This window comes from Sphingomonas sp. Leaf62 (assembly GCF_001421915.1).
Taxonomy (GTDB): Bacteria; Pseudomonadota; Alphaproteobacteria; order Sphingomonadales; family Sphingomonadaceae; genus Sphingomonas.
Map to the genome: position 1 here is coordinate 203,071 of NZ_LMLN01000002.1, position 57,671 is coordinate 260,741.

The following is a 57,671-nucleotide window of genomic DNA, read 5'->3' on the forward strand; positions in this document are numbered from 1 at the left end:
CGAACGCGTCGAAGCCCTGTGCCTTGCCCCCGCGCCAGCCACGCGGGGCACGCTCGCCCGCGAACACGATGCCCAGCGTCATCCGCTCGGCATCGGCCAGATAGCGGCGGCCGATCTCGAACAGCCGCACGCTCGACTGCCCGCGCTTCAGGTTGCGCGCCGCCGCGCTCAGCAATCCGGGCAACAGCGACGGCCGCATGATCCGCATATCGTTGGCGATCGGGTTCACGACCTCCCACGCACCGCCGCCGAACGGCGCGGCTTCGTCCTCGGCGATGAAGCTCCACGTAATCGCCTCGGCCAGCCCGCGCGCCGCCGCCGCGCGCCGGATGCGGCGCTCCAGCTTCTGCTCCGGGGTCGCGGTCGGCGCCGCCACGCCCGCCGGCCGGTCGAGCGGGGTCGAGGGGACCTTGTCGAGCCCCTCGATACGAATGACTTCCTCGACCAGATCGGCGGTCCCGTCGATATCGCGCCGCCACGACGGCACCATGACCTGCCAGCCATCGCCGACGATGAAGCCCAGCCGTTCGAGGATCTCGCGCTGGCGATCCTCGGCCACGTCCAGCCCGCCCAGCGTCGCGACGCGGCCGGGCTGATGGATGATCGTGCGCAGGTCGTTCGGCGGGGTGCCGGCCTTCGTCACGCCGCTGGCGGTCCCGCCGCACAATTGCAGCACATAATCGGTCGCGATGGCCAGCCCGTCGTCGAGGAACGCCGGGTCGACCCCGCGTTCGAAGCGGGTGCGCGCATCGCTGGTCAGCGCCAGTTTCTGCCCCGTCCGCGCGATCGCCTCGGGGCTGAAATATGCGCATTCGATCAGCACGTCGGTGGTCGTGTCCGACACGCCCGAATGCTCGCCGCCCATGATCCCGCCGATATCGTGCACTGCGATATCGTCGGCGATCACCGTCTCACTGCCGGCCAGCGTGTATGACTTGCCGTTCAGCGCGACGACGCTCTCCCCCGCCTCCGCCTTACGCGCGACCAGCCCGCCGGTCAGCTTGGCCATGTCATAGACGTGCAGCGGCCGCCCGAGATCGAACATCACGTAATTGGTGATGTCGACCAGGGTTGAGATCGGCTTCTGCCCAATCGCGGTCAGCCGCTTGCGCACCCAGTCGGGCGATTCGCCATTGATGAGGCCGCGCACCGCCTGCGCATAGAAAGCCGGACAGCCATCGGCGTCCTCGACCCGCACGTCGGGGCCGTCGCCTTCGCCGGCAACGACCGGCACCGCCAGCGGCTTCAACGTCCCATAGCCCGCCGCCGCCAGATCGCGCGCGATCCCGCGCACGCCCATGCAATCCTGTCGGTTGGGCGTGATGCTGACGTCGATGACCGGATCGTCGAGCCCGGCATAGGTGGGGAAGGGGGTGCCGACCCGCGCGTCGTCGGGCAGTTCGATGATCCCGTCATGATCCTCGCCCAGCTCCAGTTCGCGGGTCGAACACATCATGCCGTTCGATTCGACGCCGCGGATCGCCGCGACCTTCAGCACCATGCCGTTGGCCGGAACGGTCGCACCGGGCATCCCGAACACGCCGACCAGCCCCGCGCGCGCGTTGGGCGCACCGCACACCACCTGCAACGGACCGTCGCCGGCGTCGACCGACAGCACCTGCAACTTGTCGGCCTGCGGATGCCGTTCGGCGGTCAGCACGCGGGCAACGCGAAACGCGGCAAGCTTCTCGCCCGGATTCTCGACGCCCTCGACCTCCAGCCCGATCCGGGTCAGCCCATCGAGGATCGTGTCGAGCGACGCATCGGTGTCGAGATGCTGCTTGAGCCAGCCATAGGTGAACTTCATGCCGTCACTCCCCCCGACAGCGTGGGCACGTCCAGCGCCGAGAATCCATAATGTTTCAGCCAGCGCAGATCGCCATCGAAGAACGGGCGCAGGTCGTCCATGCCGTATTTCAGCATCGCCAGCCGGTCGACGCCGGTGCCGAACGCGAAACCCTGCCACTCGTTCGGGTCCAGCCCGCACGCTTCGATGACCTTGGGGTGGACCATGCCGCTGCCCAGCACTTCCATCCAGCCGCCATTGCCCTTCGCCGGATCACCACCGACGACGCGCCGGCCCTTTTCCAGCGTGTAGCCGATATCGACCTCCGCCGACGGTTCGGTGAACGGGAAATAGCTGGGGCGCAGGCGGAGCACGATGTCGTCGCGCTCGAAATACGCTTTCAGGAACGTTTCCAGCGTCCATTTGAGATGCCCCATATGAATGCCGCGATCGATCACCAGCCCTTCGATCTGGTGGAACATCGGTGTGTGGGTGGCATCCGAATCGCTGCGATAGACCCGCCCCGGCGCGATGATACGGATCGGAGGTTTCTGCGCCATCATCGTGCGAATTTGCACCGGTGACGTATGGGTGCGGAGGACGTAGCGTTCCGCAGCGCCGGTGGCAAAGCCACCGGCGTCGGACGGCGCTTCGGCGCCGCCGGCCGCGCTTGCGCTGGTCTCGCCCTGCGGGCTTCGGCGCTGCGCGTAGAACGTGTCATGCATCGCCCGCGCCGGATGCGTCTCCGGGATATTGAGCGCGGTGAAGTTGTGCCAGTCGTCCTCGATCTCCGGACCCGTCGCGACCGCGAAGCCGAGATCGGCAAAGATTTCGGCCAGTTCGTCCATGACCTGCGCGACCGGATGCACCCCGCCCGAGGACGGCCGATCGACCGGCAGCGTCAGATCGACGCGCTCGCTCGCCAGCTTCGCGGCCAGCGCCCGCGCTTCCAGATCCGCCTTGCGCGCGCCGATCGCATGCGTCACCGCCTCGCGCAGCGCGTGGATGCCGGGCGCCACCGTCTGGCGTTCGTCGGGCGACAGGCCGCCCAGTGTCTTGAGCAGGCCGGTGATCGCCCCCTGCTTGCCCAGCGCATGAACCCGCACCGCCTCCAGCGCATCGATCCCTGCGGAAGCATCGATGGCGGCGAGCAGGTCGGCACGCATTTGGTCGAGATCGGGGGTCACGGTCGCTCCGGGTGTCGGGATAGGCGACCGGCTTTATTGCGGAACGGCGACGAAGCCTAGCCCCGTGGCGAGGTCGAACCAGTGGGGGTTGGCGGTTTCGATCAGCGTGAGTTTCCAGTTGCGCTGCCATTCCTTGATCCGTTTCTCGCGCTGAATGGCGGTTTCCATGGTTTCATGGCGTTCGAACCAGACGAGACGGTGGCAATTGTTCCGACGGGAGAAGCCGTTGGAGGTGCCTGCGCGGTGCTGGTGGATACGCTGGATCAGGTTGCTGGTGACGCCGGTGTAGAGGGTGCCGTGCCGTCCGCTGGCGACGATATAGACGCAGGGTTCGCGGACTGTGGTCGTGTGCAAACCCTATTCCACCCGTCATCCCGACGAAAGTCGGGATCCACGGACGGGGTGTGGCTGATGGTCCGCGCTACCGTCAGCGTCGCCTATCCATGGATCCCGGCTTTCGCCGGGATGACGAAGGTCAGCCTGCGTACGACAAAAAACGCCGGCGGGTTACCCCACCGGCGTTTCTTATCCCGCAAACCGGAACCGCAGCGTGTTACGCGGCGGCCTGTTCCGGCAGGGCGGCCTTCGCCTGCTCGACGATCGCCTTGAAGGCGGCCTCTTCGTGCATGGCGATATCGGCCAGGACCTTCCGGTCGAGTTCGATGCCGGCCAGCTTGCAGCCGTGCATGAACTGCGAATAGGTGATGCCTTCCGCCCGGACACCGGCGTTGATGCGCTGGATCCACAGGCCACGGAACGTGCGCTTCTTAACCTTGCGGTCGCGATAGGCGTACTGGCCGGCCTTTTCGACGGCCTGGCGCGCGATGCGGATGGTGTTCTTGCGACGGCCATAATAGCCCTTCGCCTGATCCAAAATCCGCTTGTGCTTCGCCTTCGTGGTCGTGCCGCGTTTGATGCGTGCCATTGCTCAGTACTCCTTAACGAAGGCCGTAGGGCGCCCACGCCTTGACACGTGCGGTGTCGGCGTCGGCCAGGACCGAAGTCCCGCGATTCTGGCGGATATACTTCGCGTTGTGCGAGATCAGGCGGTGGCGCTTGCCCGCGACACCGTGCTTGATCTTGCCGGTGGCGGTGAGCTTGAAGCGCTTCTTGACGCCGCTCTTGGTCTTGAGCTTGGGCATTTTGGTCTCCTCAAAAATCACGACGTGCGGATTGCCGCGGCAGCCCCAGATGGCCGGGCGAATCCCTTCGGAGTCGTGGAAAGAGCGCGCCCCTAACCCGGATAGGGGCCGAACGCAACTACTGGAACTCGTTACGCGCCCGAACGGTTGATGAGCGATGGCCGAAGTTTCCCCGACTGCCGGCGCATCCGACGCCCCCCGCCGCCGCGACTGGCGGCGGATCGCGTTGCGGACGGTCTTCGGAATCGTCGGCACGTTGTTCCTTGCCTGGCTCATCCTGTTCGTCACCAAGGGACGGTTCCTGAAGGGGACGTTCGAACGGATCGCATCGTCGGGCAGCGGCCGCACGGTCCGTGTCGCCGGCGATTTCCAGTTCTACTTCAATCCCATCGACCTGAAGTTCCTTGCCGAGGGATTGTCGGTATCGAACCCCGACTGGGCAGGCGGCGGCAATTTGTTCGAGGCGAAGAAGCTCGACAGCTCGACCGCGACCCTGACCTTCCTGTTCGGGCGGCGGCGGGTCAACTGGCTCGAGCTCGACGGCGCGCGGGCCGACCTGCACTGGGACGCCGCGCGCAAGCGCAACACCTGGACCTTCGGCGATCCGGACAAGCCGGGCAAGAAGCTCGACCTGCCGATCGTCCGCGCGGGGACGTTCCGCGATACGCGCATCCGCTACCGCGACCCACAATTCCTGCTCGACGGCAATTTCACGCTCGACACGGTCGAGACCAGCGACGCCCAATTCGCCGGGGCGATCCGTGCAGCCGGGCAGGGGACGGTGCGTGGTCGCCCGTTCCGGCTGACCGGCCAGTTGCAGTCGCCCGACGCGACGATTCGCGGCGGGCAGAATCAGCTGACCGCGCGGATCGAAGTGGCGCGTTCGGTCGCGATCCTTGCCGGTACCCTGCCCGGGCCGACCGAACTCGACGGATCGAACCTTGCGGTCCGTCTGCGCGGGCGCAACCTGTCGGACGTGTTCGCGGTGCTCGGCATCGTCACGCCCGATACCCGCACCTATCGCCTGACCGGGCGGATGACCAAGGACGGTCCCGACTGGAAATTCACCCGGCTGCGCGGGCGATTCGGCGACAGCGACCTCGCCGGCAACCTGACGGTGACGCAACGCGAACCGCGCCTGCTGCTGACCGCCGACCTGACGTCGCGTACGCTCGACATCGTCGATATGTCGGCCTTCGTTGGCTACGACCTCGAACGCGTCGAGGCACAGGGCGCGGCGGGCGTGATCCAGCGCGAGGGCGGGGCACCGCGCCTGCTCCCGGATGCGAAGCTGAACGTCGAGGCGCTGCGCAATTTCGATGCGAAGGTCCACTATAAGGTCGCCACTGTTCGCGCCCGCAGCCTGCCGGTGTCCGACGTCGACCTGACGCTCGACCTGGACGACCGGTTGCTGAAGCTGTCGCCGCTGACCTTTGCGATGGCACGCGGCAATGTCGCGTCGGACGTGGTGATCGACGCCCGCCGCCGTCCGGCGGTCACCGATTACGACATTCGCCTGTCACCGACACCGATGGGCCGGTTGCTCGCCGGCTGGGGCGTCGAGGAGGCGGGCACGTCGGGCACGGTCAAGGCGCGGGTGAAGCTGACCGGTACCGGCGACACTGTGCAGGAGTCGCTGGCGGCGTCGAACGGCCGGATTGCGATCATCCTGCCCGGCGGCAGCTTCTGGACGCGCAACGTGCAGTTGTCGGAACTCGACCTCGGCACCTTCGCGCAGAAGATGTTCGAGGGCCGGTTAAAGGAGCCGGTCCGGATCAATTGTGGGCTGATCGGCTTTACCGTGCGCGGCGGCGTCGCGGCGGCGGACCCGATCCTGATCGATACGCAGAAGAACGTGATGATCGGGCGCGGCGGTTTCAGCTTCCGCAACGAATCGATCGATCTGGCCTTCCGCGCCGATTCCAAACGCTTCTCGTTTCTGGCGGGCCAGTCGCCGGTCGGCATCGGCGGCTATTTCGCAAGCCCACGCTATTCGGTCATCAGTCCCGAGTTGCTCGGACGCGCCGGTGCGGGCCTCGGCCTCGCGCTGGTGGCGACGCCGCTTGCCGGTGTGCTGGCGTTCGTCGATCCGGGCGATGCGAAGGGCGCTGCCTGCGGCCCGATTCTCGCTGGCGCGACGGCGCGGGCACAACGGACCAAGGGCGGCGAACCGCGCGACGATGTCGGTCGCGGCACGACCGCCAAGGCCGAGGACGGCAAATCGAACCGTGGTGAGCGCAAGGAACAGCGCAAGAAGTTTCTCGGGATTTTTTGAGTTTCACGCGAGGGCGCGGAGACGCGAAGAGTAGGAAGAACAGAAGGTAGATTTCGCGCAGAGACGCGGAGAAATAGCGTTCGCGGCGAGGTCGGCCGCGATAGCGGCTCTTACTCTTTGTTGCAGCGAAGGAGATAGTCTGCCGAGCGAACCCGGTTTCCAACTGCGCAACCCCTCTGCGCCTTCGCGCCTTCGCGTGAAAATCACATAATCCCCGGAAATGCCCCACCATCGATCAACAGGCTCTGCCCGGTGATGAACCCGGCCTTGTCCGAACACAGGAACGCGCACGCGGCGCCGAATTCCGTCGGATCGCCGATGCGCTTTGCCGGGATCGCTTCCGCCCGCTTCGCCTTCTCCTCAGCCGGGGTTGTGCCGTTCTTCTGCGCCGCCGCCTCGCTCATCGATGCGATGCGCGCGGTGTCGAACGATCCGGGCAACAGGCCGTTGATCGTCACGTTCGATCCGGCAACCTGCCGCGCAATCCCCGCGACGAAGCCGGTCAACCCCGCCCGTGCGCCGCTCGACAGGTCGAGGCCCGGCAGCGGCATCTTGACCGATCCGGAGGTGATGTTGACCACCCGTCCGAACCCGCGCGCGACCATGCCGGGCAACACCGCCTGCAACAACAGCGCCGGCGTGACGAAATTGCTTTCCAGCCCCGCCCGGATGCCGTCGGCCGCCAGCTCGGTATAGGGTTTGACCGGCGGCCCGCCATTATTGTTGACCAGAATGTCGGGGTCGGGACAGGCGGCGAGCAGCGCGGCGCGGCCTTCGTCGGTCGACAGGTCGCCGACGACCTCGATCACCGTCACGCCGGTCTCTTCGCGGATTGTCGCCGCGGTCGCGGCCAGCTTCGCCGCGTCGCGTCCATTGACGACGACATCGACCCCGGCCCGCGCGAGTTCCAGCGCACAGGCACGTCCCAGCCCGGCGCTCGATGCGCACACGATCGCCTTGCGGCCGGCAATTCCCAGATCCATCGCTCGTCCCTTACTTCTTCAATCGCCAGCCGGTGCGGAAGATCACCGTGATGACGGTCACGCAAATGCACAGAAACGCAAAGGTCGCGCCGAGACTCGCGGTCACCGGAACATCGCCCACGCCGAAAAAGGTCCAGCGAAACCCGCTGATCAGATAGACGATCGGATTGAACAGACTGATCGTCCGCCATGCGCCCGGCAGCATGTCGATCGAATAGAATGCCCCGCCCAGAAACGTCAGCGGCGTCACCACCAGCAGCGGAATGACCTGCAACTGTTCGAACCCTTTGGCCCATAGCCCGAGGATGAAGCCGAACAGGCAGAACGTGACCGCGACCAGCAGCAGATAGCAGAGTGCCCAGAACGGGTGCGCGACCTGTACATCGACGAACAGATGCGCGGTGGCGAAGATCACCAGTGCGACGATACACGACTTGCTCGCCGCCGCGCCGACATAGCCGACCAGCGTCTCCAGCGTGGAAACGGGGGCCGACAGCAGTTCGTAGATCGTCCCTGACCATTTCGGCATGAAGATGCCGAAACTGGCGTTGAAGATGCTTTCGGTCAGCATCGTCAGCATCATGAGACCGGGAACGATGAACGCGCCATAGGGTACGCCCGACACCTCGTTCATCCGGCTGCCGATCGCGGTGCCGAATACCACGAAATACAGCGACGTCGTGATGACCGGCGTCATCAGCGAGGTCCAGATCGTGCGCCCGAACCGTGCCAATTCGAATCGATAGATGGCCAGCACGCCATGCCAGTTGAAGGTCATGCCCGGCTCTCCTCTTCATGGACCAGCCCGACGAAGATGTCCTCGAGGCTCGACTGTCTGGTCGCGATATCCTTCCACGCGATCCCCGCCTCGTCGACCGCGCGCAACAGTGCGCGCACACCATTGTCCTCGGCATTGGCATCGAAGGCGAAGGTGAGCGCATGGCCTTCGTCGGTCAGTGTCAGCGGCCAGTGCGACAATGCCGCCGGCACCGTTTCCATCGCTTCGGCCAGCGTCAGCGTCAGCGTCTTCTTGCCCAGCTTGCGCATCAGCGCCGCCTTCTCGTCGACCAGGATCAGCCGCCCCTTGGCGATCACCCCGACCCGGTCGGCCATTTCCTCGGCCTCTTCGATATAATGGGTGGTCAGGATGATGGTGACGCCACGTTCGCGCAATTCATGGACCAGCCGCCACATGTCGCGGCGCAGTTCGACGTCGACGCCCGCCGTCGGTTCGTCAAGGAACAGGATGTCGGGTTCGTGGGACAGCGCCTTGGCGATCATCACCCGGCGTTTCATGCCGCCCGACAGCTCGGTCATCTTCGCATCGCGCTTGTCCCACAGCGTCAGGTCGCGCAGCAGCTTTTCGATGAAGGCCGGGTCGGCATGCCGACCGAACAGCCGCCGCGAAAAGGTGACGGTCGCCATCACCGTTTCGAACGCGTCGGTCAGCAATTCCTGCGGCACCAGTCCGATCCGCGTCCGCGTCTCGCGATAGTCGTGGACCGTGTCGAACCCGGCGGCGGTGATCGTCCCCGCGCTCGGCGTGACGATGCCGCACACGATGCTGATCAGCGTCGTCTTGCCCGCCCCGTTCGGCCCCAGCAGCGCAAAGATCTCGCCCTTGCCGATGTCGAGATCGGTCGGCTGCAACGCGACCGTGCCGGACTTGTACGTCTTGGCGACGCCCCGGATCGAAAGAATGGTGTCCATGGGGCGGCTTGTCCCATGGTTTGATGACGGAGAAAAGGCCGGGTTCGGGCGCTAGGCGGCGGGTACCGGCTTTGCCTTGCGCGCTTGCGCCACCGCTGCCTGTAACGCCGGCAGCGTCTGCGCACCGCCCAGCACCTGATCGCCGACCACCCACGACGGCGTGCCGCTGAAGCCGAGCAGGCTCATGACCTTCATATTGCGTTCGATTTCTCCCGCGATCTGCGGTGATGCGATCGCGGTGCGCGCGGCGTTCGTGTCGAGCTTCGCAGCCCGCGCCGCCGCCTCGATCGATGCGGCATCGACCCGGCCGGCGGCATAGAGCGCGTCGTGGAACGGCTTGAACTTGCCCTGCTGTGCCGCCGCCAATGCCCATTCGGCGGCGGTGCGGCTGCCCTGCGACAGGATCGGCAGTTCGCGGTAGACGATCCGGACGTTCGGGTCGCTCGCGATCAGGCCGGTGATCGCCGGCAGGCTGGCACGGCAGAAACCGCAGGCATAATCGAGATAGGCGACGACGCTGACATCGCCGTTCGGATTGCCGGCGACCGCCCCCGGAAAGGGTTCGACGATCGCCGCCCGGTTGGCCGCAACCGCCTTGCCCGCTTCCTTTGCCTGCAATCGCCGCAGTGCTTCGGGCAGGATTTCGGGATTGGCGAGGATATAGTCGCGCACCACCGTCTCGGTCGCCGTGCGATCGGTCGCGACCCGTTGCGCGACGATCGCGCCGCCTGCGCCGGCCAGCGCCGCCGCCGCCAGCATCGCGATATTGCCCGACCGGCCCATGGTCAGCCCCGCCGCCTGCGGTTGCGTTTCTCTTCCTCGAACGCGGTCTGCGACGTCATTTGAATATCCTGAGCCCTGATCCAGTCGCTCGACCCCTGCGGCAGCAGCGCCATCGCCCGCCGCGCACTGGCCAGCGCCATGCCGTTGTCGCCGATCAGCGACGTATATTCTGCCATCGCCAGCGCGACGCGCGCCGGATCGCCGCGTCGTTCGTACAGGATGCTCAGCTGATACCACGCGAACGGGTTCTGATTGTCGCGCGCCACCGCCTGTTTCAGCACCCGTTCGGCTTCGTTCAGCAGCGCGGGGTCCTCCGCCGCGATCAGCGCATGGCCGAAACTGGCGGCGATCAGTGGTGACGACCGCGTCCGCTCGGTGGCCTCGCGCAGCGCCGACAATGCTTCCTTCGGTTTGCCCGATTCGAGCAGGATCTGCCCTTCGAGTTCGAGGAAATAGGGGTCGTCGGGAGCCGATTTGACCAGCGCGAGCGTCTCGTCCGCCGCCTGCTCGGGATAGCCCGATTTGTGATAGGCATAGGCGCGGGCATAATGGGCGTAGACGCTCTGGTCGGTGGCCGGATAGCGGCGCAGCGTATCCTTGGGATCGCTGACATAGCCGCGCAGCTTCGCCTGCACCCGCTTGAACCGGATTTCCAGCGCGGGGTCGGTCTTGACCTTGAACGACGGCGAAGATTGAACATCCTGCGTCAGATTGGCGATCCGCTCACCACTCAGCGGATGGGTGCGCTGGTAGCTGTTGTCCTGCGGGATGGCGAGGCGATATTCCAGGTTCTGGAGCTTCTTGAAGAAGTCCAGCATCCCTTCGCCCGAGACGTTCGCACTCCGCAGGAACCGCGTGCCGGCGGCGTCGGCCGAGCTTTCCTGCGTCCGGCTAAACGCCAGATAGCTGCTCATCGCTGCCTGTTGTCCGGCGGCAAGGATGCCTGCCCCCGCCTCCCCCGCACCCGCCGCCATCGCCGCGACGCCCAGCAACAGGCTCAAAACGGTGATGCCGGTCGCGGGCGCCATGCCGCGCCCGGCCAGCGGCACGTGCCCGCCGACGATATGGCCGATTTCATGGGCGATGACGCCCTGTACCTCGTTGGCGTCGTCGGCCGCGTCGATCAGTCCCGAATGGACATAGACCGTCTGCCCACCCGCGACGAAGGCATTGATCGACTTGTCCTGCAGCAACACGACGTTGAAGTTGCGCGGATCGAGACCCGCTGCGACGGCAATCGGCCGCGACATATCGTTCAGCAACGCTTCGGTCTCTGCATCGCGCAGCACCGATTGCCCAGCGGCCGGCTGTACGAACAGGAGGATGACGGCAGCGATGCCGCCCAGCGCGCGCTTCATGGATATCCTTATCGGCGAAGGGCCGGACGCGGGTCAACGCCGCGTGTGGGCGCGGCGCGCTGAACCAGAGGTTAAGCGCTCGCCACCATCTCGCGACGATCGCCGAACAGCCTGATCCCCAACGGGGGCGCGGAAAGATCGCCAGCACGCGCGCGCACCGCGAACTCGACGATCCGACCGACCGACTCGTAGCCGCACGGTTTGGAGACGACGCCCAACGCGCCTTCGATGCCGTCGCTCAGCAAATTGGGGTTGGCGGTCAGGAAAATGACCGTCGTGCCATAGTTGCAGCCCAGCAATCGTCCGATCATCGGTCCGGTCGGTCCGTCGCGCAAGTTGCAGTCGACCAGCGCGACGTCGGGCCGTACCACGGCCAATTCCATCGCCCCGATCATATCGGCAGCGATGCCGACGGGCCGATAGCCATGCTCCTCGAGCGACGCTTCCAGATCGATCGCGACCAGCATCTCATCCTCAACGATAAGAACGGTGGGCGAGGATGGGTACGCTATAGACATATCAACAAAACGCAACGCGGCGAGTCGCGCACGGTTCCCACAAAGATGATGCGTCTTTGGTCGCATCGTCGCAACAACATGGGTTGTATCGGACAAGACACGCCGGTAATGGCCGCGGCGGGCCACGCTGTCCCAACGCAGCGCGTGCTCTCTGTGAGGAGAGACTGACATGACTGATCTTCCGCCTAAGCCGGCTACGACTCCCGCTCGCCCGTATTTTTCGTCCGGGCCTTGCGCCAAGCCGCCGGGCTGGTCCGCCGACCGCCTCAACCCCGTCAGCCTCGGCCGGTCGCACCGTTCGAAAATCGGCAAGCAGCGTTTGCAATATTGCATCGACCTGATGCGCGAACTGCTGAACCTCCCCGACACCCACCGCATCGGCATCGTCCCCGGTTCCGACACCGGTGCGTTCGAAATGGCGATGTGGACGATGCTGGGCGCACGTCCCGTCACCGCGCTGGCATGGGAAAGCTTCGGCGAGGGCTGGGTGACCGACGCGGTCAAGCAGTTGAAGATCGATCCGACCGTCGTGCGCGCCGATTACGGCCAGCTGCCCGATCTGGATGCGATCGACTGGAGCAACGACGTCCTGTTCACGTGGAACGGCACCACCAGCGGCGTGCGCGTGCCGAACGCCGATTTCATTCCGGCCGACCGCGAGGGTCTCTCGTTCGCCGATGCGACGTCGGGCGTGTTTGCCTATGACATCGACTGGACGAAGATCGACGTCGCGACCTTCTCCTGGCAGAAGGTACTGGGCGGCGAGGGCGCGCATGGCGTCCTGATCCTCGGCCCGCGCGCCGTCGAACGGCTCGAAACCTACACCCCCGCCTGGCCGCTGCCCAAGGTCTTTCGCCTCGTGTCGAAGGGCAAGCTGACCGAAGGCGTGTTCAAGGGCGAGACGATCAACACGCCGTCGATGCTGGCGGTCGAAGATGCGATCTTCAGCCTCGAATGGGCGAAGTCGCTGGGCACCGACGGTCTGATCGCGCGCAGCGATGCCAATGCCGCCGCGCTCGACAAGATCGTCGCCGAGCGCGACTGGCTCGGCCATCTCGCCGCCGATCCGGCGACCCGGTCGAAGACCAGCGTCTGCCTGACCGTCGAGGGTGCGGACGAGGTGCTGATCAAGAAGATGGCGTCGCTGCTCGAAGCCGAAAATGCCGCCTATGACGTCGCTGGATACCGCGATGCGCCAGCGGGCCTGCGCATCTGGTGCGGCGCGACTGTCGATACGGCGGATATCGAGGCGCTCGGGCCGTGGCTCGACTGGGCCTACGCCACCGCCAAGGCGGGCTGACGAATAGCCCTCTCCCCTTCAGGGGAGAGGGTTGGGAGAGGGGAACTTGCCTCTCCTGCTATCCTGACAATCGATAGGGCCGGGTTGCGCGGCACTNCGGCCCTCTCCCCTGCAGGGGAGAGGGAGAAAAACATGCCTAAAGTTCTGATTTCCGACAAGATGGACCCCAAAGCCGCCCAGGTCTTCCGCGAACGCGGGGTCGAGGTGGACGAAATCACCGGCAAGACGCCCGAAGAGCTGATCGCGATCATCGGCGACTATGACGGTCTCGCCATTCGCAGCTCGACCAAGGTGACCAAGGCGATCCTCGACGCTGCCAAGAACCTGAAAGTCGTCGGCCGCGCCGGTATCGGTGTCGATAACGTCGACATCCCCGCCGCCTCGGCTGCCGGTGTCGTCGTGATGAACACGCCGTTCGGCAACTCGATCACCACCGCCGAACACGCCATCGCGCTGATGTTCGCACTCGCACGCCAGCTGCCCGAGGCCGACGCCTCGACGCAGGCCGGCAAGTGGGAAAAGAACCGCTTCATGGGCGTCGAATTGACCGGCAAGACGCTGGGCCTGATCGGGGCAGGCAATATCGGGTCGATCGTCGCCGACCGTGCGCAGGGGCTGAAGATGAAGGTCATCGCCTTCGACCCGTTCCTGTCGCCCGAACGCGCGATCGAGATCGGCGTGGAGAAGGTCGAGCTGGACCAGCTGCTGGCGCGTGCCGACTTCATCACGCTGCACACTCCGCTGACCGACCAGACCCGCAACATCCTGTCGGCGGAAAACATCGCCAAGACCAAGAAGGGCGTGCGCATCATCAACTGTGCGCGCGGCGGTCTGGTCGACGAGGTCGCGCTGAAGGCGGCGCTCGACAGCGGTCAGGTCGCGGGTGCGGCGCTGGATGTGTTCGTGCAGGAGCCGGCGAAAGAATCGCCGTTGTTCAACACGCCGAACTTCGTTTCGACCCCGCATCTGGGCGCGTCGACCAGCGAAGCGCAGGTCAACGTCGCGATCCAGGTCGCCGAACAGATGGCCGATTTCCTCGTGTCGGGCGGCGTCACCAACGCGCTGAACATGCCGTCGCTGTCGGCCGAGGAAGCACCGCGCCTCAAGCCCTATATGGCGCTCGCCGAAAAGCTCGGCAGCCTCGTCGGGCAGCTGACCACCGGCGCGATCGCCCGCGTATCGGTGCATGGCGAAGGTGCCGCCGCTGAGCTGAACCAGAAGCCGATCGTCGGCGCGGTGCTGGCCGGGTTCCTGCGCGTCCAGTCGGACACGGTGAACATGGTCAACGCCCCGTTCCTCGCCAAGGAACGCGGCATCGAGGTTCGCGAAGTCCGCAACGACCGCGAGGGCGATTACCACACGCTGATCCGCGTCTCGCTCAAGACCGAAGCCGGCGAACGCTCGGTCGCGGGCACGCTGTTCGGCAATGCCCAGCCGCGTCTGGTCGAACTGTTCGGCATCAAGGTCGAGGCCGATCTGGCCGGCCACATGCTGTACGTCGTCAACGAGGACGCGCCCGGCTTCATCGGCCGCATCGGCACGACGCTGGGCGAGGCGGGCGTCAATATCGGCACCTTCCATTTGGGTCGCCGCGATGCCGGTGGCGAAGCGGTGGTGCTGTTGTCGGTCGACGAAGCGGTCACGCCGGAACTGGTCGCGAAGGTCCGCGCGCTTCCGGGCGTCAAGACGGTGATGCCGCTCACCTTCTGATCGGTTTGCGCCGATGACGGACGGGCTGCCGGAGTGATCCGGCAGCCCGTTTTCGTTTCGGTGCATCCCCATTCCGCAATCCCTCACCCGGGATTGACCCCGGGTGACGCATTAGGACTGTGGCCGGGCATAATCGTCGACGCTTTCCCGTCCGGCCTGCAGCCGCTAGGGGGAAGCCCATGAACGATACCGGCCTCCTCCCCGAAGGGTTTCACGACCGCCTGCCACCCGCCGCCGATGGGCTGCGCCGGTTCGAAGGGGCGGTGCTGGGCGTCGCGCATGGCTATGGCTATGAACAGGTCGACCCGCCGCTCGCCGAGTTCGAGGCGGGGCTGGCCGGGCGGCTGAAGGGTACGGCGGCGACCGATGCGGTGCGCTTCGTCGATCCGGTCAGCCAGCGGACGCTGGCGATCCGTCCCGACATCACCGCACAGGTCGCACGGATCGCCGCGACGCGGATGGGCCACCACCCGCGTCCGGTGCGGCTGTCCTATGCCGGTCCGGTGCTAAAACTGCGCGCCGGCGAACTAGCTCCCCGGCGGGCATCACGACAAATGGGCGCAGAACTGATCGGACGCGACAGCGTGGCGGCGGCAACCGAGATCGTGACCGTCGCGGTCGAGGCGCTGGCAGCGGCAGGCGTCACCGGCATCTCGATCGATTTCACGCTGCCCGATCTGGTCGCGACCTTGGCCGGCGATCCGCCGGGGCCGCAGCATGCCGCGCTGATCGCGGCATTGGATGCCAAGGATGCCGGTCGCGTCGCCGCGATCGACCCGGCCTACCTGCCGTTGGTCGAGGCGGCGGGGCCGTTCGACACCGCGCTCGCCCGCCTGCGTGCGACCGATCAGGCGGGACGGCTGGCCTCCCGGCTCGACGCGATCGAGACGGTGGCGGCGACGCTGGCCGGCCGCGTTGCGGTGACGCTCGATCCGACCGAGCGGCACGGCTTCGAATATCAGAGCTGGCTCGGCTTCTCGCTGTTCGCGCAAGGCGTGCTGGGCGAGATCGGCCGGGGCGGCAGCTATATGGTGTGCCATGCCGACGGCCGCGAGGAACCGGCGGTCGGCTTCTCGCTCTACGCCGATGCGCTGCTCGATGCCGGGTTGGGGGCGAAGGATCGGCGGCGGCTGTTCCTGCCGATCGGTGTCGATCTGGTGGCGGCGGCGCGGCTGCGCAGCGAAGGCTGGGTTACGGTCGCGGCGCTCGACGCCGACGACACGCCCGAGGCGCAGCTCTGCACGCATCACTGGGTGGACGGCGCGATCTTCCCGCGCACATAGAAAACGGGGCGGCACGATGGCCGCCCCGATCCTGTTTATTCGGCAGCCTTGGGCTTGCGACCGCGACGGCGTGGCGCGTCGCCGGCATCGCTCTCGGCGGCGGCTTCACCGGTGTCGGCGCTGCGCGCCTTGCGACCGAGGCCGATGCGCTTGGCCATGTCGCGACGGCTCTGCGAATAGGTTTCGGCAACCATCGGATAGTCCGGACGCAGGCCATAGCGTTCGCGATAGGTTTCCGGGGTCAGGCCATGGCCAGCCAGATGACGGCGCAGTGTCTTGTACGGCTTGCCGTCGATCATCGAAATGATGTGATCTTTCGACGCGAGCGACTTGCGGACCGAGACGGCGGCAACATGGTCCTGCTGCGGCGCGGCCTCTTCCTGTTCGACCTTGCCCGAAGCCAGACCCAGAACCGTCGCGTGCATGGTTTGCAGGAATGCCGGAACATCCTCAGCGGCCACACGGTTGTTGCCGTTGTTCAACCAGGCAATGGTCAGTTCGGTGGCTAGTTCGATCGCGTTCAGTTCGGAACCGTCTTCGGACATGGAGTTCTCCTTTTCTGGATCGGCCTTTGCGTTGCGTGAACCGTCAGGTCAATAGGTCCGATCTGGAGCAAAGCAAGATTTAGCTAAATTATGAGAAATATTCTCGCGCTTTCAACCCATCATCGCAAATTGTTGATCCAAAGTTGATCTGAATTGGCTGATCGACCTGGTATCGAAAATCGAGACGGCGAATATTCGCGGAAGGAATGTTCGCGGTAGATTGTGCCGGGCCGGACAATATTCGAACGATGATGGTGCACCGCGGAAACAGAGAGGCAGATGGGTAATGGAGTTGCCGGTATCGGACGCGAACGACCCTGTCTGGCAGGATATCGCGGATAAAATGCCGGTATTGGCATGGATCGCCGATCAAGACGGACGGCTCCTGTGGGGTAATCGTTGCTGGCGTGAAGCGATTGGTACGGTATCGATCGGTGATCTTTGGACCGGATCGCTGCCATCGGAGGCGCGCGAAGCGGCCATGACGGCATGGGCTGCCGGCACGACCGCCGGGAGCTCCTTTCCGCTGACGATCGAGTGCGATCGGACCGAGGACCGCATGACCGGCTTCGCAGTGACGCCCGCCGCGCCCGACCCTGAGGGCAGGCCCCGCTGGTTCGTCATGGCCAGCGACAACGCCCGGCAGCGTCGCGCGGAAAGCGCGCAGGTCGCGGCGCAGGCTGAACTGGATACGCTGACCAACGCCATGCCGCAGATGGTGTGGGCAACGCGGCCGGACGGCTATCACGATTTCTACAACGCCCAATGGTATCGCTTCACCGGCATGCCCGAAGGTTCGACCGATGGCGAGGAATGGAACGGCATGTTTCATCCCGATGATCAGGAGCGGGCATGGGATCGGTGGCGGCACAGCCTGCGGACCGGCGAAGCCTATGAGATCGAATACCGGCTGCGGCATTGCAGCGGCACCTATCGCTGGGTCCTGGGTCGTGCCCTGCCGGTGCGGGATGGCGATGGACGGATCGTGCGTTGGATCGGAACCTGCACCGACATCGATTCGGCCAAGCGCGCCGCCGAACAGAACGATATCCTCAGCCGCGAACTCAGCCACCGCATCAAGAACATCTTCGCGATCATCAGCGGACTGATCCGCATGTCGGCGCGACAGATGCCGGCGATGCGCGGGTTTGCCGACGATCTTGCCAAGCGGATCGCGGCGCTGGGTGCGGCGCATGATCTGGCACGGCCGCACAGCGATGTTTCGCGGCCGACCGTCGGCGACGCGACCTTGCATCATGTGCTTCGCGAACTCCTGTCGCCCTATGCCGACCGCCAGTGGCGGGTGACCGGCGATGACGTCCCGCTCGATGATCGCGGTGCCACGCCGATCGCGTTGATCTTCCACGAACTGGCAACCAACGCCGCCAAATACGGCGCATTGTCCACGACCGATGGCCAAGTGACGATCGAAACCCGGCACGACGGGGAACAGGTGGCGATCGACTGGCGTGAAACGGGTGGGCCCGCGATCGAGCATGTGCCGGACACCGCCGGTTTCGGAACGCGATTGGCGGCGCTCAGCATCGAACAGCAATTGGCAGGAACGATCACCCGCGACTGGCGACGTGACGGGCTGTTGGTCCGCATCGAGGTGCGACGCGACGCGCTGGTTCGCGAGCCGTTGGCCCGGCGTTAGCGCGGTCTTCGACCATGTCACATCGCCGCCACCGCGCTGCAAGCGACCGCTGACGCGGCGGACCGATCCTCCGATCTGATCGAAGACCGCTTCAGGATTAAAAAAAGGGCGGCCCGTTGAGGCCGCCCTTTCGTCCGTGGCGAGGATCGCCGCGATCAGTTGCCGAAGGTGCGCTGCCACCAGCCGCGGCGGGGCGACGGGTTTTCGCTATCGCCAGCCGCTTCCTCGTTCACGGCCGTTTCTTCGGTTTCCGGTTCGGCAGCGATTGCTTCCGGTTCCGGCGCGGCAGCCGCTTCGGTCACGTCCGCCGTTTCGGCGGGCTTGCGACGCGGCGCACGGCGCTTCTTGGGGGCAGGGGCTGCTTCTGCTTCGGCCTTAACGGGGGGCAGTGCTTCCTCGGCAGCGGCCGGCTCGGCATCGGCCTTGCGACGACGCGTCCGCTTCGGCTTGGGGGCTTCGGCGGCCGGCTCGACCTCGACGACCGGAGTTTCCACCGGTGCGGGAACCACGAGCGGCGCAGCATCGCCGGCCTCGATGGTCACCGGTTCGGCTGGCGTCGGCTCGGTTGTGGTCTCGACCTTGGCACGCGCGCTTGGGCGGCGCCGGGTCCGCTTTGGCGCGGGCGTCGGTTCGGCATCGACCATTTCGGGCTCGACGACCGGTTCCGCTGCGGCGGGTTCGGCAACCACGGCAGGTTCGGCGACATCGTCCTCGACCGGGAGGTCGGCGATCGTTCCCGCACCGTCGGCGGCATCGAACGCACCGTCACCACGACGACCACCACGACGACCACGCCGGCGACGCTTGCGCCGGCTACCGTCATCGGCGGTTTCGGTTTCGGGCGCGGCATCGTCTGCAACGTCGCGTTCGTCCGCCTCTGCGTCGACGACAGCGGCATCGACCGTCTCGTCATCGGCTTCGACCGCATCGTCGCCCTCCGATTCGATGTCGGCATCGTCGCCGGCTTCGCCCTCGACGTCGCCTTCCTCACGGTTGCGACCGCGACGGCCGCGACGGCGGCGGCGGCGCTTGCCACGACCTTCGCCCTCGTCGTCGCCGCGCGGCGGACGGGCGGTTTCCTCGACCGCGTCTTCCTCAATTTCCTCGTCGATCTCGTCCTCGATGTCCTCATAGGCATCGTCCTCGTCGTCGATGACGACCAGCGGCTCGATCTTGGGTGGGTGCGCAGGCGGCGGGCCGGATGCTTCGACCGCCATGCGCGCGCCCTCGATCTCGGCATCGGGCACGATCTCGACCGTCACGCCATAGCGGTCCTCGACCTCGGCGATGTCGGCGCGCTTCTTGTTGAGGACATAGAACGCCGCTTCCTGGCTGGCGCGCAACGCGATCAGCGAACCGCGACCGCGGGCGGCCTCGTCCTCGATCAGGCGCAGCGCCGACAGGCCGGCCGACGACGCGGTCCGGACCAGCCCGGTGCCCTCGCAATGCGGGCACTGCCGGGTCGATGCCTCCAGCACGCCGGTACGCAGCCGCTGACGGCTCATCTCCATCAGACCGAAGGCGGAGATGCGACCAACCTGGATGCGGGCGCGGTCGTTCTTCAGCGCCTCCTTCATCGCCTTCTCGACCTTACGGACGTTCGATCCGTGATCCATGTCGATGAAGTCGATCACGACCAGACCGGCCATGTCGCGCAGCCGCAGCTGGCGCGCGATTTCCTGCGCCGCTTCGAGGTTGGTCGCGGTCGCCGTCTGTTCGATATTATGTTCGCGGGTCGACCGGCCGGAGTTGATGTCGATCGACACCAGCGCCTCGGTCGGGTTGATGACCAGATAGCCGCCCGATTTGAGCTGCACGACCGGATTGTACATCGCGGCCAGCTGATCCTCGACATGCGCGCGCTGGAACAGCGGCACCGCGTCGGCGTACTGCTTCACCCGGCGGGCATGCGCGGGCATCAGCAGGCGCATATAGTCCTTGGCGTGGCGGAACCCGTCCTCGCCCTCGACGATCACCTCGTCGACGTCCTTATTGTAGATGTCGCGGATCGCGCGCTTCACGAGGTCGCTGTCGCCGTAGACCAGCGCCGGCGCCGACGACGTCAGCGTCTGGTCACGAATGCCGTCCCACAGGCGGGCGAGGNNNNCCATTGACGCCGGCAGCGTCAGTTCGGCCATGATCGACTTCAACCGCTTGCGGTCGGCGGCCGAATTGATCTTGCGCGAAATGCCGCCGCCATGCGCGGTATTAGGCATCAATACGCAATACCGGCCGGCGAGCGACAGATAGGTGGTCAGCGCCGCGCCCTTGTTGCCGCGCTCTTCCTTCACGACCTGCACCAGCAGCACCTGCCGGCGGCGGATCACGTCCTGGATCTTGTAGCGGCGACGCAGGTTCAGCCGGCGCTGGCGCAGCGCCTCGACCGCGGCATCGTCGCCACCGCTCTTGCGCGGGCGCGGGGCGGGGGCGTCCTCGCCTTCCTCGTCATCGTGATGATCGTCGTCCTCGTCACGCTCGACGACTTCGATGCCACCTTCGGCATCATCGTCATGATCGTGATCGTCGTAGTCGACGTCGTCGTCATGATCGCCGGCGCGCAGCGCGGCTTCCTCGGCGGCATGCTCGGCTTCCTCGGCCAGCAGCGCGTCGCGGTCTTCCTTCGGGATCTGGTAATAATCCGGGTGGATTTCGGAAAAGGCGAGGAAGCCGTGGCGGTTGCCGCCATAATCGACGAACGCCGCCTGCAACGACGGTTCGACCCGCGTCACCTTGGCGAGATAGATATTGCCCTTGAGCTGCTTGCGCTCGGCCGATTCGAAATCGAATTCCTCGATCCGGTTACCCTTGACGACGGCGACCCGGGTTTCCTCCCGGTGGCGAGCGTCGATCAACATCCGCGTGGTCATGATAGTGTCTCCGGGCGCGCGGGACGGCTGTGCCAGTCGGCGCGCCTAAACGCGCGGCGGGGTTCAAGCCCGGTGCCTGCGCGCGATTGCTGGGATATGCGTCTGCTCGCACGGGCAGTCCGGGAATTTCCGGGCGGACAACCGTCGCCCCGACGCCGGCCGCGACAGCGGCACAGGCGGAACGGGACGGAACTTGCCACATGAGAACATCAACCTGAATAAATCCCGCAGGCGGTTGCGCGCGGGATGTCGCATCGGCTCCCCTGGGACAGGCCCGGGACCGACGTAGGAACAGGCGTAGCATTCACCATCGTGAACGGCAACAGCGCGGGCATGCTTCCTTACCCGGTTATCTTCCCCGCTGTTTTAGGGTAAATTAATCTTTACCACGGTTAGTAAGGGCTGTTTGTGGCCGGAGTCGGTACGGCACGGTTCGCGGAATGGGGGAAGAGCCGCTTCGTCATGGGTAAGCGCTGGGCCAGCTTCGGATTCGCAGGATCGCGTGCGCGACACACGGCCGCGCTGGCTCTGTCGTGCGCAGCGTTCGGATCGCCGGCCGCCGCCCAGCACATCGACGCGGTCGAGGTTGCGAACGATCGCATCGTCATCCGCCTCGACGCGCCGGCACGCGGTGCCAGCAGCTTTGCGATGGCCGGGCCCGATCGGATCGTCGTCGATCTCGACGGGGTTCGTCCCGGCGGGCGCAGCGCTGCCGGTGGATCGGTGCTGGCGGTGCGCCAGGGGGTGCGCGGCGATCGCGGCAGCCGGCTCGTGCTCGACCTCGCCGAATCGGCGATGGTCACCGGCGGCGGATTTTCCGATGGCGGGCATCGCCTCACGCTCGACCTGCGCCGGGTGAACGCCAGCCGCTTCGCGCGGGCGGCGGGGGGCGGGCGGATGCGGTTCGCGCCGCAACCGGTGGTCGGCGCGATCGTGCCGGTGGCATCGTCGGCGGCGATGGTCGTCGACCGGCGACAGCGAGCGACCGCCAGTGTTGCCGTACCCGTTGCACGCCCGCGCCGTGGCCTGCCATTGCCAAGGGTAGAGGGCGACGCCGATCGGCCGCTGGTGGTGATCGACGCCGGCCATGGCGGCCATGATCCCGGCGCGATCTCGCCGCATGGCGGCCTGCGGGAAAAGGATTTGACGCTCAAGACCGCGCGGGCGATCCGTGACGCGCTGCTCGCGGGGGGGCGCGTCCGTGTCGCGATGACGCGCGATCGCGACCAGTTTCTGGTGTTGCAGGAACGCTATGCGATCGCCAGGCGACTGGGCGGCAGCCTGTTCATCTCGGTCCATTGCGACAGCGCGGATAATCCCGACGCCAGCGGAGCCAGCATCTATACCCTGTCCGAAGTCGCATCGGACCGCGAAGCCGCCCGGCTGGCCGCGCGCGAGAACAAGGCCGATATTCTCGCCGGGGTCGATCTCGGCCGGCAACCGGCCGACATCTCCTCGATCCTGATCGACCTGACGCAGCGTGAGACGATGAACGAATCGGCGGGGTTCGCGCGGTTGCTCGGGCGCGAGGCGAAGGGCGTGATCCCGCTCAAATCCAATTACCACCGCATGGCGTCGCTGATGGTGCTGAAGGCACCCGACCTGCCATCGATCCTGTTCGAAACCGGCTATCTGTCGAACGAGGGGGATGCAAAGCGGCTCGATTCGGCGGAGGGGCGAAAGGCGATCGCGAAAAGCGTGACGCAGGCGGTGGAAATCCACTTCGCGCGGCGGATGGCGGCGCGCTGATCGCGGCTGTCGTGCGATAACGAACCGTATTCTCGCGCCGGCGAGACCTATGCGAACGTTCCGATTACCGATCGGCTGGCATACCCCTGCCTCCGCAACGCCTGTCGAATGCGCCCACGACCGTACCCCCGCAGAGGCGGGGTTCCAGGGTTCCAAGGCATAAGCCGTTGTTTTGTGAGGCTCTGGACCCCCGCCTGCGCGGGGGTATGGCGAGAGGACGAGACGGCCAGAAACCTTGCGCAGGTTTCGCATTCCGCGGCGTACCGTTTAATCGTGATCCGGCCCCAGGCTGGGGTCCAGATCGCGGGGCCGGACGAACGTGACCAGATGCCCGCAGCCATTGCCCGCGCTCGCCCAGTCGCCATCCAGTTCCAGCACCGCGACGCTGGCGGTCGGAAACTTCTCCTCGACCGCGCCGCGCAACGGGTTGCTTTCGGCTGACAGCAGTAGGACGAGATCCTCCAGCCCTGGATTGTGCCCGACCAGCAACGCGCGATCGACAGCGGCGGGCAGCGCGCGCACGGTGTCGAGCAACGTCCCCTCCGACGCCAGATACAGCAGGCGGTTGCTCTGCTCCTCGGGCAGGCTGCCATAACCGCGCCGGAAATGGTCGAGCGTTTCGACGACACGGCGGGCAGGGCTGGCGACCAGATGATCGAACCGGCATCCCAATTGCCGCAGATGCGCGCCCATCGCGGTCGCCGCGCGGGCGCCCTTGGCGTTCAGCGGCCGGTCGAAATCGCGGGTAATGGCATCGTCCCAGCTCGACTTGGCATGGCGCAGCAGCGTCAGCGTCTTCATGGCAAGGGCTCCATCGGCAGGGCATGCGCCCCATGCCCCACTTCCTGCCCCAAGGAAAGGGCACGCGCGACCGCTTCGTCCAGCGTGCAGCGAATGACCGGTGTCCCATCGGGGAACGCGCCCAGCAGCCGCGACGGCATCGCCGCCGACAGCAGCACGAACAGCCCGCAATCGTCGGCGCGCCGGATCAGCCGCCCGAACGCCTGTGCCAGCCGCGCGCGCACCATCCGGTCGTCATAGGCGCTGCCACCGCCCGCCAGCCGCCGCGCGGCGTGGAGCACGCCGGGCTTTACCCACGGCACCCCCTCCATCACCACCATCCGCAGCGAATGGCCGGGCACGTCGACCCCGTCGCGCAGCGCATCGGTGCCGATCAGCGAGGCACGGGGGTCGTCGCGGAAGATGTCGACCAACGTACCGGTGTCGATCGGGTCGACATGCTGGGCGTAGAGCGGCAATCCATCACGCGCGAGGCGGTCGGCGATGCGCGCATGGACACCGCGCAGCCGCCGGATCGCGGTAAACAGCCCCAGCGTGCCGCCCCCCGCCGCGACGATCAACCGGCCGTACGCATTGGCGAGCGCGGGCAGGTCGCCGCGCTTCACATCGGTGACGATCAGCACCTCGGCCTGTTCGGCATAGGCGAACGGGCTGGTCGCGGCGAAATGGGTCGGCGGGCGCATCAGGTGCGGCGCACCGACGCGCGCATCGGCCTGCGTCCAGTCGCCGCCCGCGCGCAGCGTCGCGGAGGTCACCAATACGCCGTGCGCGGGCTTCAGCACCGTTTCGGCGAAGGGGCGGCCGGGATCGAGCCAGTGGCGGTGCAGCCCCATGTCGTATTCGCGTCCCTCGACCCGTTCGACCGCCAGCCAGTCGACGAAATCGGGATCGACCGGCCCGCCGACCCGCGCCAGCAGCCGCCCCCATGCCGCGACCGTTTCCGCCCGCCAGCCGAGCGAGGCGATCGCCCCCTCGATCCGGGCGCGCGCCGGGCCGTCCATCCAGTCCGGCCCCTCGGTCAGCACCGCTTCCAGCCGCTTGCCAAGCGCAATCAGCGGGCGCAGCAGCGCATCCAGTGCCTGCGCGGCGGGACCGGCGGCGTCGACCAGTTCGGGCGGCGGTTCGGTCAGTTCGGTCTCGAGGCCATAGCCTGCCTCGCCATCCTTGGCGCGCGCGAACACCGCACCGCGCACGCAGGCCAGCAATTTCTCGACCGGACCGAACGGATCGCCCTCCTGCACCCGCGCCAACCAGCCATCGGCGGGCAGCAACCGCGCGGCATCGACCGCCGCCGCCACCGCTTCGCAGCCCGCCGCATCATAGCTGGCGACATCGGACAGCCGCGCCGCCAGCCCACGCCGTCGTCCGCGCCCGCCGCCCTCCGGCCCCAAGACCCAGCGGCGGATCTCGATCGCCTCCATGCCGGTCAGCGCGGCGGAGAACATCGCATCGGCGGCATCGAACAGGTGATGGCCTTCGTCGAAGACATAGCGGGTCGGGCGCGTGCCGGTCTCGCGACCACGCGCGGCGTTGACCATGACGAGCGCGTGGTTGGCGATGACGATATCGGCCTGTGCCGACGCCCGGGCCGCGCGTTCGATGAAGCATTTGCGGTAATGCGGGCAGCCGGCATAGATGCACTCGCCGCGCCGGTCGGTCAGCGCGGTCGATCCGTTGCGCCGGAACAGCGTCGGCAACCAGCCGGGCAGGTCGCCGCCGACCATGTCGCCATCGGCGCTATACGCCGCCCAGCGCGCGACGAGGTGCGCCAGCACCGCCGCCCGCCCCTGAAACCCGCCCTGCAACGCGTCCTCCAGATTGAGCAGGCACAGATAATTCTCGCGCCCCTTGCGCGTCACGACGCGGGCGCGGCGTTCGGCGGGATCGGGAAAGACGCGTTCGCTTTCCTGCGCCAATTGCCGCTGCAACGCCTTGGTAAAGGTCGATACCCACACCGCGCCATCGGCGGCCTCCGACCACAGCGACGCGGACGAGAGATAGCCGAGCGTCTTGCCGATGCCGGTCCCTGCTTCCGCCAGCACCAGATTGGGCGTGTCGCGTGCGACGCGCGGGGCAAAGGCGTCGGCGGCGGCGGCAGCGAAGGCGCGCTGGCCGGGGCGCGCCTCTGCCCCCTGACCGGTCAGGGTGGCCAGCCGTTCGGCGATGGCATCGGGGGACAGCGTCACCGTCCGCGGCGCACCACGCGGCGGCGCTTCCTCCCATTCGGGCAGCTTCGAGAACAGCCAGCGTTCGGCGGTGGCGGGTTTCGGCAGCACCTGTCCCAGAGCCGGAGCCCATGGCCAGCGCAGCCGGAACAGCGATTGCGCGGCGGTCCATGCCCCTTCCTGTTCGGGCCATGGCGCAGCGGCAGTCGCGATCAGTGCCGACGCCGCATCGCGCAGCAGCGCTGCGACGCTCGCTTCGTCGGTCGGCAGTGTCAGCTTCAGCGCCTGCGCGATCCCCTTTGGCGTCGGCACCGCGAACCGTGCCGGATGAACGAACGCGAACAGTTCGAGCAGGTCGAGCCCCGACAGTTCGGCATAGCCCAGCCGCTGGCCGATCAACGGCGCGTTGAGGACGATGGTCGGGGTATCCGCGACGCAGGAAATCGCTTCCCCCCGGCTGATCTCGCGTGTGCCGTTCGCATCGGCGATCCAGACGCCCGAATGGCTGGCGTGCAGGGCGGGGTAGGGGAGCATTGTGCCCTACATAGCGCGATGGACGGAGAACGGAAGTCGAACGCGTAAATCCTCCCCCGTGCCGGGGAGGATTTAGCCGATCTTCTCGCGCTGGCGATCCGCCCATCCCCCGCCTTCGTCACCGCCCCATAGCAGCCAAGAGATATAGCCCGCCGACGGGTCGTCATCGTCGCCCCAGCGATGCGCCTTGGTATCCTTGTCGACGCTGTGCCGCGCGAAATAGCTGTGCATCGATTTGACGTCCGCATCGGACATCGGACCGCCGTCGACGATCTGCTTCGCGCGCTTCACCCCGACCTCGGTCCCGCCGCGATCGAAGGTCTCGTGCAGTTTCAGACCCTTTTCGGCGTTCGCCGCCATCTTCTTCGTCGGTTTGTGCTCGTCGGCCATCGTCATCCTCCGTCGATGGCCCAACCCGTTCAGCCGGCAGGCCGTTCCGTTACCACAACACGCCCTTGTCCGGGGTCAGCGGTTGCGGTGCCGGATCGCCGATCGCCTGCAACAGATCGATCTCGATCGTCCGGCACATCGCGGTCAGCGGCAGGTCGTGCACGATGTTGGCGAACGGATCGGCCAGATCCTCGCCGATCTGCAGCACGGCAAGGAACATCAACCCCGCCAGCCCCGACCCGAGCGGCGTGGCGATGCCGAGCGTTTCGACCAGCCCGATCGGCAGCACGATGCAGAACAGCCGCGTGAACAGCGACGGCAGGAACCGATACTGCACCGGCAGCGGCGTGTTCTTGATCCGCTCCATGCCGCCCTGCGCGTTGGCGATGTCGATCAGCACGCTTTCTAGTCCGGTCTGCTGGATGCTGTCGATCCATCCGCGGCGCTGCGCCTCGGCAATGCGCGAACCGGTACCGTCGAGCAGCCCGTTGGCGACGTTGGTGCGCCCCAGCGGCTCGCCCGCCTCGTCACGCGACAGGAATCGATGCACCTCGTCCTTCGAATCCAGCTTGCGCAGCTGGCAGCGCAGCGCGTGGACATAGGCGATATGCCGCAGCACGATCGACCGCTTGAGATCGCGCTTCTGCCCTTCGTTTTCCGGCCCGATGTACGAGATCGCGCCGCGCGCGAGGTTGCGCGACGCGTTGATCATCAATCCCCAGAGCGAACGCGCCTCCCACCACCGGGCATAGGCCGAGTTCACCCGGAAGCCGAGAAACAACGCCAGCGCCGAACCGAAGATCGTCAGCGGCAGCGACGGCGCCTTGAACGGCAGGACGAAGTACACGACGGTGACGATCACGTCCCAGACGAACAGGGCAAGCGCCGGCTTCCATACTTCGGCGACGATACGGGGCAGGCGGGGTGCATCGGAGACGATCATTGCTCCACGCTACGCCCAACCGACGGCATGGTTGCATCGCAACAGGTGGAAATATTGCGGCCAACCGCGTATCGGGATCGGATGACCAACCCAGACATCCGCAATGCAGCATTGGTTTCAAAAGCTTGGCCGTATGAAGAGGCGCGCAAGCTGCTGAAGCGCTATCCGGACAGAAAGCCGGGCGGCGAGCCGGTCCTGTTCGAAACCGGCTATGGTCCGTCGGGGTTGCCGCATATCGGTACCTTCAACGAAGTGCTGCGCACGACGATGGTCCGCAAGGCGTTCATGGAATTGTCGGATCAGCCGACCCGCCTGATCGCGTTTTCGGACGACATGGACGGCCTGCGCAAGGTGCCGGACAATGTGCCCAACGGCGATCTGTTGCGTGAACATCTGGGCAAGCCGCTGAGCGAAATTCCCGATCCGTTCGGGACGCACGCCAGCTTCGCCGCGCACAACAATGCGCGGCTGCGCAGCTTTCTCGACCAATATGGTTTCGATTATGAGTTCGCGTCGTCGACTGATTATTATCGCGGCGGCCGGTTCGATTCGGCGCTGAAGGCGATCCTGCGCAACTATCAGGCGATCCTCGACATCATGCTGCCGACGCTGGGGGCCGAACGTCGTGCGACCTATTCGCCGGTGCTGCCGATCTCGCCGACCAGCGGTATCGTGTTGCAGGTCCCGGTCAAGGTGCTCGACGCGGAAACCGGCATGGTTGCGTTCATGGACGGCGACACCCGCGTCGAACAATCGATCCTGTCGGGTGGCGCGAAGCTGCAATGGAAGGTCGACTGGGCAATGCGCTGGGTCGCACTGGGCGTCGATTACGAAATGGCGGGCAAGGACCTGATCGATTCGGTGACCCAGTCGTCGAAGATCGCCCGCGTGCTCGGCGCGCGTCCGCCCGAGGGCTTCAATTACGAGATGTTCCTCGACGAACATGGCCAGAAGATTTCGAAGTCGAAGGGCAACGGCCTCAGCCTCGAACAATGGCTGACCTATGGTCCGCCCGAAAGCGTCGCCTTCTATGCGTATCGCGAGCCGAAAAAGGCCAAGCAGCTGCATCTGGGCGTGATCCCGCGCGCGATCGACGAATATTGGCAGTTTCGCGCCAACTACGCCGATCAGCCGGTCGAGCAACGGCTGGGCAATCCGGTCCACCACATCCATGGCGGTCCGCCGCCCGCCGAGACGCTGCCGGTGACCTTCGGGTTGCTGCTCAATCTGGTCGGCGTGATGGGTGACGCGACCAAGCCGCAGGTTTGGGGCTATCTGGCGAACTATGTCGAGGATGCGTCGGCGGAACGGTACCCGGCGCTCGACGCGCTGATCGACCATGCGCTGGCGTTCACCCGCGACGTGGCGGAAAAGCCCGAACGCCGCGCCCCGACCGACATCGAACGCGCCGCGCTCGAACGGCTCGATGCCGATCTGGCGGCGATGCCCGCCGATGCCGGTGCGGAGCAGATCCAGAACGCGGTGTACGAAATCGGCAAGACCGCCGGGTTCGAATCGCTGCGCGACTGGTTCAAGGCCTGTTACGAAACGCTGCTCGGCACGGCGCAGGGACCGCGTATGGGCAGCTTCATCGCGCTGTACGGCATCGACAATACGCGCAAGTTGATCGGCGAGGCGCTGGCGCGGTAGTCGTCATTTTCAAAAAGGGCTTGGTCACAAGCCCTTTCGTCATCCCGGCGCAGGCCGGGATCCACGGTGCCGCTGGATCCGAACCCTTCAGCGCTTGCGGAACCTTGGATCCCGGCCTGCGCCGGGATGACGAACGTAGGAAACGGTTATCCGGAACCGCGGACTATTTCCGGTCCTCGTAGAACTTCCTGACCACGTTCCACCCTTCCTCCGCCGTTTCGACGAAGGTGATGAGGTCGAGATCGCGTTCCGAGATCACGCCTTCCTCGACCAACGCGTCCCAGTTGACGACCCGGTTCCAGAATTCGCGGCCATAAAACAGTACGGGGATCGGCTCGATCTTGCCGGTCTGGATCAGCGTCAGCAACTCGAAGCTTTCATCGAACGTGCCGAAGCCGCCGGGGAACACCGCGACCGCGCGGGCGCGCAGCAGGAAGTGCATCTTGCGCAGCGCGAAATAGTGGAACTGCATCGACAGCGCCGGGGTGACATAGGGGTTGGGAGCCTGTTCGTGGGGGAGGACGATGTTCAACCCGATCGATTCAGCACCGGCTTCGTTCGCGCCGCGATTGGCCGCTTCCATGATCGACGGGCCGCCGCCCGAACAGACGACGAAGTGCCGCTTGCCGTTGACATCGTTGGGAAACTGGCCGGCGTGGAAGGCCAGTTCGCGCGCCACGTCGTAATAATGCGCCTTGGCGACGATCCGCTCGGCGATCGCGCGCGCCTTGTCGTCCTGTGCGAGGTCGAGCAGCATGTCGGCCTTGTCCGGTTCGGGAATCCGCGCCGAGCCGTAGATGACGAAGGTCGAGGCGATGTTCGCTTCGTCCAGCAGCAACGAGGGTTTCAGCAGTTCCAGCTGGAATCGCACCGGCCGCAGATCGTCGCGCAACAGGAACTCCATGTCCTGAAACGCCAGTCGATAGGCGGGATGCTCGGTCTGCGGGGTGGAAAGCTGGGCGCGGGCCGCCTCGGCCTCCTGCTTGGCCCCGCGGAACACGCGGGACGGTACTTTGGTATCAGTCATAGGGGGATGAATTTAGGCACGTCCGCAAACAGCGGCAAGCGGGTTGCGTCACCGGCACAGCGGTCGCCCGCCCATGTCGAAATGAAAATGGTTGGCATGCGCCGCGTTATACTGGGGGCCGAGCGTGGTGACGAAGCGCTTGCAGGCCGATCGGTGGACGATGCGCAGGAATTCGCGGACCTGCGGGTCGGGGCTGTTCCAGTCGCGCTCGATCGAGATGCGGCGGCCGTCCGCCAGCACGAAACTGCCGATGTCGATCGCATTGGCGAAACCATGTTCGGACACGCGCCCCGCCGCGCGACTGCCGCCACCGACGATGCCCCGGCAGACATAGGTGCCATAGCTGTCGATTCGCGTCACCTCGCTGCCCAGCAGTTGCCGGGCGGCCGGGCGGACGCCGTGGCGGACCCAGCCGGTCAGCGCCCGCGCCGCCGGACAGCGTATCGCCTTCAGCCCGTTGATCGGGGTACCGATGTCGAGCAACTGCACCGCGCCCAGCACGATGCAGCCCGATCCGTAGTCGCGATCGGGCAGGGGGCTGAACCGGACCTCGGCACGCGACAGGTCGGCGAAACATTGCTGCGTGTCGCGCGGCGTCTGCCCCGACAACGTGATCGGCCCCGCCGGGCGCGGCGCGATCGGTCGTGGCGGCGGCTTGGGGTCGGGACGGTCGCCACCGATACACGCCGACAGGAACAGGATCGCAAGCAACAGGGTGAAACGCGGAGTGGCCATCGCCATCGTGGTTCCACGTCACCGTCGGCACCACAAGCGGCGATGCGACCGACCGTGCCACGCGTTCGTGATGCGGATTGACGGTAACCGTTGTCACGAAAAGATTGATTGCCGGGCACATTTTTGAATATGTACGGCTTTTGGATGCCCGGATGACGGGGATTCTCCCCGCCATCCGGCAACGGACCGCATTGCAAAGGAATGCAGCGTGACTATCGTCGTCCGAACCCTGTCCGATCGCGTGTTTGAAATCGTGCGCGAACGAATCGTCAGCGGTGCGCTGCCCGAAACCTTTGCGATTCGTCAGGATGCGCTGGCCAGCGAACTGGGCGTCAGCAAGATCCCGCTGCGTGAGGCGCTGGCCCGGCTGGAACAGGAAGGACTGGTCGCCGGACAGGCCAATCGCGGCTATACCGTGCGGCCGATGTCGGCGTTGCAGGCCGAGGAAATCTACGAACTGCGTCTGGCGGTGGAGCCGGGTGCTGCCGCCTATGCTGCGATCCACGCCGACGAACTGCGGCGCGCGGCGGTGATCGACGCGTTCGAGCGGCTGGACGGCGCGCCGGCCCGCGACCTGCTGGAGGCGGCGGCGCGCAACCGGGCGTTTCACGCCGCCCTGGTGGCGGCGAACGGGCGCGATCTGACGATCGATCTGGTGCAGCGTTTGTCGGTGTTGGCCGAACGCTATGTCGTCGCCCATCTGCGTCCCGCCGGACGTGGCGACCGCGCCTATGTCGAGCATCGCGCGCTGGTCGACGCGTGGCTGGCGCGGGACGGGGTGGCGGTGCGCACCGTGCTTACCCGCCATCTCGAAGCGACGATCGAGGATCTGCGGACGGAATTTGCCGCAGCGGTAACCCTCGCCTGACGCGGGGTGGGCCGGGGCCGGCGGCTGGGGTAAGAAGCGGCATGATCCGTCTGCTCCTGACCCTGGCCGCCGTGTCGCTGGCGACTGCCCCGGCAATTGCCCGCGACATCCTGTTCATCGGCAACAGCTTCACCTTCGGTGCCGGATCGCCAGTCGAACGCTATCGCCCCGACAGCGTCACCGACCTGAACGACGACAGGATCGGCGGGGTGCCCGCGCTGTTCCGTGCCTTTGCCGAACAGGCCGGGCTGGACTGGACCGTCGCGCTCGAAACCTCGCCGGGCAAGGATCTGGCCTATCACTATGCCAACCGGCGCGGTGCGATCGACCGGCGCTGGGACGTGGTGATCCTGCAAGGCTATTCGACGCTCGACGCCCGGCGTCCGGGTGACGCCACCCGCCACGGCGAAGCGGCGGGCAGGCTGGCGGCGCTGATCCACGCCCGCAACCCCCAGGCACAGGTAAAGCTGGTCGAAACCTGGTCGCGCGCCGATCTGACCTATCGGCCCGGCAGCCGCTGGTCGGGCAAGCCGATCGCGGCGATGGCGAACGATCTGGCGGCGGCGAACCGGCAGGTGGCAAGGACGGTGCCGGGCATCGCCGGCACGATCCCGGTCGGCAGCGCGTGGAACGACGCGATCGCCAGCGGGCTGGCCGACGCCAACCCGTATGACGGGATCGATCCGGGCAAGATCGGGCTATGGGCCGACGATCACTATCATGGCAGCACCGCCGGCTATTATCTGGAGGCGCTGACCATCTTCGGCCGGGTCACCGGCTTTGACGTGCGCCGGCTGGGGCCCAACGAGCGCGCCGCCCGCGATCTCGGCCTGACGCCCGCCATTGCCAAGGCGTTGCAGCGGGTCGCGTGGCGGACCTTGCGTCGGAATCGTTGATGCGCTGGCTGGTCCTCACCCTGTTCCTGACGGCGTGCGGTGGTGGCGATGGCGATCGCGCCTGGCGGCTGCGCGCGGCAGGACCGAACGCCGATCTGGCGACCCTGCTCGTCCATGCCGATGTCGATGCGGGCAAGCGCGCCTTTGGCCAATGCGCCGCGTGTCATACGATCGGTGCGGGTGGGCAGGCACTGGCCGGACCCAATCTGCATGGCGTCATCGGCCGCACGGTCGCGAGTGACACGCGCTTCGGTTATACCCAGGCACTGATCGAGCATGGCGGCCGCTGGAACGCGGCGCGCATGGACGCGTGGCTTGCCGCGCCGTCGCGGGTGGTGCCGGGAACGCGCATGGCCTTTGCCGGCGTCCGCGATCCGATGGAGCGCGCCGACCTGATCGCGTATCTGACCGAGGAAAGCCGGTGATTCTCCCCTCCCTGGCAAGGGAGGGGCGGGGGTGGGTTGGCCTGCGAGGGACGGTGACCGTGCGACAACCGGCCAACCCACCCCCNAACCCACCCCCAACCCCTCCCTTCCAGGGAGGGGAGCTGTCGCGGCCTATAGCTGATGCCCGGTACGATCGCGCTTCGTCGCCAGATAGCGTTCGTTGTGCGGGTTCGCCGGTAAATAATGCGCGACCCGTTCGATGACAGTAATCCCCGTCGCCTCCAGCCCCGCGACCTTGGCCGGGTTGTTGGTCAGCAACCGGATCTGCCGCTGGCCGAGCAGCGCCAGCATCCGCCCCGCGACGCCGAAATCGCGCGCATCGATGGCGAAGCCCAGCCGGGTATTGGCGTCGACCGTGTCGAACCCCTGATCCTGCAGCGCATAGGCCCGCAGCTTGTTGACCAGTCCGATCCCGCGTCCTTCCTGCCGGAGATACAGCAGGATGCCCCAGTTCGCATCGGCGATGGCGTGGATCGCGGCATGGAGCTGCGGGCCGCAATCGCATTTCAGGCTGCCGAGCACATCCCCGGTCAGGCATTCGCTGTGCAGCCGGACCAGCGGCGGGTGCCCGTCGGGCTGACCGATGACCAGTGCGACATGCTCGCCCGCGGCATCGGGCGTGCGGAACGCGACGATCTCGCTGTCCTCGGCCCCCGCCACCGGCAGTCGCGCGCGGGTGACGATCGCCAGCCGATTGGCATCCTCATGCGCATTGATCGCTTGCGGGGTGATCGTCACCTCCGCACCGGTGCCGTCCGCGACGAAGGCGGGCAGCAGGCCGGCCACCCGGGCGAGGCGCAGCGCGGCGGTCGCGGCGACCGGCGCTGCCACGTCGATGCTGCGAAACGGCCCCTTCATCGGCGTGGCGAGGTCGAGTTGCGGGTCGGCCAGCGCCGTCGCGGCGGCGAAGTCGGTCCATGCCTCGCGCCGGATCGCCACCGGATGATCGGGTTGGGCGGCGGCGCGCTGGTTGACGATCCGCAGCGTTTCGGCCCGGCCGAACGACAACAGGATATGGCCGGTACCATCGGGATCGAACCGCGCCAGCCGTTCGGGATCGGCGGTCTCGATCGGCAGCAGCGTCAGCACCGGCTCGCCCGGCGCGGCGATGGCGATCGGCCAGCCGCGGCGCAGCGCATCGATCGCGCGGGCGACGTCGCGGGTCTCGCTCAAAACGCGAACTCGGTGACGATCGGGATATGGTCGCTCGGCTTCAGCCAGCTGCGGCACGGTTCATGGACGCGGTGCGCGACCGCCTTTGCCGCGACGTCGCGGCTGGCCCACATATGGTCGAGCCGCCGTCCGCGATCCGACGCCGCCCAATCCTTCGCGCGGTAGCTCCACCACGTATAGAGCCGCTGCGGTGCCGGTACGAACTGGCGGCCCAGATCCACCCAGTCGTTCGCCGCCTGCAACCGCACCAGCGTCGCGACCTCGATCGGCGTATGGCTGACCACGTCGAGCAATTGCTTGTGGCTCCACACATCGCTTTCGAGCGGGGCGACATTGAAATCGCCGACCAGCAACGTCGGGATGCCCGACAGGCCGTGCGACCATTCGATCATGCGTTCGAGGAAATCGAGCTTCTGGCCGAACTTCGGGTTCAGCTCGCGGTCGGGCACGTCGCCGCCGGCGGGGATATAGACGTTCTCGATCCTGAGCCCGTTGGCCAGCCGCACGCCCAGATGCCGCGCCTCGCCATTGGCCTGCCAGTCGAGCCGGTCATCCTCGGCCAGCGGCACTTTCGAGATCACGGCGACGCCGTGGTGCATCCGCTGCCCGTTGATCGCGATATGGGTATAGCCCAGCCGCCGCAGCGGTTCGTACGGGAAATCGCGATTCTCGACCTTCGTTTCCTGAAGGCACAGCACATCGGGCTGCGCTTCACGCAGGAACTGCTCGACGATGTCCATGCGGAACCGGACCGAGTTGATGTTCCACGAAGCGACCGAAAGCATGTCCATGCAGCGCCTGTACCGTCGGAGAAGCGCCTGCGCCAGACATGGAAAGGCCCCCGCTCCGGGGGCATGGAGCGAGGGCCGACCTGGCGTTCGTTACGCAGGCGGGCGTTGAAGACCCGGGCAACAGGGGGGAAAATCCCGGACGCGCTCCAACACCGCGAGATCAGCCTTAGGGCTGCGAACCTGTCGCCAACATGAACGCTTTCTGTAATTTTCTAAAAATACCGGACATATGCGTTGAACCGCGACAAATGCAGCGGGCCGCGCGCCATTCGCCGGTATCGGCATCGCCGGCCGCTCGCGAATCGGTTTGCGCTGGAACAGGTGGGCCGCGACGGTGCGCCTATCGCCGCGGACGGCTGGGTTCGTTGAACCGGAACGCATTGTCGGCGACCGGGACATTGAACTTCTGGTTGGTCAGGCGGACCGTGGTCCGGTTCGCCTGCGCATCGAGCGCGACCCAGCCCTGCAGCATCAGCCCGGCGGGGGCGGCGGGCTGGCGCGCGAACACCATCGTGATCCGGCCATATTCGGGGCGTTTCGGGTCATAGGCCTCGACGCTGACGATGCGCGGATCGTTCGACGGCACGACCCGCGCGAATTTGGATGCGTCGCGTTCGGGGTTCAGCAGGATGCCGAGCGGCGAGTTACCGATCGGCCAGCGCTGCTTCTGCCCGACCTGATAGTCGAGGAAGTAGAGCGATTTGCCATCCGACACGAGCAGGATCGGCACGCCCTTTTGATACTGGAAGCGGATCTTGCCCGGCTTCTTGAGCGTCAGCTGCCCGGTCAGCACGCGACCGTTGCGATCGGTCTGGCTGAAATCGGCGGTCATCGTCTGCGTCGCCGACAGATGCCGCTGAACCGAGGCGAGATCGTTCCGCGGTGCCTGCGCAGATAGCGCGACCGGGGCGGCAAGGGCGACGGCGAAAGCGAGCGGGCGGATGGGGAATCTCCGTATCATGGTGCCGGGGTAGGATCGGCGCATTGAACGCGGCGTGAACCCATGGGTTGCGAGATAACTCCCCTCCCTGACAAGGGAGGGGGCGGGGGTGGGTCGGCCAGCGAGGAACGGTCAGCGCGCCGCAACGAACCGNCCACCCCCAGCCCCTCCCTTGTCAGGGAGGGGAGTAGAAAGCGGGTGCCGCCCGCCCGCTTACAGCCGGTGTTCGCCCTTCACCCAGCGGACCGTGCCCGAACTGGCGCGCATCACGACGCTTTCGGTGGTCATCTTGCCCTTCAGCCGCTTCACCCCGGCGAGCAGCGAACCGTCGGTCACGCCGGTCGCCGCGAAGATGCAGTCGCCGCGCGCCAGTTCGGTCAGGTCGTACTGCTTGTCGAGGTCGGTGACGCCCCATTTGGCGGCACGCGCGCGTTCGTCGTCGTTGCGGAACAGCAGCCGGCCCTTGAACTGCCCGCCGACGCAGCGCAGCGCCGCTGCCGCCAGCACGCCCTCCGGTGCGCCGCCCGACCCCATATACAGGTCGATGGTGGTGTCGGGATCGCTGGTCGCGATCACGCCCGCCACGTCGCCATCGCCGATCAGCATCACGCCGCAGCCGACCGACCGCAATTCGGCGATCAGCGCGCCATGACGCGGGCGGTCGAGGACGCAGACGATGATGTCGCGCGGATCGACGCCCTTGGCCGTGGCCACCGCCGTCACATTCTCGGTCGGCGACCGGTCGAGGTCGATGACGCCGTCGGGATAGCCCGGACCGCACGCGATCTTGTCCATATAGACGTCGGGCGCGTTCAGCAGCCCACCCTTTTCCGCGATCGCCAGCACGGCCAGGCTGTTCGGACCGGCGGTGGCGCAGATCGTGGTCCCTTCCAGCGGGTCGAGCGCGATGTCGATTTCGGGGCCGTTGCCGGTGCCGACCTTCTCGCCGATGAACAGCATCGGCGCTTCGTCGCGCTCGCCCTCGCCGATCACGACGGTGCCGTCCATGTCGAGTTCGTTCAGCGCGGCGCGCATCGCTTCGACGGCGGCGGCGTCGGCAGCCTTTTCATCGCCCCGCCCGACCAGCGTCGACGCGGCGATCGCCGCCGCTTCGGTGACGCGCACCATTTCGAGAACGAGGACGCGGTCGAGCGTGTTGCTGACAGGCTGCATATGGTGAGGCTCCGGGCTGTTAAACATATTAAACAAGCGATAGGCGACCGACCCTTGCCCGGCAAGCCGCATCGTTCGATACCTGTGCCGGTCGCTTCGGGGAGGCATGGGCATGACGGCATGGGTGGCGTTGCTGGCGATGGTGCAGGACGAAGGCCGGGCGGCGGCGATGATCGCGCGGGCGCGCAGCCTGACGCAGGTCGCGCAGGCGTGCCACGCCGATGCCGATGCCGACGAAATCGTGGTGTGTGCGCGGCGCAACGCCGACCGGTTCCGCGTACCGCTGTCGACGCCGCCGGCCGACGGCGACCCGCGGGCGGTCGACGCGCTGGGCGAGCGCGAACGGTTGCTGGCGGTACCGCAACCGTCCTGCGGGACGGCGGCGTTCCTGCAAGGCTGCGGGTTCGTCGGCGCGACCGCGTCGACCCGGCGCGGCGGCAGTATCGCCGCGCCCCGGCCGCTGGCGAAATAGGCAACCAAAGCGCCGATAACGGGTTCGGAAATGCAGGTTTATGGGGAGGGTGCCATGTCGATGACGCTGTTGTTCGCGCTGGTCCTGCAATCGGCACCGGTGGTGACGAAACTGAACGTCGCCGAACCGGTCGATTGCGCCGTCACCCCGCGCGCGCTGGGCTGTCCGGAACGGCGCAACGAGCGTTTCCGGCTGGGCGACAGCGACGAACCGGCGTTCGACCGCAAGGCGGATGGATTGAAGCAGGACGGGCGGCAGTGCGGGCTGCTGGGATCGCAGCAATATTGCACCCGCAAGCCGCGCACGATCCTGTCGGCACCGACCAACTGACACTGCGCTTCGCACCGGGCGCGTCCGCGCGTTTCACACGGGTTTCGAACGAACGGGGCGGCACGATGCCGCCCCGCACGCCTCATGCTTCGGCGAGTTCGGCCTGTGCGTTGACCTTGTGTTCGGCCATCGACGTCAGCTTCTCGTCGGTGGCGCGTTCTTCCGCCAGCGTTTCGCCTAGCAGCGCGGCGATATCCTCCCGGCCGAGTTGCCGCGCCCATGCGATCAGCGTGCCGTAGCGAGTGATCTCGTAATGCTCGACCGCCTGCGCCGACGCGATGAGCGCGGCGTCGAGCACTTTCTTGTCGGCGATCTCACCGGCGACCTCGTTCGCTTCCTTGATGATGCCGTCGATCGCCGGACAGGTCACGGCCTTCTTCGTCGCGCCGTGCAGGTCGAACACCTGTTCCAGCCGGCGGATCTGCCCTTCGGTTTCGGCCAGATGGCGTTCGAACCCGGCCTTCAGTTCGGGATCGGTCGCCTTGGCGATCATCTTCGGCAACGCCTTGGTGATCTGGTTCTCGGCGTAGAAGATGTCCTGAAGCTGATGGACGAACAGGTCGTCGAGCGTCGCGATATCCTTCGAAAACAGGCCCATGACGGTTTCCTTCGCTGGCGGGGTGATGCCACCCTCAACGATGCGGTCCGCCACGGGTTGCGTGGAAAGCGCGTTACCTGCCGCGACAGGCGAGCAGTTCGACGACATCCTCCAGCCGCGCGGCATCGCCCAGCGCGATCACCTCGCCGATGCTGCCGGCATGGAGCGGATCGCCCGACCAGTCGCTCATCGTGCCGCCCGCGCCCTCGACCACCGGTACCAGCGCGGCGAAATCGTGCAGCTTCAGCCCCGCTTCGACCACCACGTCGATATGCCCCGACGCCAGCGTGCCATAGGAATAGCAATCGCCGCCCAGCACGGTCGAGCGCACCTTCGCCTCGACATGTTCGAAGCCGTGCAACTGCCCGTCGTCGAACAGGGCCGGGCTGGTCGTCGCCAGCAATGCGTCGGCCAGATCGCGGCAGCGACGGGTCCGGGCCGGTTGCCCGTTGAAGGTCGTGCCACGCCCGATCGCCCCGACCCAGCGTTCGCCGATGATCGGCTGGTCGATGACCCCCAGCACCGGCCAGCCATCCTCGACCAGCGCGATCAGCGTGCCGAAGATCGGCCGTCCGGCGATGAACGACCGGGTGCCGTCGATCGGGTCGAGCACCCATACCCGCCCGCTGGTCCCGTCGCGGACGCCATATTCCTCGCCCTGAATACCGTCCGAGGGCCGTTCGCGCTCGATCAGAATGCGCATCGCCGCCTCCGCCTCGCGATCGGCGAGCGTCACCGGCGAGGCGTCCTCCTTGATTTCGAGGCCATAGTCGCTGCGGAAGCGCGGGCGGATCGCGGCACCGGCGGCATCGGCCAGGTGCGCGGCAAGGGTCAGGTCGGTGGCGGTGACGGGCATGATGGGCCTTTGCATTGCGAACCGTCAGATAGGCGGTGGAGCGGGCAAAGCGCAAACGATGCTCGCGGTTGTCGCAAATGGCTGGCACAGATGGCCGATGATCGCGCTCGCCCTGCTGCTCGCCGCCCCGCCGCAAATTCGCATCGTTGCCGAACCGCCGGAATCGGTTGCGGCTGCCGGGCAAGGGGTGACGGTGTTCCTGTTGAACGAAGGATCGACGGTGGCCGAAGCCGAACCGCACATCCTCGATGTCATTACGGCGGATGGTGCGGCGATCGAGATCGCGCCGCTGGATGCGACGCCGGTATCGGTCCCGCCGGGCGGCTTCCGCAAGCTGCGCTACCTGATCGCTTCCTCGCCGATTCCGGTTCCGCCATCGCCGTCGCCGTCTGCGGTTCCGTCGGGTGAAACGACCGTCGCCACCGCAACGGGGCGGGCATCGGGGTTTCTCGACCGGTTCGAACCGCATGCGCCGATCTATGGCGCGTTCGGGCTGGGATCGGACGGGGCGAAGCTGCAATTCAGCCTAGCCGTCCGTCCGTTCGATGGCGCGGGCGCGCTCGACGGGGTGCGCCTCGCATGGACGCAGACGATGTTCTGGGCGATTGATCAGCCATCCGGCCCGTTCCGGTCCACCACCTACAGCCCCGAAGTCTATTATCAGCGCGCGCTGCGCGACGATATCGTCGGTGCGGTCGGCTATGCCCATGATTCGAACGGGCGCGATGCCGGATCGATCGACGTGAACCGCCTGTTCGCCTCGGCCAGCTATGCGGTGCCGATCGGCGGCGACTGGCGCGTCGAGGTGACGCCGAAGCTGTGGACCTATGTCGGTACCGGCTATCGCGATCTCGACCGCTATTGGGGCAATTGGTCGCTGGGGGCCGCGATCGGGCAGACCGATGGCCTGCGCATCGCCGCCTCGCTGCGCAATCCGGCGGGCAGCCGGCGGGCGGGCGAGGTGTTCGCCTCCTATCCGCTCACCCGGATCGGTGGCGGCACCGGACTGTACGTTTTCGGGCAGGCGTTCAGCGGTTACGGCGAGGCGATCGACGATTATCGTCGGCGCAGCTCGAGCGCGCGTCTAGGCATCGCTTTCACGCGTTAGCATACCCCGTTCTCCCGACGACCTTTCGACCAAGGAACCGCCCGATGCGTATCGCCCTGCTTGCCGCTGCCCTGACCCTGCCCTTTGCTGCGCCGCTGTCGGCCGCGCTCGCGCCCGGTGCGAAGGCACCCGATTTCACCACCCGGGCGGCGATCGCCGGCAAAGCGTTCACGCTCAATCTGCGGTCGCAGCTGCGCAAGGGACCGGTGGTTCTGTACTTCTTCCCCGCGGCGTTCACCGGCGGTTGCAATGCCGAGGCGAAGGCGTTTGCCGATTCGGTCGATCAGTTCAAGGCGGCGGGCGCGACGGTGATCGGCATGTCGGCCGACCCGATCGATAAGTTGCAGGCGTTTTCGAACGAACATTGCGCGGGCCGTTTCGCCGTCGCCAGCGCCGGTCCGCGCGTGATCCAGGGCTTCGACGTCGCGCTCAACCGCCCCGCCGCCGCCGATGGCAAGGCGCGCACGATGACCACGCGCACCAGCTATGTCATTGGCCGCGATGGCCGGATCGCCTTCGTCCATTCGGACATGAACCCCGCCGACCATGTCCGCACCACGCTGGCGGCGGTCCGCGGGCTCGCCGCGCCGCGCTGAGGCGAACCGCGTCCGGGACGTTAATCGTGCATCAATCGTGAATCGGCGGGCAACCCGATCTTAGCAAAGGCAGCATATTCCTTCTGTCCACGGTTTCGTGGGCGGAGGGAAATGCGCGGTGTATATGGAAAGAATCGGTAGCGTGACCCCGGCCGGCAACGGTCTGGTTCGTGCGATCCTCACTTTCCTCGAAGACCAGCGGCTCGAACCAACGCCCGTCAACTATACCTTTGCCTATCGGGTGATGAGCGACCCGGCGGGGGCCCTTGCCCGCGAGGTCGCACGGCGGACCGATGGCGGCTTTCGTCTGAGCAGCGGCGAGGTCGAGATGCTGGGCAACGCCATCGAGCCGGGTACGCGGTCTTTCAATCCCGCCGATCCGGCCCCCGCCCCGGTCGAACCGGCCCCTGCCGACAGCGCCGACGCCGAACGGGCCGCCGAAACCCAGCGGCAGGTCGCCGGATTCGAATCGATGGTGTCGGCAATCCACAACGAAACCCGCGATTTCGGTCGCGATCTGGCGGCCAGTGCCGACGCGCTGAGCGCCGTGCCGGGGACCGATGTCGTCTCGGCGATCGCCGAACTCGCGCGGATCACCGCGTCGATGCGGGCACGGGTCGATATCGCCGAAACGCGGCTGGCACAGGCGACGCGCGAGGCGAGCGCGTTGCGGCAGGAACTGGCCGTAGCGCATGAGGATGCCCGGCGCGATCCGCTGACCGAACTGCCCAATCGTCGCGCCTTCGAATCGGCGTCGACCGATCGCGACGACGGCCCGTTCCATGTCGCGCTGTGCGACGTCGATCACTTCAAGTCGGTCAACGATCAATACGGCCATCCGGTCGGCGACCGCGTGCTGAAGGCGATTGCGGCGACGCTGGACCGCGAATGCGCCGGCCATCTGGTCGCACGCTATGGCGGGGAGGAATTCGCGTTGCTGATCGGCGGCGTCGACCGGGCGACGGCCTTCGACATGCTCGAACGGGCGCGCCGTGCGGTCGGTGCGCGCCGCTACCGCCTGCGCGAGACCGATACGGTGATCGAGGGCGTCACGATGTCGGCCGGTCTGGTGACGTTGCGGCCCGGCGAGACGATCGTCGACGGCGTTGGCCGGGCGGACCAGCTGCTCTACGCGGCGAAGCGTGGCGGCCGGGACCAAATGGTTGGCGAAACCGGCTAACTGCTGGCGGAAATTACGCCAATGTAGCGGCGCGCTTCCAAAGCCCTCCAATAAAACCGATACAAATCAGTTATATAAAGAACTGGCATGACCCCTGCAATGCTGTTGGCATCGCCGGCGAGTTGGTTCGCACGGCAAGCAGGGAGTTACCACCATGATCCGCCTCGACCTTCGCCAGCAGTTCGCCGCCGCCTTCGCCGCGTTCTTCGTCTCCGCCCTGCTGCTGTCGGCCGCCGCGCCGGTCGTGCCGATCGCCTGACCTATTTGCCGGTCAGGGCGCGGCCGACCGCCTCCGCGACCTTGATGCCATCGACCGCCGCCGACAGGATGCCACCGGCATAGCCGGCCCCTTCGCCCGCCGGGAAGAGGTTGACGGTGTTGAGGCTTTGAAAGTCATCCCCCCGCACAATCCGCACCGGCGACGAGGTCCGGGTCTCCACCCCGGTCATCACCGCATCGGGATGGTCATATCCCGGAATCGTACGGCCGAACGCGACCAGCGCCTCGCGCATCGCCGCTACGACGAAATCGGGCAGGCATTCGGCCAGATCGGTCAGGTGCACGCCCGGACGATAGGACGGCACGACGCTGCGCAGCGCGGTCGACGGCCGGCCCGCGAGGAAGTCACCGATCAGCTGCGCCGGCGCGCGATAGTCGCCGCCGCCCGCCGCATAGGCGCGTTCCTCCCAATGACGCTGCAACGCGATGCCCGCCAGCGGATGCCCCGGATAGTCGCGCGCCGGATCGATGCCGACGACGATGCCCGAATTGGCGTTGCGTTCGTTGCGCGAATATTGACTCATCCCGTTGGTCGCCACCCGGCCGGGTTCGGAGGTCGCGGCGACGACGGTGCCGCCCGGACACATGCAGAAACTGTAGACGGTGCGCGCATTGGTGCAGTGATGCGACAGCGTATAGGCGGCGGCACCCAGATCGGGATGGCCGGCGCAGGCCCCGAAGCGCGCCTCATCGATCCAGCTTTGCGGATGTTCCACGCGCACGCCGATCGAAAACGGCTTGGGTTCGAGGAATACGCCGCGATCGTGGAGCATGTGAAAGGTATCGCGGGCGCTGTGGCCCAGTGCCAGCACGACCGGTCCGTCTGCCGCCAGCGTCTCGCCGGTCGACAGCATCAGGCCGGTCACCCGCCGGGTGCCGTCGGGCCGTTCCTCCAGTTCGATATCGTCGACGCGGTGCGAGAATCGATATTCCCCGCCAAGTTCCTCGACGGTCGCGCGCATCGATTCGACCATGGTGACGAGGCGGAAGGTGCCGATATGCGGATGCGCCTCGGTCAGGATTTCCTCGGGCGCGCCCGCCTTGACGAATTCGGTCAGCACCTTGCGACCCAGATGGCGCGGGTCCTTGATCTGGCTCCACAATTTGCCGTCGGAAAAGGTGCCGGCGCCCCCTTCGCCGAACTGCACGTTCGATTCGGGGTTCAGCTCGCTGCGCCGCCACAGGCCCCAGGTATCCTGTGTCCGCTGCCGCACGACCTTGCCGCGTTCGAGGATGATCGGACGGAACCCCATTTGCGCAAGGATCAGCCCGGCGAACAGCCCGCACGGCCCGGCGCCGACGACGATCGGGCGGGGTCCGGCATAATCGGCGGGTGCCCTCGTGACGAAGCGGTAGCCGGTATCAGGCGTAGGGCCGATGTTACGGTCGCGGCGAACGCGCGCCAGCACCGGTGCTTCGTTGCGGACCGTGACGTCGACCGAATAGACGAGCTGGATATCGTCCTTGTCGCGCGCATCATGCGCCTTGCGCGCGACGGTGTACCGGATCAGGTCGCGCGGGGTGATCCGCAACCGATCGCGGATCGCGGCCGTCAGCGCCTCTTCCGGGTGATTGAGGGGCAGTTTGAGTTCGGTGATGCGAAGCATCCGGCCATCTACAGCCTGTCCGCGAACGGGGGAAGCGTCGCGATTGTCCCGGCGGCGCGATGGCGATAGGCCGGGGGCATGATGGCAATGTTGCGAACCCTGCTGTCGTTGCTACTGATGGTGACGGCGATCCCGGCGCTGGCGCAGACGGCCGGCGATGTGACCACCCGGCTCGACGGTGCGGCTAGCGAATTGGGGCTGGTCGACGGGGCGCTCGACACGAAGCTGGAACAGGGCGACCGCACCGTGCTGCGGGCGCGGGCACAGGCGGTGCGGGCAACGACCCTCGACGCCGCGCAGCAGCTGACCGGCGATCTGGCGCGGATCGATGCGCGGCTGGCGCAGCTGGGGCCGGCGGCATCGGGCGAAGATCCCGCGATCCGCAGCGAGCGGACCGCGCTTGCGCGGCAGCGGACCACGATCGATTCGGCGACGAAGCGCGCCAAACTGTTGTCGGTCGAGGCACAGCAGTTGATCGACGAGATCCAGGAAGGACAGGCGGCGGAGATCAGCCAGAAATGGTTCGGTCACGGTGCTTCGCCGCTGACCCCGACCTTCTGGAGCGCGATATTCCGTGCGGTGCCGCGCGATGCGCATCGGATCGAACGGTTCGTCGCCGCCGAGGTAGACACCGTCGCCGCCGCCGCGCCGGGGCGGATGTGGCTGGCATTGCTGGGACTGGCCATCGCCATCCTGTTGCTGGGCCCGGCGCGGCTGGCGGCCGGACGGGTCGGCCAGCGGCTGTTGATCGAGGGTGCGCCGGGCCGGCGGGTGCGGCGATCGGCCAATGCGCTGGGCCGGGTCTTCGTCGGGACGCTCGCGCCGCTGCTCGCCGCTGTGGCGGTGCTGGCCGGGCTGCGCTGGGCCGGGCTGGTCGCGCCGAGCTGGAGCGCGATGCTCGATCAGTGGCTGGTGGCGATCGGTTTTACCGGCTTCACCAGTTCGGTGCTGGGCGCGGTGCTGATGCGGGGCAGCCCGAGCTGGCGGATCGCACCGATCGGCGATGCGGTCGCGGCGCGGCTGCGACCCTATTCGTTCCTGCTGGCGCTGCTCGCCGGCTTCGCGATCGCGATCGATGCCGGGCACAGCGCGATCGGGACCAGTGCCGCCGCGCGGACCACGACCGCCGCCGTGCTGGCGCTGGCGCATATCCTGTTGATCGCGGGCGCGCTGTTCGCGATCGGCCGGTTGCGGGCGGAGGCGAGCGCGGGCGAGGATGCGCCGGCGCGCACCGGGCTGGCTGCCGTCACGTTGTTCGCATGGTGCGTCGCGGGCGTCGCGCTGCTGGCATTGGCGGCGGGGTATATCGGGTTCGGCCTGTCAGTCGGACAGATGGCGGCGTGGACGCTGGTGCTGGGTGCCGCGGTCTATCTGGCGCTGGCCGCGATCGACGATGTCGCGACGACGGTGTTCGAACGATCGAGTCCGCTCGGCCTTGCGCTGACCCGCGGACTGGGGCTGCGCGGCGGCACGGTCGACCAGTTCGGGGTGTTGCTGTCCGGGGTGCTGCGGGTGCTGCTGGCGGTGCTGGCGCTGGCATTGTGGCTGTTGCCGTTCGGCGGCAGCGGGGTGACCGATATCCTGACGCGGCTGGGCGATCTGGCGCGCGGGGTGCAGGTCGGCGGGGTGACGATCTCCCCCGGCGCGATCCTGCGATCGGTGCTGGTGCTGGCGATCGGCCTGACGCTGGTGCGCGGTTTCATGCGCTGGCTGGAGGGGCGGTATCTTCCCGCCACCGAACTGGATGGCAGCGGACGCAATTCGGTCAGCCTCGTCGCGCGCTATGTCGGGATCGCGCTGGCGGTGATCTGGGCGTTGGCGTCGCTGGGCATCGGGGTCGAACGGATCGCGCTGCTGCTCTCGGCGCTGTCGGTCGGCATCGGTTTCGGTTTGCAGGCGATCACCCAGAATTTCGTGTCGGGCCTGATTCTGCTCGCCGAACGACCGATCAAGATCGGCGACCTGATCCGCGTCGGCACCGACGAAGGCGATGTGAAGCGGATCAGCGTGCGATCGACCGAGATCACGCTGGCCGATCATTCGACGCTGATCGTGCCCAATTCCGAACTCATCACCAAATCGGTGCTCAACAAGACGCTGGCCAGCCCGCTGGGGCGGATACAGGTGCAGTTTTCGGTCTCGATCAACGTCGATGCGGCGGCGGTCCAGCAACTGGTGATGGATGCGTTCGCGCGGGAAGCGGCGGTGCTGACCGATCCGGCCCCCGCCGCGTTCATCGATGCGATCGTCAATGACCGCATCGCGTTCAACTGTTTCGGGCATGTCGAATCGCCGCGCGCCGCGTATCGGGCGCGCAGCAACATCCTGCTCGACCTGCTCACACGGTTCCGGGCGGAAGGGATCGAGATGGGCACGGTGCCGCAGCGTCTGGAACTGGTGACGGCCTCGCCAAGCGATCCCGTTCCTCCCTTGCCAGCCGATCCCGCCGGGGGCACGGCGCGGTCATGATCCTACGCAGCGACGAATTTGCCGACCTTTCCACCGCCGATGGCGGGGTGATGCGGACCCATGTCTTTCGCCCGGTGGCGGAAGGACGGTTTCCGGGCGTCGTGCTTTATTCCGAAATCTATCAGGTGACCGCACCGATCCGGCGGCTGGCGGCGTTCATCGCCGGGCACGGCTATGTCGTCGCGGTGCCGGAGGTCTATCATGAATATGAGGCACCCGGCACGGTGCTGGCGTACGACAAGCCGGGCACCGATCGCGGCAACGACCTGAAGTTCGCCAAGCAGGTTAGCGGGTTCGATGCCGATGCGGCGCTGGTGCTCGATTATCTAAGCAGTCATCCGGCATGTTCGGGGCGGATCGGGGTGGCGGGCGTGTGCCTTGGCGGGCACCTCGCCTATCGCGCGGCGCTCTATCCCCGCGTGGCGGCGGCGGCGTGTTTCTATCCGACCGATATCCATTCCGCGACGCTGGGCGCAGGGCGCTGCGACGACAGTCTGGCGCGGATCGGCGAGATCGCGGGCGAGATGCTGTTCGTGTGGGGGCGGCAGGACCCGCATGTGCCCTATGCCGGGCGGCAGGCGATCCGCGAGGCGCTGGAAGCGGCAGCTACGGTCTATGAATGGCATGAGGTGAATGCGCAGCATGCGTTCCTGCGCGATGAGGGGCCGCGCTATGATCCGGCGTTGTTCGTGACGACGACGGGGTGGATGCTGGGGCTGTTCGCAAGGGTTATGGGCGGGCGGGTTTGAGCCTGCCCTGATCTCCTCCCGCACCCGTTTGCTTCTCGACAGGCTCGAAACTGCTCGAACCGAACGGTTCGGATTTGGTCCAGGAAAGAGGTTCCACCCCCGTTTGTCCTGAGTAGCCATTGAGCTTGTCGAAATGGCGTATCGAAGGACCATCGCAGGTACTTCGATACGAGTCTTCGACAGGCTCAGCCCCTACTCAGCACGAACGGAAGGGAATTGAGAGACGTACGGGTCTCACCCGACCGCCGCGACCCCCAGCCGCGGAATCTCGATCTTCGGACAGCGATCCATGACGACGTGCAAGCCTGCCGCCTCCGCACGTCCGGCGGCGGCTTCGTTGACGACGCCAAGCTGCATCCACACCGCCTTCGCGCCGGCCGCGATGGCGGCATCCACCGCCTCGCCGGCGGCGGCCGAGTTGCGGAAGATGTCGACGATATCGATCGGCTCCCCGATCTGGTCGAGGTCGCGGAACACGAATTCGCCGTGGAGATGCTCGCCGGTGATCTGCGGATTGACCGGGATCACGCGATATCCCTGCCGCTGGAGATACGCCATCACGCCGTAGGACGCCCGGTCGGGCCGATCGGACGCGCCGACCAGCGCGATGGTTCGTGCTTCGGTCAGCAGGGTGCGGATGCCGTCGTCGTCGAGCATGTCAGTTTCTCGCCAGCCAGTCGCCGACCCGTGCGGCGATCTCCTTGAACGGATCGGCTTCGGCACCGTTCCCGGCCGCAGGCGGTGTGCCGGCGTCGGAAGCGCTGCGAATCGCGAGCGTCAGCGGGATGCGGCCGAGGAACGGAATGCCGAGCGCCTTTGCCTGGGCCTCCGCGCCGCCGTTGCCGAACGGGTCCGATGTCTCGCCGCAATGCGGACAGACATAGCCGGCCATGTTTTCGACGAGGCCGATGATTGGGACGCCGGCTTTCACGAACAGGTCGATCGCGCGCGTGGCGTCGATCAGAGCGAGGTCCTGCGGCGTCGAGACGATGACCGCGCCCGCCGGCCGGTGCTTCTGGATCATGGTCAGCTGGACGTCGCCGGTACCCGGCGGCATGTCGACGACCAGCGTGTCGGCCATCTCCCAGTGCGCGTCGACCAGCTGCGTCAGCGCGCCGGCCGCCATCGGCCCGCGCCACGCGATCGCCTGTCCCGCCGGCACCAGCTGTCCCATCGACAGCAGCGGTACGCCGAGCTTCGTCGCGACCGGCACCAGCTTCTTGTCGTGCGCCTCGGCCTTGATCCCGTCGACGCCGAGCAGGCGCGGCTGCGATGGGCCATAGATGTCGGCGTCGACCATACCGACCTTCCGCCCCGACCGGGCGAGCGCGATGGCGAGATTGGCGGCGAGGGTCGATTTGCCGACCCCGCCCTTGCCGCTGGCCACGGCGATGATGCGCTGCGCCACCCGCTCGCTGGTCTGCGCCACGCGGACGCCGGCGATGCCTGGCGCGGTCAGTGCCGCCGCGCGGACATCGGCTTCCAGCGCGTCGCGCGCCGCCGGGGGCAGGCCGGTCACATCGAGGATGATGCTCGCCTGATCACCGGTCACCCGAACGGTCGCGCGCCCGGCGGCGACGGGGGCTAGCAACGCGTCGAGCGCGGCGGCGGGGGGCGAAGATGCAGTCATGGCCGCGATGTAGCGTCGCCCAAGCGCGTTACCACTGTAAAAGGGAGGGCGGCCCCCTATAAAGGAAGGATGCGATGGATCATGGGGTGGCGCCGACGCGCGCAAGTGCTGGGGATGAGCGACAAGGGCCCATGGGGCGGCGGCGGTGATTCCGGCAACGGATCGGGCGGCGGCGGCGAGGACGGTCCGCGCAATCCCTGGTCGCTGCCGCCCGCTGGCAAGCGCAGCCGGATCGGCGGATCGACCTCGCTCGACGAATTCCTGAAGCGCGCGCGCAGTGGCGGGCCGGGCGGTGGACCGTCCTTTCCGGCCAATGCCGGACGGCTGTGGCTGGCGGCGGTGGCGGCGTTGGTGTTGGTGTGGATCGGCTTCACCAGCTTTCATTCGATCGGCCCGCAGGAACGTGGCGTCGTGACCATGTTCGGAAAATATACCAGCACGCTGAACCCCGGCATCCAGTTCACCCTGCCCGCGCCGATCATGCGGGTACAGGTCGAGGACGTGCAGAATACCCGTACCGAATCCTTTCCCGAGGGCAGCCAGCCCAATCTGATGTTGACCGGCGACCAGAATATCGTCGATCTGGCGTATTCGGTGCGCTGGAACATCAAATCGCCCGAGGATTACGTCTTCGAGATCAAGAATCCGAAGGAAACGGTGCGCGCCGTCGCCGAGAGCGCGATGCGTGCGGCGGTGGCGGGGAAGAACCTGACCCAGGCGATCGGTTCGGGACGCGGCGAGATCGAGGCCGAGGTGCAGACGCGGATGCAGGCGCTGCTCGACGAATATCAATCGGGCGTACGCGTACTGGGCATCAGCATCCAGAAGGCGGCGGCCCCGGTCGAAGTCGACGACGCGTTCAAGGCAGTGACGGCGGCGCAGCAGGAAGCGCAGTCGAACCTGAACCGCTCGCGCGCCTATGCGCAGCAGGTGATCGCCCGTGCGCAGGGTGATGCGACCGAATTCGACAAGATCTACGAACAATATCGGTTGTCGCCCGACGTGACCCGGCGGCGGCTCTATTACGAGACCATGGAGCAGGTGTTGAACCGCGCCGACAAGACGATCGTCCAGCCCGGCGTTCAGGCCTATCTGCCGCTGCCCGAAGTGCGCCGCCAGCAACAGGCAACGCCCGAACCGCAGGCCCCCCCGACGCCGCAGGCGCAGCCGACGGGAGCCGTACGATGAGCCGGGTGTTGCGCAATCCGATGGCGGCGGGCATCGCGCTGCTGGTGCTGGTCATCCTGTTGTTCAGTACGATCGTGATCGTACCGGAGACGCGGCAGGCGGTGATCCTGCGGTTCCAGCAGCCGGTCGGCACGCTCAATCCGTACCGCGCCGATCAGCCGTTCGGGCGGACCGGGGCCGGGCTGGTCGCCAAGATCCCGTTTTTCGACCGGGTGGTGTGGATCGACAAGCGGGTGCTGGATATCGAGCTCAACAATCAGCCAGTGCTGTCGACCGATCAGCTGCGGCTGGAGGTTGACGCCTTTGCCCGGTTCCGCATCGTCGACCCGTTGCAGGCGGTGATTTCGACCGGGTCGACCGCCAACACCGAAGAGCGGGTCGCCAACCAGCTGGAACCGTTGCTGTCGTCGGCATTGCGCGCCGAACTGGGGCGTCGTCCGTTCGCGTCGCTGCTCAGCCCGGAGCGGGGCGCGGTGATGGACAATATCCAGAATGCGTTGCAACGCACCGCGCGACAGTACGGTGCGGAGATCGTCGACGTGCGGATCAAGCATGCCGACCTGCCCGATGGCAGCCCGCTCGAATCGGCGCTGGCGCGGATGCGCTCGGCTCGGGAACAGGAAGCGGCGACGATCGCGGCACAGGGCCAGCGTGACGCGCAGGTCGTCCGCGCCAATGCCGAGGCGGAGGCCGCGCGCATCTATGCGGCAAGCTTTGGCAAGGATGCCGATTTCTACGCGTTCTGGCGGGCGATGCAGTCGTATCGCACCACCTTTGCCGGGGCACCGAACCAGAGCGGCAGCACGTCGATCATCCTGTCGCCCGAAAACGGGTATCTTCGCGAATTCGGTGGTCGGGAACGCTAAAACTCCGCCGAACATTCAAACCGCGTTCAGCAAGGCAATGGCAGGTTAACGGCCCGAAGGGGTCGTGAGCCTAATTCGAGAGGACCATTCAACAGTGCGTTACGCCTACGCCATTACTTCCGCTCTATTGCTGGGCGGCGCCGCCGCGACCCTGACGCTCAATCCGTCGGGGGCGCAGACCGCGCAGAACGAACCCGGCGCGATCAACGCCATGTCCGCACCGCGCGCCGGTGCGCCGATGAGCTTCGCCGACATGGTGACCCGGCTTTCGCCCGCGGTCGTCAACATCTCGACCACGCAGCGCATCACCGTGCAGCAGCAGGCGAACCCGTTCCAGGGTACGCCGCTGGAGCAGTTCTTTGGTGGACGCGGCGGTGGCGGTGGCGGCGGCCGGACGCAGGAGGCGCAGTCGCTCGGCTCGGGCTTCCTGATTTCGAACGACGGCTATATCGTCACCAACAACCACGTGGTCTCGGCCGGAGCGGAAGGCGCGACGGTCGAATCGATTACCGTGACGCTGGCCGACCAGAAGGAATATAAGGCGAAGCTGATCGGACGCGACGTGCTGTCCGACCTTGCGGTGCTGAAGATCGACGGTCCGAACTTCCCGTTCGTCCGCTTCGGCGATTCGCGGCAGGCGCGGGTCGGCGACTGGGTGCTGACGATCGGCAACCCGCTCGGCCAGTCGGGCACGGTGACCGCCGGCATCATCTCGGCGCTGAACCGCGTCGGGCAGGGGCCGTATGACCGCTTCATTCAGACCGATGCGGCGATCAACCGCGGCAATTCGGGCGGACCGATGTTCGATATGCAGGGCAATGTCATCGGCATCAATTCGCAGATCCTGTCGCCGACCGGTGGCAATATCGGCATCGGCTTCGCGATTCCCGCCGAACAGGCCAAGCCGATCGTCGACAAGCTGATGAAGGGTCAGTCGGTCGCACGCGGCTATCTGGGCCTCGGCCCACAGGATGTCAGCGAAGACATCGCCAACGCGCTGGGCATCAGCAAGGATCGCGGCGCATTGGTGCGTAGCGTTTCGCCGGGCGAACCGGCGGCGCGGGCCGGCATTCGCGTCGGCGACGTGGTCCTTGCGATCAATGGCAAGGAAATCACGCCGCAACAGTCGCTGACCTATCTGGTCGGGCTGGAAGCACCGGGCAGCCGCGTCACGCTCGACGTCCTGCGCGATGGCCGTCGCCAGCAGATCCCGGTGACGCTGGGCACGCGTCCGTCGGAAGAGCAGTTGCAGGCGCAGGACGAACGCTTCGATCCGAACGAAGCGCCGAACAATCCGCCCGCGAACGACAGCCTGTCGGCGACCGCCGGCATGGCGGTGCAGCCGCTCAACCCGTCGATCGCACGGCAGCTCGGGCTGGACGCATCGACGCGTGGTGTGGTGATCGTTGCGGTCGATCCGAACAGCGATGCGGCGGCCAAACAGTTGCGGCGCGGCTTCGTCATCCTGTCGGCGGATCGTCAGCCGGTGACGTCGTCGGCCGAGCTTGCCCGCACGGTCGCGGCGGCACGTGCTGCGAAACGCAAGCTGTTGTTGCAGATCCAGCCGATCGGTCCCGGCGGATCGGTCCCACCGGCCTTCGTCGCGATCGCGGTCGACAACCGGTAAGTACGAGAAGGGCGGCGGTCATCGGGATCGCCGCCCTTTTTACGTGCAAAACGCGCGATTTACGTAGACTTTAAACTAGGTAAGTATCCTGCCACGACAGGGGGCAGGGCATGATCGATACTACCGAACTCTTTGTGGGCGCGACTGGAACTGGCGTCCGCCAATCGCTGGTACTGAAACGCGCCAATCGCCACGGACTGATCGCGGGGGCGACCGGCACCGGCAAGACGGTGACGTTGCAGGGACTGGCCGAAAACTTTTCCGCTGCCGGCGTTCCGGTGTTCGTCGCCGATGTGAAGGGAGACCTGTCAGGCATCGCGATGGCCGGCAGCGCGACCGCGAAGCCGCACGCCGCCTTTGCCGAACGCGCCGCCGCGATCGGGGACAGCGACTGGCAGTATCGCGAGACGCCGGTCGTGTTCTGGGACCTGTTCGGAGACGCCGGCCATCCGATCCGGGCGACGGTGTCGGAAATGGGACCGCTGCTGCTCAGCCGGATGCTGAACTTGAACGACGTACAGGAAGGGGTGCTGACCATCGCCTTCCACGTCGCCGACGAGGACGGGTTGCTGCTGCTCGACCTCGACGATCTACAGGCGATGCTGGTGCATGTCGCCGAGCGCGCCAACGAACTGACCACCCGGTACGGCAATGTCGGCAAGCAATCGGTCGGCGCGATCCAGCGTGCGCTGCTGCAATTGCGGACCCAGGGCGGCGACCGGTTCTTTGGCGAACCGGCACTCGACCTCGCTGACTTCCGGCGAGTGAGCGACGACGGGCGCGGCATCGTATCGGTACTGGCCGCCGACAAGTTGATGGCATCGCCGCGCCTCTATGCGACGTTCCTGCTGTGGCTGCTGTCCGAATTGTTCGAAACGCTGCCCGAAATCGGTGACCCCGAAAAGCCGGTGCTGGTGTTCTTCTTCGACGAAGCACATTTGTTGTTCGACGATGCGTCCGACGCGCTGGTCGATAAGGTCGAGCAGGTTGTGCGGCTGATCCGGTCGAAGGGCGTCGGCATCTATTTCGTGACGCAGAACCCGGTCGATATTCCCGATGCGGTCGCGGCACAACTGGGCAACCGGGTGCAACATGCTTTGCGGGCGTTCACGCCCAAGGAAGCACGGGCGATCCGGGCGGCGGCGGAGACATTCCGTGCCAATCCCGGCGTCGACGTGGCGCAGGCGATCACCGAACTGAAGACCGGCGAGGCGCTGGTGTCGGTGTTGCAGGCGGATGGATCGCCCAGCCCAGTCGAGCGGACGCTGATCCGGCCGCCGCGATCGCGGGTCGGACCGGTGACCCCGGTCGAACGCGGCGTGTTGATGGAAACCGATATCATCGGTGACCGCTACGACACCGCGATCGACCGCGAATCGGCAGCCGAACTGTTGGGAGCGAAGGCCGGGGAAGCCGCTGCCGCTGCTGCCGCCGCCAAGGCGCAGGTCGCCGCCGACAAGGAAGCTGCGCTGCAGGCGAAGGAAGACGCGCGCGCGGCGAAGGAAGCCGAACGCCGGCGCATTGCCGAACAGCGTGCCGCCGACCGCGCGGCGCAGGAGGAGGAGAAGGCGGCGCGCACGACTGAGCGCGAGGCAGCGAACAACCCATGGAGCCGCGCCACGCAATCGGCGACGCGATCGGCCGGGTCGGCGGTTGGGCGGATCGTCGTCAACGAAATCGGCAAACAGGTGTTCGGCACGACCCGCGGCGGGCGTGCGAAAAGTGGCGGCGTCGTCGGCGGTTTGCTGCGCGGTGTTCTGGGCGGGTTGTTCCGGGGTTGACCGGGATGCGAACGGTCGTCGGTGGGACCGAGACGCCTGATATTCCTCCCGCGCTGTTCGCGATGCCGCCCGGCATGGCGATCCGGTACGAACGGCCCGATCCGGCGCTGGCCGACTATACGACCGGCTATCACCTCTATGCCGCCAGCGGACCGGCATCGATCGGGATGGAGAACTGGTTCCTGCCCGGCACCGCCAATGTCCGGGTGACGCTGGACGCAGGGCCGATCGCGGTGTCGATCGGGCGGCGGATATTCAACCCGATGCCGCAGGCCAGCCTGTGCGGGCCGAGCAGCCATGCGCTGCATACGCTGACCAATGGCGGGATCATGATCGGCTTCGGGGTCAGTGCGCTCGGCTGGTCGCGGTTCTTTGCGGAAGGCGCCGACCGCTATGCCGACCGGATCGAGCCGCTGGACGATGTCGCGTCGCCGGGTTTCGCCGACCGGCTGGTCGCGACGCTGTCGGCGGTGGAGGACGAGCATGGCGTGAAGGCTGCACTCGACCGGTTCCTGCTCGCCGAGATCGGACCGCCCAGTCCCGACGAAGCGCTGATTCGGCGTATTGCCCTGCTGGTCGTCGACGATGCGCCGGGCGGGCTGGCGCAGGCGGCGCGGGAATGGGATATCTCGCCCGAAGCGCTGCGGCGGATATGCCGCCGGCATTTCGGTTTCCTCCCCAAAACGCTGCTGATCCGCTCGCGTTTCCTGCGTTCGTTGATCCCGTTGATCGAGTCGCGCGGTGAGATCGATTATTCAAGCATCGATCCGGCCTATTTCAGCGCGTCGCATTTCCTGCGGGACTCACATGCGGTGCTTGGCACGACACCGCGGCGGTTTTTGCACGAACAGATCGATTTTCTGGTCGCCAGCCTGCGGGCGCGGGCGGCGGTGCTGGGAACCGCGACACAGGCGCTGCACCGGTTGTGAACCGGTGGCGACGTGGCGGCGGGCACGCCGTTCGTTGGCACGGTTCGCAGCGCCACCAGAGGCGCGTCACATCGCGCCGAGCAGCGCCTCGATCGTGACGAACGCGAAGGCGACCGAGCTGTCGGCGACGCCGTACGGAATGAAGATCCGGTCGCCATGGCGGATCGCGCCGCACGAATAGACGACGTTGGGGACATAGCCCTCGCGGTCCTCGTTCGCCGCTGCAAGGATCGGGTCGCGGGTGCGGCCGATGACCTTCGACGGATCGTCCTTGTCGAGCAGGACCGCACCGATCGCATATTTGCGCATCGCGCCGACGCCATGGGTCAGCAGCAGCCAGCCTTCGTCGATCTCGATCGGCGGGCCGCAATTGCCGATCTGCACCAACTCCCACGGATAGACGGGCTTGAGCAGCATCTCGCCCTCGTCCCAATGGGTCAGCCTGTCGGATTTGATGAGGAACAGGTTCTCGCCGTCCTGCCGGCCGATCATCATATATTGCCCGCCGATCTTGCGCGGGAACAGGCCCATGCCCTTGTTACGGGCGGCGCTGCCGGTCATCGGCACGAGATCGAACGCGCGGAAATCGCGGGTGCGCAGCAGTTCGGACTGGATCATCGACCCGTTATAGGCGGTGTAGGTGCCGAGCCATTCGAAGCTGCCGTCATCATGCTGGAAGCGGACGAGGCGCATGTCCTCCAGCCCCTTCGACTGGGCCTGCGTGATCGGGAAGATCACCGTGCCCGACAGCGTCGAATCGCGGTGGCGGAAGACGGTCACCTCACCCTCGGGCGCTTCGTCCTCTTCGCCGATCGCGTCGGCGGCGGTGGCGAAGGGCGGCTCGGGCGCCAGCGTCAGTTCGTTTTCGTCGGTGATGATGCCTTCGCGGAACGCGACCGACGAAATATGGCCTTCACCGACCGCGCGCAGCGACATCAGGATGCGCAACGACCCGTCGGGCATCCCGGTCTGGTCGAAATGCGGCACCGCGCTGGGGTTCATCAGCGCGGCGGCCGCGTAGCTATATTCGTGACAGAAATAGGCACCGATCAACTGGCGCTTTTCGTCGCCGATCTCGGCACCGTTCAGTCCCAGTACTGTCTCGATCTCATCATAGCGGGTCATGAACACGCGGCGCGTCTGCCAATGGCGCGCCTCGAAATCCTTGAGCACGGTTTCGAGTTGCGCGCGCGTTTCCTGCGCCGACATCGCCAGTACTTCGCCGACCAGTCGTTCGGTCCGGCTGGGGGCGGAGCCGTTGCGCTGCCACGCGATATGAAACGGGCGCACCACCACGCGCGAGGGATCGGCGTACAGCCGCATGGGGTGGTTGTAGATATCCAGCATTCGCGCGTCCAATAGTCCCGGCCGAAACCGTAGCCGGTCAGGCTACGGCGCGGCGCGGGTCTGCCACGGATGCGCGGCCCTTTGAAAGGGAAGAAATGGCGCAGGATGCCAATTGCAGCGCGAGAATCGACTCCGCACCCTGATTGCGGTTCAATCCGGTCGGCATCAGTCCGTCGAAACAGCCGCCGTCGGCGACGGTCGCCAGCGGCAGGTCGAGATCGTTGGCCCCCAGATACCAGTTATACGCCCTGACCGCTTCGTCCATCCAGCGTCGGTCGCGCGTGGCTTCGAAGGCAGCGGCGCAGGCTTCGACCGTCGCCTGCGCCTCCAGTGGTTGCTGATCGAAGGGCAGCGGGTCGGCATAGGCACGATGGAAGCTTTCGGTGCCGACCGCGCGGAAGCGACCCTCGGGCGAGGTTTGCTGCCCGACGATCCAGTCGAGCGTTTCCAGCCCGACCTTCAGGTAATCGTCGCGCTTCAGCGCCTTTCCGGCGCGGATCATCGCCTCGGGCAGGCGGGCATTGTCATAGGCCAGCACGATTTCGAACCAACGCCATTCGGGACGACGAGCCGCGTCGAGCAAGGTTACCAGTTCGGCACCGAAACGGGTCGCGATCTCCGTCGAGAGCGCGTGACCGGAATTGACTTCCAGCATCGCCACCGCTGCCAACATC

52 protein-coding genes and 1 pseudogene (1 of these 53 running past the window's edge) are annotated in these 57,671 nt (G+C 66.6%); 22 read left to right on the plus strand and 31 right to left on the minus strand.

The genetic code is table 11. The annotated features are described in order from the left end of the window. The 5 genes from pheT to rpmI all read right to left on the minus strand — a co-directional run. Positions 1–1,807 (minus strand): phenylalanine--tRNA ligase subunit beta (pheT, locus tag ASE91_RS01720; RefSeq protein ID WP_235530247.1); only part of this gene is annotated, 1,807 nt, incomplete at its 3' end. Beyond that, the gene (pheS, locus tag ASE91_RS01725; RefSeq protein WP_200911173.1) at positions 1,804–2,952 is read right to left on the minus strand and encodes a phenylalanine--tRNA ligase subunit alpha; all 1,149 of its coding nucleotides are present in this window, start codon (positions 2,950–2,952) and stop codon (positions 1,804–1,806) included. The genes pheT and pheS, both read right to left, overlap by 4 nt. Positions 2,953–3,006: 54 nt before the next feature. Then, on the minus strand, positions 3,007–3,327 hold the full coding sequence (locus tag ASE91_RS01730) for a GIY-YIG nuclease family protein (protein ID WP_056622081.1): 321 nt from the start codon (positions 3,325–3,327) through the stop codon (positions 3,007–3,009). Between the two features lie 199 nt (positions 3,328–3,526). Continuing rightward, positions 3,527–3,898, minus strand: a complete 372-nt coding sequence (rplT, locus tag ASE91_RS01735; RefSeq protein WP_056622084.1) for a 50S ribosomal protein L20 — start codon at positions 3,896–3,898, stop codon at positions 3,527–3,529. A gap of 13 nt (positions 3,899–3,911) precedes the next feature. Next, on the minus strand, positions 3,912–4,115 hold the full coding sequence (gene rpmI / locus ASE91_RS01740) for a 50S ribosomal protein L35 (RefSeq protein ID WP_055757212.1): 204 nt from the start codon (positions 4,113–4,115) through the stop codon (positions 3,912–3,914). Positions 4,116–4,272: 157 nt separating this feature from the next. Here rpmI and ASE91_RS01745 point away from each other — a divergent pair, with 157 nt between their 5' ends. Then, positions 4,273–6,390, plus strand: a complete 2,118-nt coding sequence (locus ASE91_RS01745) for an AsmA family protein (protein ID WP_056622086.1) — start codon at positions 4,273–4,275, stop codon at positions 6,388–6,390. Between the two features lie 203 nt (positions 6,391–6,593). Here ASE91_RS01745 and ASE91_RS01750 read toward each other — a convergent pair whose 3' ends face one another. From ASE91_RS01750 to ASE91_RS19835, 6 genes are all read right to left on the minus strand, one after another. Then, positions 6,594–7,373: an SDR family oxidoreductase gene (locus ASE91_RS01750; RefSeq protein WP_056622088.1), complete on the minus strand. Its 780-nt coding sequence runs from the start codon at positions 7,371–7,373 to the stop codon at positions 6,594–6,596. Positions 7,374–7,383: 10 nt separating this feature from the next. Then, positions 7,384–8,151 carry an ABC transporter permease gene (locus ASE91_RS01755; RefSeq protein WP_055998710.1) on the minus strand — a complete coding sequence of 256 codons (768 nt, stop codon included), beginning with the start codon at positions 8,149–8,151 and terminating at the stop codon, positions 7,384–7,386. Beyond that, on the minus strand, positions 8,148–9,083 hold the full coding sequence (locus tag ASE91_RS01760; protein ID WP_056622090.1) for an ABC transporter ATP-binding protein: 936 nt from the start codon (positions 9,081–9,083) through the stop codon (positions 8,148–8,150). Before ASE91_RS01760 ends, ASE91_RS01755 begins: the two co-directional genes overlap by 4 nt. Positions 9,084–9,134: 51 nt before the next feature. Then, positions 9,135–9,866, minus strand: coding sequence for a DsbA family protein (locus tag ASE91_RS01765; RefSeq protein ID WP_056622092.1), 732 nt, complete (start codon positions 9,864–9,866; stop codon positions 9,135–9,137). A gap of 2 nt (positions 9,867–9,868) precedes the next feature. Then, complete coding sequence (locus ASE91_RS01770) at positions 9,869–11,224, minus strand: M48 family metalloprotease (protein WP_056622093.1); 1,356 nt, start codon at positions 11,222–11,224, stop codon at positions 9,869–9,871. Positions 11,225–11,295: 71 nt separating this feature from the next. After that, the gene (locus ASE91_RS19835) at positions 11,296–11,868 is read right to left on the minus strand and encodes a response regulator (RefSeq protein ID WP_235530248.1); all 573 of its coding nucleotides are present in this window, start codon (positions 11,866–11,868) and stop codon (positions 11,296–11,298) included. A gap of 43 nt (positions 11,869–11,911) precedes the next feature. Here ASE91_RS19835 and ASE91_RS01780 point away from each other — a divergent pair, with 43 nt between their 5' ends. From ASE91_RS01780 to ASE91_RS01790, 3 genes are all read left to right on the plus strand, one after another. Then, a complete protein-coding gene (locus tag ASE91_RS01780) occupies positions 11,912–13,042 on the plus strand; it encodes a phosphoserine transaminase (protein ID WP_056622097.1) in 1,131 nt (376 codons plus the stop codon). 132 nt (positions 13,043–13,174) lie between these two features. Further along, the gene (gene serA / locus ASE91_RS01785; RefSeq protein WP_056622101.1) at positions 13,175–14,752 is read left to right on the plus strand and encodes a phosphoglycerate dehydrogenase; all 1,578 of its coding nucleotides are present in this window, start codon (positions 13,175–13,177) and stop codon (positions 14,750–14,752) included. Positions 14,753–14,931: 179 nt separating this feature from the next. Further along, a complete protein-coding gene (locus ASE91_RS01790) occupies positions 14,932–16,035 on the plus strand; it encodes an ATP phosphoribosyltransferase regulatory subunit (protein ID WP_056622105.1) in 1,104 nt (367 codons plus the stop codon). A 35-nt stretch (positions 16,036–16,070) separates the two neighbouring features. On the opposite strand, the gene ASE91_RS01795 is transcribed toward ASE91_RS01790, so the two are convergent. Further along, the gene (locus ASE91_RS01795) at positions 16,071–16,580 is read right to left on the minus strand and encodes a MucR family transcriptional regulator (RefSeq protein WP_056622107.1); all 510 of its coding nucleotides are present in this window, start codon (positions 16,578–16,580) and stop codon (positions 16,071–16,073) included. A gap of 286 nt (positions 16,581–16,866) precedes the next feature. On the opposite strand from ASE91_RS01795, the gene ASE91_RS01800 reads away from it, so the two are divergent. Then, the gene (locus ASE91_RS01800; protein WP_056622109.1) at positions 16,867–18,237 is read left to right on the plus strand and encodes a sensor histidine kinase; all 1,371 of its coding nucleotides are present in this window, start codon (positions 16,867–16,869) and stop codon (positions 18,235–18,237) included. Positions 18,238–18,392: 155 nt separating this feature from the next. Here the strand turns inward: ASE91_RS01800 and ASE91_RS01805 are convergent. After that, positions 18,393–20,340: ribonuclease E/G (locus ASE91_RS01805; RefSeq protein WP_235530249.1), on the minus strand; the 1,948-nt coding region annotated here is incomplete at its 5' end. Positions 20,341–20,344: 4 nt separating this feature from the next. Beyond that, positions 20,345–21,104: pseudogene (locus ASE91_RS20340) on the minus strand (ribonuclease E/G); the annotation flags it as partial. A gap of 462 nt (positions 21,105–21,566) precedes the next feature. On the opposite strand from ASE91_RS20340, the gene ASE91_RS01810 reads away from it, so the two are divergent. Continuing rightward, positions 21,567–22,853, plus strand: a complete 1,287-nt coding sequence (locus tag ASE91_RS01810; RefSeq protein WP_056622113.1) for an N-acetylmuramoyl-L-alanine amidase — start codon at positions 21,567–21,569, stop codon at positions 22,851–22,853. Positions 22,854–23,120: 267 nt separating this feature from the next. Here the strand turns inward: ASE91_RS01810 and ASE91_RS01815 are convergent, their stop codons facing one another. The 4 genes from ASE91_RS01815 to ASE91_RS01830 form a co-directional block, all read right to left on the minus strand. Then, positions 23,121–23,654: a SixA phosphatase family protein gene (locus tag ASE91_RS01815; RefSeq protein ID WP_056622115.1), complete on the minus strand. Its 534-nt coding sequence runs from the start codon at positions 23,652–23,654 to the stop codon at positions 23,121–23,123. After that, entirely contained in the window at positions 23,651–26,353 is a 2,703-nt protein-coding gene (locus ASE91_RS01820) for an ATP-dependent DNA helicase (RefSeq protein WP_056622117.1), read from the minus strand. Before ASE91_RS01820 ends, ASE91_RS01815 begins: the two co-directional genes overlap by 4 nt. Before the next feature lie 72 nt (positions 26,354–26,425). After that, on the minus strand, positions 26,426–26,743 hold the full coding sequence (locus ASE91_RS01825) for a hypothetical protein (RefSeq protein ID WP_056622294.1): 318 nt from the start codon (positions 26,741–26,743) through the stop codon (positions 26,426–26,428). A gap of 49 nt (positions 26,744–26,792) precedes the next feature. Continuing rightward, positions 26,793–27,686 carry a bestrophin family protein gene (locus tag ASE91_RS01830; protein WP_056622119.1) on the minus strand — a complete coding sequence of 298 codons (894 nt, stop codon included), beginning with the start codon at positions 27,684–27,686 and terminating at the stop codon, positions 26,793–26,795. An 81-nt stretch (positions 27,687–27,767) separates the two neighbouring features. On the opposite strand from ASE91_RS01830, the gene ASE91_RS01835 reads away from it, so the two are divergent. Continuing rightward, on the plus strand, positions 27,768–29,336 hold the full coding sequence (locus ASE91_RS01835; protein WP_056622121.1) for a lysine--tRNA ligase: 1,569 nt from the start codon (positions 27,768–27,770) through the stop codon (positions 29,334–29,336). A 163-nt stretch (positions 29,337–29,499) separates the two neighbouring features. Here the strand turns inward: ASE91_RS01835 and ASE91_RS01840 are convergent, their stop codons facing one another. Beyond that, positions 29,500–30,363, minus strand: a complete 864-nt coding sequence (locus tag ASE91_RS01840) for an LOG family protein (protein WP_056622123.1) — start codon at positions 30,361–30,363, stop codon at positions 29,500–29,502. Between the two features lie 48 nt (positions 30,364–30,411). Next, a complete protein-coding gene (locus ASE91_RS01845) occupies positions 30,412–31,098 on the minus strand; it encodes an extensin family protein (protein WP_056622296.1) in 687 nt (228 codons plus the stop codon). Between the two features lie 208 nt (positions 31,099–31,306). On the opposite strand from ASE91_RS01845, the gene ASE91_RS01850 reads away from it, so the two are divergent. From ASE91_RS01850 to ASE91_RS01860, 3 genes are read left to right on the plus strand one after another with little or no spacing between them, the layout of a single operon-like run. Then, positions 31,307–31,966, plus strand: a complete 660-nt coding sequence (locus tag ASE91_RS01850; RefSeq protein ID WP_056622127.1) for a GntR family transcriptional regulator — start codon at positions 31,307–31,309, stop codon at positions 31,964–31,966. Positions 31,967–32,007: 41 nt separating this feature from the next. Then, positions 32,008–32,862, plus strand: a complete 855-nt coding sequence (locus ASE91_RS01855) for a glycosyl transferase family 1 (protein WP_056622128.1) — start codon at positions 32,008–32,010, stop codon at positions 32,860–32,862. After that, positions 32,862–33,287, plus strand: coding sequence for a c-type cytochrome (locus tag ASE91_RS01860; RefSeq protein ID WP_056622298.1), 426 nt, complete (start codon positions 32,862–32,864; stop codon positions 33,285–33,287). Before ASE91_RS01855 ends, ASE91_RS01860 begins: the two co-directional genes overlap by 1 nt. A 132-nt stretch (positions 33,288–33,419) precedes the next feature. Here the strand turns inward: ASE91_RS01860 and ribA are convergent, their stop codons facing one another. From ribA to glpX, 4 genes are all read right to left on the minus strand, one after another. After that, positions 33,420–34,481 (minus strand): GTP cyclohydrolase II, encoded by a 1,062-nt coding sequence (gene ribA, locus ASE91_RS01865; protein ID WP_056622130.1) that lies wholly within the window; start codon positions 34,479–34,481, stop codon positions 33,420–33,422. Further along, a complete protein-coding gene (locus ASE91_RS01870; RefSeq protein ID WP_056622131.1) occupies positions 34,478–35,272 on the minus strand; it encodes an exodeoxyribonuclease III in 795 nt (264 codons plus the stop codon). Before ASE91_RS01870 ends, ribA begins: the two co-directional genes overlap by 4 nt. A 340-nt stretch (positions 35,273–35,612) precedes the next feature. Next, a complete protein-coding gene (locus ASE91_RS01875; protein WP_156357603.1) occupies positions 35,613–36,233 on the minus strand; it encodes a LolA family protein in 621 nt (206 codons plus the stop codon). Positions 36,234–36,425: 192 nt separating this feature from the next. Continuing rightward, on the minus strand, positions 36,426–37,385 hold the full coding sequence (gene glpX, locus ASE91_RS01880; RefSeq protein ID WP_056395276.1) for a class II fructose-bisphosphatase: 960 nt from the start codon (positions 37,383–37,385) through the stop codon (positions 36,426–36,428). A 112-nt stretch (positions 37,386–37,497) separates the two neighbouring features. Between glpX and ASE91_RS01885 the strand changes: the two genes are divergently transcribed. Together ASE91_RS01885 and ASE91_RS01890 are read left to right on the plus strand one after the other, a co-directional pair. Then, the gene (locus tag ASE91_RS01885; protein ID WP_156357604.1) at positions 37,498–37,857 is read left to right on the plus strand and encodes a hypothetical protein; all 360 of its coding nucleotides are present in this window, start codon (positions 37,498–37,500) and stop codon (positions 37,855–37,857) included. 60 nt (positions 37,858–37,917) lie between these two features. Then, entirely contained in the window at positions 37,918–38,187 is a 270-nt protein-coding gene (locus ASE91_RS01890; RefSeq protein ID WP_235530250.1) for a hypothetical protein, read from the plus strand. Positions 38,188–38,269: 82 nt separating this feature from the next. Here the strand turns inward: ASE91_RS01890 and ASE91_RS01895 are convergent, their stop codons facing one another. Next, a complete protein-coding gene (locus ASE91_RS01895; protein ID WP_235530252.1) occupies positions 38,270–38,839 on the minus strand; it encodes a YciE/YciF ferroxidase family protein in 570 nt (189 codons plus the stop codon). 19 nt (positions 38,840–38,858) lie between these two features. Next, complete coding sequence (gene hisN, locus ASE91_RS01900; protein WP_056622136.1) at positions 38,859–39,641, minus strand: histidinol-phosphatase; 783 nt, start codon at positions 39,639–39,641, stop codon at positions 38,859–38,861. Positions 39,642–39,738: 97 nt separating this feature from the next. On the opposite strand from hisN, the gene ASE91_RS01905 reads away from it, so the two are divergent. The 3 genes from ASE91_RS01905 to ASE91_RS01915 all read left to right on the plus strand — a co-directional run bounded on the left by ASE91_RS01905 (position 39,739) and on the right by ASE91_RS01915 (position 42,525). Continuing rightward, positions 39,739–40,749 carry a phospholipase A gene (locus ASE91_RS01905; RefSeq protein WP_082453760.1) on the plus strand — a complete coding sequence of 337 codons (1,011 nt, stop codon included), beginning with the start codon at positions 39,739–39,741 and terminating at the stop codon, positions 40,747–40,749. A 44-nt stretch (positions 40,750–40,793) separates the two neighbouring features. Further along, positions 40,794–41,345, plus strand: a complete 552-nt coding sequence (locus ASE91_RS01910; protein ID WP_055998657.1) for a peroxiredoxin — start codon at positions 40,794–40,796, stop codon at positions 41,343–41,345. Positions 41,346–41,487: 142 nt separating this feature from the next. Continuing rightward, positions 41,488–42,525: a GGDEF domain-containing protein gene (locus tag ASE91_RS01915; RefSeq protein WP_162233606.1), complete on the plus strand. Its 1,038-nt coding sequence runs from the start codon at positions 41,488–41,490 to the stop codon at positions 42,523–42,525. A gap of 260 nt (positions 42,526–42,785) precedes the next feature. Here the strand turns inward: ASE91_RS01915 and ASE91_RS01920 are convergent, their stop codons facing one another. After that, a complete protein-coding gene (locus ASE91_RS01920; protein ID WP_056622139.1) occupies positions 42,786–44,411 on the minus strand; it encodes an NAD(P)/FAD-dependent oxidoreductase in 1,626 nt (541 codons plus the stop codon). Between the two features lie 81 nt (positions 44,412–44,492). Here ASE91_RS01920 and ASE91_RS01925 point away from each other — a divergent pair, with 81 nt between their 5' ends. Continuing rightward, positions 44,493–46,880 carry a DUF3772 domain-containing protein gene (locus tag ASE91_RS01925; RefSeq protein ID WP_327196750.1) on the plus strand — a complete coding sequence of 796 codons (2,388 nt, stop codon included), beginning with the start codon at positions 44,493–44,495 and terminating at the stop codon, positions 46,878–46,880. After that, positions 46,877–47,629: a dienelactone hydrolase family protein gene (locus tag ASE91_RS01930; RefSeq protein ID WP_056622143.1), complete on the plus strand. Its 753-nt coding sequence runs from the start codon at positions 46,877–46,879 to the stop codon at positions 47,627–47,629. The genes ASE91_RS01925 and ASE91_RS01930 overlap by 4 nt, the downstream gene beginning before the upstream one ends. Positions 47,630–47,863: 234 nt before the next feature. Here ASE91_RS01930 and ASE91_RS01935 read toward each other — a convergent pair whose 3' ends face one another. Both ASE91_RS01935 and ASE91_RS01940 read right to left on the minus strand, forming a co-directional pair. Next, positions 47,864–48,286 carry a CoA-binding protein gene (locus ASE91_RS01935; RefSeq protein ID WP_055998646.1) on the minus strand — a complete coding sequence of 141 codons (423 nt, stop codon included), beginning with the start codon at positions 48,284–48,286 and terminating at the stop codon, positions 47,864–47,866. A 1-nt stretch (position 48,287) separates the two neighbouring features. After that, entirely contained in the window at positions 48,288–49,259 is a 972-nt protein-coding gene (locus tag ASE91_RS01940) for an Mrp/NBP35 family ATP-binding protein (protein ID WP_056622145.1), read from the minus strand. Between the two features lie 114 nt (positions 49,260–49,373). Here ASE91_RS01940 and hflK point away from each other — a divergent pair, with 114 nt between their 5' ends. The 5 genes from hflK (at position 49,374) to ASE91_RS01965 (ending at position 55,650) form a co-directional block, all read left to right on the plus strand. Continuing rightward, positions 49,374–50,447: a protease modulator HflK gene (gene hflK / locus ASE91_RS01945; protein WP_235530254.1), complete on the plus strand. Its 1,074-nt coding sequence runs from the start codon at positions 49,374–49,376 to the stop codon at positions 50,445–50,447. After that, entirely contained in the window at positions 50,444–51,313 is an 870-nt protein-coding gene (gene hflC / locus ASE91_RS01950) for a protease modulator HflC (protein WP_055998640.1), read from the plus strand. Before hflK ends, hflC begins: the two co-directional genes overlap by 4 nt. 94 nt (positions 51,314–51,407) lie before the next feature. Continuing rightward, positions 51,408–52,940, plus strand: coding sequence for a Do family serine endopeptidase (locus tag ASE91_RS01955; RefSeq protein ID WP_056622148.1), 1,533 nt, complete (start codon positions 51,408–51,410; stop codon positions 52,938–52,940). A gap of 110 nt (positions 52,941–53,050) precedes the next feature. Next, positions 53,051–54,721, plus strand: a complete 1,671-nt coding sequence (locus ASE91_RS01960) for a helicase HerA-like domain-containing protein (RefSeq protein WP_056622151.1) — start codon at positions 53,051–53,053, stop codon at positions 54,719–54,721. Further along, positions 54,718–55,650: a helix-turn-helix domain-containing protein gene (locus tag ASE91_RS01965; protein ID WP_056622153.1), complete on the plus strand. Its 933-nt coding sequence runs from the start codon at positions 54,718–54,720 to the stop codon at positions 55,648–55,650. The genes ASE91_RS01960 and ASE91_RS01965 overlap by 4 nt, the downstream gene beginning before the upstream one ends. Positions 55,651–55,716: 66 nt before the next feature. Here the strand turns inward: ASE91_RS01965 and ASE91_RS01970 are convergent, their stop codons facing one another. Both ASE91_RS01970 and ASE91_RS01975 read right to left on the minus strand, forming a co-directional pair. After that, on the minus strand, positions 55,717–56,997 hold the full coding sequence (locus ASE91_RS01970) for a glycoside hydrolase family 130 protein (protein WP_055998632.1): 1,281 nt from the start codon (positions 56,995–56,997) through the stop codon (positions 55,717–55,719). 37 nt (positions 56,998–57,034) lie between these two features. Next, positions 57,035–57,671, minus strand: the final stretch of a protein-coding gene (locus ASE91_RS01975) for a glycosyltransferase family 4 protein (protein WP_156357606.1). 1,631 nt of this gene lie beyond the right edge of the window; only the last 637 of its 2,268 coding nucleotides appear in the window; its start codon lies off the right edge, out of view; the stop codon is at positions 57,035–57,037.

Coding starts and splice junctions, on each gene's coding strand:
- pheS (WP_200911173.1), bottom strand. CDS start 2,952: ATGCGTGCCGACCTGCTCGCCGCCATCGATGCTTCCGCAGGGATCGAT.
- rplT (WP_056622084.1), bottom strand. CDS start 3,898: ATGGCACGCATCAAACGCGGCACGACCACGAAGGCGAAGCACAAGCGG.
- rpmI (WP_055757212.1), bottom strand. CDS start 4,115: ATGCCCAAGCTCAAGACCAAGAGCGGCGTCAAGAAGCGCTTCAAGCTC.
- ASE91_RS01745 (WP_056622086.1), top strand. CDS start 4,273: ATGGCCGAAGTTTCCCCGACTGCCGGCGCATCCGACGCCCCCCGCCGC.
- ASE91_RS01750 (WP_056622088.1), bottom strand. CDS start 7,373: ATGGATCTGGGAATTGCCGGCCGCAAGGCGATCGTGTGCGCATCGAGC.
- ASE91_RS01755 (WP_055998710.1), bottom strand. CDS start 8,151: ATGACCTTCAACTGGCATGGCGTGCTGGCCATCTATCGATTCGAATTG.
- ASE91_RS01760 (WP_056622090.1), bottom strand. CDS start 9,083: ATGGACACCATTCTTTCGATCCGGGGCGTCGCCAAGACGTACAAGTCC.
- ASE91_RS01765 (WP_056622092.1), bottom strand. CDS start 9,866: ATGGGCCGGTCGGGCAATATCGCGATGCTGGCGGCGGCGGCGCTGGCC.
- ASE91_RS01770 (WP_056622093.1), bottom strand. CDS start 11,224: ATGAAGCGCGCGCTGGGCGGCATCGCTGCCGTCATCCTCCTGTTCGTA.
- ASE91_RS01780 (WP_056622097.1), top strand. CDS start 11,912: ATGACTGATCTTCCGCCTAAGCCGGCTACGACTCCCGCTCGCCCGTAT.
- serA (WP_056622101.1), top strand. CDS start 13,175: ATGCCTAAAGTTCTGATTTCCGACAAGATGGACCCCAAAGCCGCCCAG.
- ASE91_RS01790 (WP_056622105.1), top strand. CDS start 14,932: ATGAACGATACCGGCCTCCTCCCCGAAGGGTTTCACGACCGCCTGCCA.
- ASE91_RS01795 (WP_056622107.1), bottom strand. CDS start 16,580: ATGTCCGAAGACGGTTCCGAACTGAACGCGATCGAACTAGCCACCGAA.
- ASE91_RS01800 (WP_056622109.1), top strand. CDS start 16,867: ATGGAGTTGCCGGTATCGGACGCGAACGACCCTGTCTGGCAGGATATC.
- ASE91_RS01810 (WP_056622113.1), top strand. CDS start 21,567: ATGGGTAAGCGCTGGGCCAGCTTCGGATTCGCAGGATCGCGTGCGCGA.
- ASE91_RS01815 (WP_056622115.1), bottom strand. CDS start 23,654: ATGAAGACGCTGACGCTGCTGCGCCATGCCAAGTCGAGCTGGGACGAT.
- ASE91_RS01820 (WP_056622117.1), bottom strand. CDS start 26,353: ATGCTCCCCTACCCCGCCCTGCACGCCAGCCATTCGGGCGTCTGGATC.
- ASE91_RS01825 (WP_056622294.1), bottom strand. CDS start 26,743: ATGGCCGACGAGCACAAACCGACGAAGAAGATGGCGGCGAACGCCGAA.
- ASE91_RS01830 (WP_056622119.1), bottom strand. CDS start 27,686: ATGATCGTCTCCGATGCACCCCGCCTGCCCCGTATCGTCGCCGAAGTA.
- ASE91_RS01835 (WP_056622121.1), top strand. CDS start 27,768: ATGACCAACCCAGACATCCGCAATGCAGCATTGGTTTCAAAAGCTTGG.
- ASE91_RS01840 (WP_056622123.1), bottom strand. CDS start 30,363: ATGACTGATACCAAAGTACCGTCCCGCGTGTTCCGCGGGGCCAAGCAG.
- ASE91_RS01845 (WP_056622296.1), bottom strand. CDS start 31,098: ATGGCCACTCCGCGTTTCACCCTGTTGCTTGCGATCCTGTTCCTGTCG.
- ASE91_RS01855 (WP_056622128.1), top strand. CDS start 32,008: ATGATCCGTCTGCTCCTGACCCTGGCCGCCGTGTCGCTGGCGACTGCC.
- ASE91_RS01860 (WP_056622298.1), top strand. CDS start 32,862: ATGCGCTGGCTGGTCCTCACCCTGTTCCTGACGGCGTGCGGTGGTGGC.
- ASE91_RS01870 (WP_056622131.1), bottom strand. CDS start 35,272: ATGGACATGCTTTCGGTCGCTTCGTGGAACATCAACTCGGTCCGGTTC.
- ASE91_RS01875 (WP_156357603.1), bottom strand. CDS start 36,233: ATGATACGGAGATTCCCCATCCGCCCGCTCGCTTTCGCCGTCGCCCTT.
- glpX (WP_056395276.1), bottom strand. CDS start 37,385: ATGCAGCCTGTCAGCAACACGCTCGACCGCGTCCTCGTTCTCGAAATG.
- ASE91_RS01885 (WP_156357604.1), top strand. CDS start 37,498: ATGACGGCATGGGTGGCGTTGCTGGCGATGGTGCAGGACGAAGGCCGG.
- ASE91_RS01890 (WP_235530250.1), top strand. CDS start 37,918: ATGACGCTGTTGTTCGCGCTGGTCCTGCAATCGGCACCGGTGGTGACG.
- hisN (WP_056622136.1), bottom strand. CDS start 39,641: ATGCCCGTCACCGCCACCGACCTGACCCTTGCCGCGCACCTGGCCGAT.
- ASE91_RS01905 (WP_082453760.1), top strand. CDS start 39,739: ATGATCGCGCTCGCCCTGCTGCTCGCCGCCCCGCCGCAAATTCGCATC.
- ASE91_RS01910 (WP_055998657.1), top strand. CDS start 40,794: ATGCGTATCGCCCTGCTTGCCGCTGCCCTGACCCTGCCCTTTGCTGCG.
- ASE91_RS01920 (WP_056622139.1), bottom strand. CDS start 44,411: ATGCTTCGCATCACCGAACTCAAACTGCCCCTCAATCACCCGGAAGAG.
- ASE91_RS01925 (WP_327196750.1), top strand. CDS start 44,493: ATGGCAATGTTGCGAACCCTGCTGTCGTTGCTACTGATGGTGACGGCG.
- ASE91_RS01930 (WP_056622143.1), top strand. CDS start 46,877: ATGATCCTACGCAGCGACGAATTTGCCGACCTTTCCACCGCCGATGGC.
- ASE91_RS01935 (WP_055998646.1), bottom strand. CDS start 48,286: ATGCTCGACGACGACGGCATCCGCACCCTGCTGACCGAAGCACGAACC.
- ASE91_RS01940 (WP_056622145.1), bottom strand. CDS start 49,259: ATGACTGCATCTTCGCCCCCCGCCGCCGCGCTCGACGCGTTGCTAGCC.
- hflK (WP_235530254.1), top strand. CDS start 49,374: ATGAGCGACAAGGGCCCATGGGGCGGCGGCGGTGATTCCGGCAACGGA.
- hflC (WP_055998640.1), top strand. CDS start 50,444: ATGAGCCGGGTGTTGCGCAATCCGATGGCGGCGGGCATCGCGCTGCTG.
- ASE91_RS01960 (WP_056622151.1), top strand. CDS start 53,051: ATGATCGATACTACCGAACTCTTTGTGGGCGCGACTGGAACTGGCGTC.
- ASE91_RS01970 (WP_055998632.1), bottom strand. CDS start 56,997: ATGCTGGATATCTACAACCACCCCATGCGGCTGTACGCCGATCCCTCG.